This is a genomic window from Pseudoalteromonas sp. P1-7a, assembly GCF_001401855.1.
In the GTDB taxonomy this organism is placed as follows: domain Bacteria; phylum Pseudomonadota; class Gammaproteobacteria; order Enterobacterales; family Alteromonadaceae; genus Pseudoalteromonas.
On the sequence record NZ_LKDU01000034.1, the window covers coordinates 1 to 43149 of the forward strand.

40 protein-coding genes, 4 tRNA genes and 1 other RNA gene are annotated in these 43149 nt (G+C 41.9%); 15 read left to right on the forward strand and 30 right to left on the reverse strand.

The window, feature by feature from the left end:
- Positions 1 to 285: 285 nt before the first annotated feature.
- Both AN389_RS16770 and AN389_RS16775 read right to left on the reverse strand, forming a co-directional pair.
- Complete coding sequence (locus tag AN389_RS16770; RefSeq protein ID WP_055018751.1) at positions 286 to 909, reverse strand: TetR/AcrR family transcriptional regulator; 624 nt, start codon at positions 907 to 909, stop codon at positions 286 to 288.
- Positions 910 to 1011: 102 nt separating this feature from the next.
- On the reverse strand, positions 1012 to 2301 hold the full coding sequence (locus AN389_RS16775; RefSeq protein ID WP_055020299.1) for a M20 family metallopeptidase: 1290 nt from the start codon (positions 2299 to 2301) through the stop codon (positions 1012 to 1014).
- 258 nt (positions 2302 to 2559) lie between these two features.
- On the opposite strand from AN389_RS16775, the gene AN389_RS16780 reads away from it, so the two are divergent.
- The 7 genes from AN389_RS16780 to AN389_RS16810 all read left to right on the forward strand — a co-directional run bounded on the left by AN389_RS16780 (position 2560) and on the right by AN389_RS16810 (position 10219).
- Positions 2560 to 4629, forward strand: coding sequence for a bifunctional 2',3'-cyclic-nucleotide 2'-phosphodiesterase/3'-nucleotidase (locus AN389_RS16780; protein ID WP_082430574.1), 2070 nt, complete (start codon positions 2560 to 2562; stop codon positions 4627 to 4629).
- Positions 4630 to 4791: 162 nt separating this feature from the next.
- Positions 4792 to 5706, forward strand: coding sequence for a LysR family transcriptional regulator (locus AN389_RS16785; RefSeq protein WP_055015281.1), 915 nt, complete (start codon positions 4792 to 4794; stop codon positions 5704 to 5706).
- A gap of 117 nt (positions 5707 to 5823) precedes the next feature.
- Entirely contained in the window at positions 5824 to 7770 is a 1947-nt protein-coding gene (locus AN389_RS16790; protein WP_160318637.1) for a TonB-dependent receptor domain-containing protein, read from the forward strand.
- Positions 7771 to 7890: 120 nt separating this feature from the next.
- Positions 7891 to 8358, forward strand: coding sequence for a DUF4405 domain-containing protein (locus tag AN389_RS16795; protein WP_055015279.1), 468 nt, complete (start codon positions 7891 to 7893; stop codon positions 8356 to 8358).
- Positions 8358 to 8651, forward strand: coding sequence for a hypothetical protein (locus AN389_RS16800; RefSeq protein WP_055015278.1), 294 nt, complete (start codon positions 8358 to 8360; stop codon positions 8649 to 8651). Before AN389_RS16795 ends, AN389_RS16800 begins: the two co-directional genes overlap by 1 nt.
- Positions 8652 to 8729: 78 nt before the next feature.
- Complete coding sequence (locus AN389_RS16805) at positions 8730 to 9449, forward strand: GDSL-type esterase/lipase family protein (RefSeq protein WP_055015277.1); 720 nt, start codon at positions 8730 to 8732, stop codon at positions 9447 to 9449.
- Positions 9446 to 10219 (forward strand): polysaccharide deacetylase family protein, encoded by a 774-nt coding sequence (locus AN389_RS16810; RefSeq protein WP_055015276.1) that lies wholly within the window; start codon positions 9446 to 9448, stop codon positions 10217 to 10219. Before AN389_RS16805 ends, AN389_RS16810 begins: the two co-directional genes overlap by 4 nt.
- Positions 10220 to 10311: 92 nt before the next feature.
- On the opposite strand, the gene AN389_RS16815 is transcribed toward AN389_RS16810, so the two are convergent.
- Positions 10312 to 10396: transfer RNA gene (locus AN389_RS16815), tRNA-Leu, on the reverse strand.
- A 293-nt stretch (positions 10397 to 10689) separates the two neighbouring features.
- On the opposite strand from AN389_RS16815, the gene AN389_RS16820 reads away from it, so the two are divergent.
- Positions 10690 to 11190 (forward strand): RDD family protein, encoded by a 501-nt coding sequence (locus tag AN389_RS16820; RefSeq protein ID WP_055020301.1) that lies wholly within the window; start codon positions 10690 to 10692, stop codon positions 11188 to 11190.
- A gap of 54 nt (positions 11191 to 11244) precedes the next feature.
- Here the strand turns inward: AN389_RS16820 and lptG are convergent, their stop codons facing one another.
- Both lptG and lptF read right to left on the reverse strand, forming a co-directional pair.
- Positions 11245 to 12312 carry an LPS export ABC transporter permease LptG gene (gene lptG, locus AN389_RS16825; RefSeq protein ID WP_055015274.1) on the reverse strand — a complete coding sequence of 356 codons (1068 nt, stop codon included), beginning with the start codon at positions 12310 to 12312 and terminating at the stop codon, positions 11245 to 11247.
- A complete protein-coding gene (lptF, locus tag AN389_RS16830; protein ID WP_055020302.1) occupies positions 12309 to 13421 on the reverse strand; it encodes an LPS export ABC transporter permease LptF in 1113 nt (370 codons plus the stop codon). Before lptF ends, lptG begins: the two co-directional genes overlap by 4 nt.
- A 308-nt stretch (positions 13422 to 13729) precedes the next feature.
- Between lptF and pepA the strand changes: the two genes are divergently transcribed.
- The 3 genes from pepA to AN389_RS16845 all read left to right on the forward strand — a co-directional run bounded on the left by pepA (position 13730) and on the right by AN389_RS16845 (position 18757).
- Positions 13730 to 15241, forward strand: coding sequence for a leucyl aminopeptidase (gene pepA / locus AN389_RS16835; RefSeq protein ID WP_055020303.1), 1512 nt, complete (start codon positions 13730 to 13732; stop codon positions 15239 to 15241).
- A gap of 161 nt (positions 15242 to 15402) precedes the next feature.
- Positions 15403 to 15849 (forward strand): DNA polymerase III subunit chi, encoded by a 447-nt coding sequence (locus AN389_RS16840; RefSeq protein ID WP_055015271.1) that lies wholly within the window; start codon positions 15403 to 15405, stop codon positions 15847 to 15849.
- Between the two features lie 55 nt (positions 15850 to 15904).
- Positions 15905 to 18757 carry a valine--tRNA ligase gene (locus tag AN389_RS16845; protein WP_055020304.1) on the forward strand — a complete coding sequence of 951 codons (2853 nt, stop codon included), beginning with the start codon at positions 15905 to 15907 and terminating at the stop codon, positions 18755 to 18757.
- A gap of 112 nt (positions 18758 to 18869) precedes the next feature.
- Here the strand turns inward: AN389_RS16845 and AN389_RS16850 are convergent, their stop codons facing one another.
- Positions 18870 to 20138 (reverse strand): outer membrane protein transport protein, encoded by a 1269-nt coding sequence (locus tag AN389_RS16850; protein WP_055020305.1) that lies wholly within the window; start codon positions 20136 to 20138, stop codon positions 18870 to 18872.
- A 281-nt stretch (positions 20139 to 20419) separates the two neighbouring features.
- Here AN389_RS16850 and AN389_RS16855 point away from each other — a divergent pair, with 281 nt between their 5' ends.
- Complete coding sequence (locus AN389_RS16855) at positions 20420 to 20743, forward strand: hypothetical protein (RefSeq protein WP_055015268.1); 324 nt, start codon at positions 20420 to 20422, stop codon at positions 20741 to 20743.
- Here the strand turns inward: AN389_RS16855 and AN389_RS16860 are convergent.
- A complete protein-coding gene (locus tag AN389_RS16860; protein ID WP_055020306.1) occupies positions 20703 to 21929 on the reverse strand; it encodes an HD domain-containing phosphohydrolase in 1227 nt (408 codons plus the stop codon). The two genes, AN389_RS16855 and AN389_RS16860, sit on opposite strands and share 41 nt — an antisense overlap.
- A 149-nt stretch (positions 21930 to 22078) precedes the next feature.
- Positions 22079 to 22153 (reverse strand) — tRNA-Arg (locus tag AN389_RS16865).
- A 233-nt stretch (positions 22154 to 22386) separates the two neighbouring features.
- On the opposite strand from AN389_RS16865, the gene AN389_RS16870 reads away from it, so the two are divergent.
- The gene (locus tag AN389_RS16870; RefSeq protein WP_055015266.1) at positions 22387 to 22569 is read left to right on the forward strand and encodes a hypothetical protein; all 183 of its coding nucleotides are present in this window, start codon (positions 22387 to 22389) and stop codon (positions 22567 to 22569) included.
- On the opposite strand, the gene AN389_RS16875 is transcribed toward AN389_RS16870, so the two are convergent.
- From AN389_RS16875 to AN389_RS16885, 3 genes are read right to left on the reverse strand one after another with little or no spacing between them, the layout of a single operon-like run.
- On the reverse strand, positions 22566 to 23372 hold the full coding sequence (locus AN389_RS16875; RefSeq protein WP_055020307.1) for a phosphotransferase: 807 nt from the start codon (positions 23370 to 23372) through the stop codon (positions 22566 to 22568). The two genes, AN389_RS16870 and AN389_RS16875, sit on opposite strands and share 4 nt — an antisense overlap.
- A 3-nt stretch (positions 23373 to 23375) precedes the next feature.
- Positions 23376 to 23993, reverse strand: coding sequence for a nicotinamide riboside transporter PnuC (gene pnuC / locus AN389_RS16880; protein ID WP_004588465.1), 618 nt, complete (start codon positions 23991 to 23993; stop codon positions 23376 to 23378).
- 41 nt (positions 23994 to 24034) lie between these two features.
- Positions 24035 to 24286 (reverse strand): hypothetical protein, encoded by a 252-nt coding sequence (locus AN389_RS16885; RefSeq protein WP_004588464.1) that lies wholly within the window; start codon positions 24284 to 24286, stop codon positions 24035 to 24037.
- A 98-nt stretch (positions 24287 to 24384) separates the two neighbouring features.
- Here AN389_RS16885 and AN389_RS16890 point away from each other — a divergent pair, with 98 nt between their 5' ends.
- Positions 24385 to 24624, forward strand: coding sequence for a DUF2960 domain-containing protein (locus AN389_RS16890; protein WP_004588463.1), 240 nt, complete (start codon positions 24385 to 24387; stop codon positions 24622 to 24624).
- Positions 24625 to 24638: 14 nt separating this feature from the next.
- On the opposite strand, the gene alr is transcribed toward AN389_RS16890, so the two are convergent.
- The 13 genes from alr to AN389_RS16960 all read right to left on the reverse strand — a co-directional run bounded on the left by alr (position 24639) and on the right by AN389_RS16960 (position 35485).
- On the reverse strand, positions 24639 to 25718 hold the full coding sequence (gene alr / locus AN389_RS16895; RefSeq protein WP_055020308.1) for an alanine racemase: 1080 nt from the start codon (positions 25716 to 25718) through the stop codon (positions 24639 to 24641).
- Complete coding sequence (gene dnaB / locus AN389_RS16900) at positions 25718 to 27097, reverse strand: replicative DNA helicase (RefSeq protein WP_055020309.1); 1380 nt, start codon at positions 27095 to 27097, stop codon at positions 25718 to 25720. The genes alr and dnaB overlap by 1 nt, the downstream gene beginning before the upstream one ends.
- Positions 27098 to 27210: 113 nt before the next feature.
- Positions 27211 to 28149 (reverse strand): DUF4097 family beta strand repeat-containing protein, encoded by a 939-nt coding sequence (locus tag AN389_RS16905; RefSeq protein WP_055018741.1) that lies wholly within the window; start codon positions 28147 to 28149, stop codon positions 27211 to 27213.
- Between the two features lie 9 nt (positions 28150 to 28158).
- On the reverse strand, positions 28159 to 28635 hold the full coding sequence (locus AN389_RS16910; RefSeq protein WP_055018740.1) for a hypothetical protein: 477 nt from the start codon (positions 28633 to 28635) through the stop codon (positions 28159 to 28161).
- On the reverse strand, positions 28628 to 29176 hold the full coding sequence (locus AN389_RS16915; protein ID WP_055020310.1) for an RNA polymerase sigma factor: 549 nt from the start codon (positions 29174 to 29176) through the stop codon (positions 28628 to 28630). Before AN389_RS16915 ends, AN389_RS16910 begins: the two co-directional genes overlap by 8 nt.
- 210 nt (positions 29177 to 29386) lie before the next feature.
- Positions 29387 to 29839, reverse strand: coding sequence for a 50S ribosomal protein L9 (gene rplI, locus AN389_RS16920; protein ID WP_004588457.1), 453 nt, complete (start codon positions 29837 to 29839; stop codon positions 29387 to 29389).
- 35 nt (positions 29840 to 29874) lie between these two features.
- Positions 29875 to 30102, reverse strand: coding sequence for a 30S ribosomal protein S18 (gene rpsR / locus AN389_RS16925; protein ID WP_002962753.1), 228 nt, complete (start codon positions 30100 to 30102; stop codon positions 29875 to 29877).
- A gap of 12 nt (positions 30103 to 30114) precedes the next feature.
- Complete coding sequence (gene priB, locus AN389_RS16930) at positions 30115 to 30432, reverse strand: primosomal replication protein N (protein WP_004588456.1); 318 nt, start codon at positions 30430 to 30432, stop codon at positions 30115 to 30117.
- Positions 30433 to 30475: 43 nt separating this feature from the next.
- Positions 30476 to 30817: a 30S ribosomal protein S6 gene (gene rpsF / locus AN389_RS16935; RefSeq protein ID WP_004588455.1), complete on the reverse strand. Its 342-nt coding sequence runs from the start codon at positions 30815 to 30817 to the stop codon at positions 30476 to 30478.
- Positions 30818 to 31216: 399 nt separating this feature from the next.
- On the reverse strand, positions 31217 to 32383 hold the full coding sequence (locus AN389_RS16945; RefSeq protein WP_055020312.1) for an FAD-dependent monooxygenase: 1167 nt from the start codon (positions 32381 to 32383) through the stop codon (positions 31217 to 31219).
- Entirely contained in the window at positions 32380 to 33567 is a 1188-nt protein-coding gene (gene ubiH / locus AN389_RS16950; RefSeq protein ID WP_055020316.1) for a 2-octaprenyl-6-methoxyphenyl hydroxylase, read from the reverse strand. Before ubiH ends, AN389_RS16945 begins: the two co-directional genes overlap by 4 nt.
- A 14-nt stretch (positions 33568 to 33581) precedes the next feature.
- On the reverse strand, positions 33582 to 34904 hold the full coding sequence (pepP, locus tag AN389_RS16955) for a Xaa-Pro aminopeptidase (RefSeq protein WP_055020313.1): 1323 nt from the start codon (positions 34902 to 34904) through the stop codon (positions 33582 to 33584).
- Between the two features lie 26 nt (positions 34905 to 34930).
- Positions 34931 to 35485: a UPF0149 family protein gene (locus tag AN389_RS16960; protein WP_004589599.1), complete on the reverse strand. Its 555-nt coding sequence runs from the start codon at positions 35483 to 35485 to the stop codon at positions 34931 to 34933.
- Between the two features lie 193 nt (positions 35486 to 35678).
- Here AN389_RS16960 and ssrS point away from each other — a divergent pair.
- Positions 35679 to 35862: non-coding RNA, 6S RNA (gene ssrS, locus AN389_RS20220), on the forward strand.
- 140 nt (positions 35863 to 36002) lie between these two features.
- On the opposite strand, the gene AN389_RS16965 is transcribed toward ssrS, so the two are convergent.
- From AN389_RS16965 to AN389_RS16990, 6 genes are all read right to left on the reverse strand, one after another.
- Positions 36003 to 39086, reverse strand: coding sequence for an efflux RND transporter permease subunit (locus AN389_RS16965; protein ID WP_055020314.1), 3084 nt, complete (start codon positions 39084 to 39086; stop codon positions 36003 to 36005).
- Positions 39083 to 40390 carry an efflux RND transporter periplasmic adaptor subunit gene (locus AN389_RS16970; protein ID WP_055015252.1) on the reverse strand — a complete coding sequence of 436 codons (1308 nt, stop codon included), beginning with the start codon at positions 40388 to 40390 and terminating at the stop codon, positions 39083 to 39085. Before AN389_RS16970 ends, AN389_RS16965 begins: the two co-directional genes overlap by 4 nt.
- Entirely contained in the window at positions 40380 to 41795 is a 1416-nt protein-coding gene (locus AN389_RS16975; protein ID WP_055018734.1) for a TolC family protein, read from the reverse strand. Before AN389_RS16975 ends, AN389_RS16970 begins: the two co-directional genes overlap by 11 nt.
- Positions 41796 to 42017: 222 nt before the next feature.
- The gene (locus tag AN389_RS16980; RefSeq protein WP_055018733.1) at positions 42018 to 42650 is read right to left on the reverse strand and encodes a putative quinol monooxygenase; all 633 of its coding nucleotides are present in this window, start codon (positions 42648 to 42650) and stop codon (positions 42018 to 42020) included.
- A gap of 295 nt (positions 42651 to 42945) precedes the next feature.
- Positions 42946 to 43021 (reverse strand) — tRNA-Phe (locus tag AN389_RS16985).
- A gap of 46 nt (positions 43022 to 43067) precedes the next feature.
- A tRNA-Thr gene (locus AN389_RS16990) sits at positions 43068 to 43143 on the reverse strand.
- Positions 43144 to 43149 lie beyond the last annotated feature (6 nt).

Consider the following 43149-nt stretch of genomic DNA (forward strand, 5'->3'; position numbering starts at 1 on the left):
GGCGCGAGGTTTGTAACCTAGTGGGCTCGATAACTGCTCCTGCGTTATTCTAATGACTTACATCCATGTAAGAATAAGTAAAAACCGAGCAAAGCTTCCGCGTCCTGCTCACGCCCCTTACCTACATCCATGTAGACAACAAAGAGTTTATCGCCCCTAGGCAGAACCCGCAGGGCAGCGCATGTTTGGCATTTATGTAGCGTTATCGCCTATTTATGGGGAATAACCACACTTCATAGGTTCTGCCTTGCCTAAAAACCAAACATACTGCTGTAAATTCAACCATCAAAGATCAACACGCCCTAAATAAGCTAAAATAATTTTAGGCAGCTCTTGCGCATATCGCTGCGCCGATAAATCACACGCAATCGCAGGGGTTAAATCGTGGTAAAGTACTTTATCAAGCAATGAGCTAACAATTAAAAATACTGCTGTACCTGCCGCCGTTTCGCTCACTTTGGTATCGGTTTGGCTAATTAATTGTGCTAAACGCTGATAAATAACTCGTCTGTTTATGTGTTTATCAGTGCCTAATAACTCACTGTGTAAACGCGAATTTAAATGCAGCGTTCTAAATACTCCCTGTTGTGATAATAAAAACACATACGTTTTATGGCATAAAGAGTTAACTACAGCATCTAAGTTTTCATAGTGCTGTACCTCAAGCTCGGTTACCCAATTATCTAATGCAATACCAAAGTCTTGATACAGCATAGGCAACAGCGACTCTTTGTTTTTAAAGCGACGGTAAAACGTACCAACCGACACCTCGGCGTAGTCTGCCAGCTCTTTTATACTTATGTGTTCAAAAAACTTACTTTTTAAACTGTGATGCAGCGCTTTTAATAATTTTTCTTGGGTTTGCTGGCTGCGTTGTTGCTTGGGTGCCAAAAAAGGGTGTTCAGACATACATTCAACCATGTTGGTTTAACGTGCACGTACTGTGCAGCTTATAAGTATAAATAGTAATACCCAGCCAGTAATTGCTTTACTCGCTGGGTAGTTATGTCGTTATTTTTGGCTATTTAAATAATCTACCGCTAATTGGCTAAGCGCTTTGGTCCCCACTTTAAACGACGATTCATCGGCGTAAAAATACGGTGAGTGGTTACTTGCTACCGTTTTTAGGTCTTGATTTGCTGGTGTACCACCTAAAAATACAAATACACTGGGTATTTTTAATGCATAAAACGAAAAATCTTCTGCGCCGGTTATTTTACCCATTTCTTGCACGTTTTGTTTACCGGCTGCTTTTTCAAGGCTCGGCAACATTTGCGCTGTAAGCTCAGGGTTATTAACCGTTACAGGGTAACCTTCGTGTATATGTACATCGGCCGTTGCCCCCGACGACTTGGCAATATGCGTAGCGGTTGTTTTAATATTTTCAAAGATTTGCGCGCGATTATCCATATCAAAATTACGAATAGTACCAACCATTTCAACTTCTTCAGGAATAATATTATTACGCACACCACCGGCAATTTTACCAAACGACACAATAGCCGGCTCTTTGGTTATATTTACTTGGCGGCTTACAATGTGGTTAACACCCGTTACAATTTGCGCAGCGGCAGCAATTGGATCAACGCCAGTCCAGGGTGCTGAGCCATGCGCTTGGCGACCATGTACAGTTATTTCAAAGCGGTCAGCACTGGCCATAAATGGCCCACTTCGATAACCAATTTTACCTGTATGTAGACTTGAAGTAATATGCAGGCCAAAGGCAACATCTGGCTTATATTTGGTAAAAATGCCTTCTTTAAGCATTAGCTCTGCACCGCCCTCTTCGCCTAAAGGTGCGCCCTCTTCAGCAGGCTGAAACACAAACATAATGTTGCCATGCAGCTCATCTTTCATGTTTGCCAGTACCTGTGCAGCGCCCATTAGCATAGCTACGTGCGTATCGTGACCACAGGCATGCATTATACCTACATCAACGCCTCGGTAAGTGGTGGTTTTGGTTGATTTAAATGGCACATCTGTTTTTTCTGTTACCGGTAGTGCATCCATATCAGCGCGAAGCATAACCGTAGGGCCGGGCTTTGCACCTTTTAAAATACCGACAACACCAGTGTAAGCAATATCGGTTTGTACTTGCATACCTAACGACTTTAAGTGTTTAGCCACAATGCCTGCGGTACGCGTTTCGCGGTTACCAAGCTCAGGATTTTGGTGAAAGTCGCGTCGCCATTCAATTACCTGCTGCTCTACACTTTTAACGTGCTGATCAAGGTTTGCCTGTGCGTTAAACGCACTAAGTGCAGCAAAACCTAATGCCACTGAAAGTAGTGATTTTTTCATCCTGTTTTCCTTTATTATTTTAATGAAGCCCAACAACCGATTTAGTGTTATCGAAAAGTGCTGACAAGTTATAGCCTACACCATTTTTAAATTTACTTTTTACTGCGAGCGCTAAGGCACACAAGTTTGAAAGTAATACTAAAACACTGTTTACTGTAATAGCACCACCCAAAAATGTAAATATGGATTCACATTTTAGTTCATCATACTTTAATAAACCTTTTTTACTGTACTCTTTTTAAATTACACGGAATGACCATGAAAAATCGAATCACTAAAAAGCACGTTTTAAAATCAACATTGGCACTAACTATTGCACTCGCATTGAGTGGCTGCGACATTGATGATGACGATAATAACGACCCTGTCGTTGTAGAAACACCAGAGCCTGCACCGGTTACTTTGCGTGTAATGGAAACAACCGACATACACATGTATTTATCTAACTACGATTACTTTGCACAAGCCCCATCAGAAACCTTAGGTTTTGTTAATACTGCTACCCTTATAAAAGAAGCCCGAAATGAAGTGCAAAACAGTGTACTGGTTGATAATGGTGATTTAATTCAAAACAGCCCGCTTGGCGATTACGAAGCGATTGTACGTAAAGACGATATTTTAAATGGCGCAACCCATGTTGCTTTTAAAGCGATGAACTTGCTTGATTACGATGTAGCTAACTTAGGAAACCATGAATTTAATTTTGGCTTAGAGTTTTTAGATGCCACATTAAGTGGTGCCGACTTCCCGTATATTAATGCCAATGTATACGTAGATGATGGTGATGATGACGACAGCAACGATGAAAACCGTTACACCCCGTATTACATTCAAGACAAAGCCGTACTTGATATAAACGGCAACGAACAAACAATTAAAATTGGTTACTTAGGCCTTACCCCACCGCAAATTATGCAGTGGGATAGCGCGCACTTACAAGGTAAGGTTATTGCAAAAGATATTGTTGCTACTGCTGAAAAGTTCATTCCACAAATGAAAGCACAAGGCGCCGATATTATTATTGCCATTCCGCACTCTGGGTTAACAGCCAGCGCCCAAGAAGACCTTGCTGAAAACACGGCCCTTTACCTGTCTAAAGTAGATGACGTAGACGCCATATTGTTTGGTCATAACCACCGGTTGTTTCCCGGTGATGCGTCGTACGATGACTATGAATCGGCGGGTATTGATAACGTAAACGGAAAACTTAATGGCGTACCCGCTGTTATGCCTGGATTTTTTGGCAATAACTTAGGGGTTATTGATTTAATTATTGAGCCAAACGATGAAGGCGGCTGGGAAGTGACCAGCTCAAAAGTAGAAACCCGCGCCATTAGTGGTACAGACGAAAACGGCGACTTTGTTGATTTAGCTGCTGTAGATACCGATGTAGCTGCCGCAATTGAGCTTGAGCATCAAGCAACGATTGATTGGGTGAGCGAACCATTTGCTGAAATTTCAAACCCAATTTATAGTTTTTTTGCACTAGTACAAGACGACCCATCAATTCAAATAGTATCAGATGCGCAAATAGCGTGGGGCAAAGCGTTTATTCAAGGCACTGAGCTTGATGGCTTACCGGTACTTTCGGCAGCAGCCCCATTTAGAGCTGGCCGCAATGGTATTGAAGATTATACCAATGTAAAAGCAGGCGATATTACCTTGCTTGATACTGTGAGTTTGTATGTGTTTCCAAACACTATTCGTATGGTAAAAGTAACAGGTAACGATGTTAAAGAGTGGCTTGAACGCTCTGCAGGTCAGTTTAATCAAATTGATGTAAACAGCAGTGCTGAGCAAAACCTACTCGATACCACTTTTCCTACATTTAACTTTGATATTATTGACGGTGTTACCTTTGAAATAGACGTAACGCAGCCAAAGCGATACAACAACGATGGCGTATTAATAAGTGAAAACAATTCGCGCATCACTAACTTGCAATACCAAGGTGAAGCAATAGATTTAGAGGCAGAGTTTTTAATTGTAACGAATAACTATCGTGCATCGGGCGGCGGAAACTTCCCAGCGATTGACGGCATCAGCCGTGAAACATTTGAAGGCCCAGATGAAAACCGCGGTGTGCTGCGTAGTTACATTATTAGCGAAGCCGCTAAAAGTAGCAAAGGCAGTATTGACCCGTCGGCCGATAATAACTGGCGCTTTAGCCCCGTGACCACCAGCACAGAGCTAAACGTTGTGTTTAGAACATCACCGCTTGAGGAGGTAGCGACTATTGCCCAAACACTACCAGCTGTGGCGCCTACCTCGCCACTTAAAACTGACGAAAATGGTTTTGCGCTATACACCATTGATTTAAAAAACTAATAGCACATAACCTACAAAAACCAGCTTAATTGCTGGTTTTTGTTTTTTAACAGCGGTGTATTTTGTTGTGCTGGCTTATTTTTATTAAAAACACATTTACGCCAAGCTCTTTTTAAGTGCTAGGATAAGGCCTCGAAATACTGATAACTTGCAAATCAAACTATGAATTTAAACCAGCTTGACCTAAACCTGCTTATTATTTTAAAACAGCTATTAAACGAAAAACATATTAGTAATACCGCATTAACTTTAGGTATGAGCCAACCTTCTATTAGCCGTTCTTTGAGTAAGTTACGCACCCTGTTTGACGATCAGTTATTAATAAGAATGGCAGGGGGTTACGAGTTAACACCTAAAGCGCAGTCGATTCAGCAAGACTTAAATTCTATTTTAAATATGGTAGAAACGCTGGTTAATAAGCAAACCTTTGATCCTAAAACCAGCGAAGCCACCATAAAGCTATTTGGTTTGCCGCCGCAAATGCATTTGTTTATAAAAACAATAATTAAAGAAGTACGCGAGCAAGCACCTAATATAACGCTTGAAATAGATACCCTACCTAAACCACAGTTTTCTGATTTACTAAAAGGCGAAGCCCATTTTGTAATAACAGGCCATAAACCAGCTAACTCAGAGGGTAAGCTCTATTGCCAGCCATTGTTTGAGCGAGAGTTTAAACTTGTTATGGCACGCAATCATAAACTGGCCAATCGTGAGCTAAGTGTTGAGCTATTGCGCGATTGTAACTTTGGACAAATATCTATTCAGGGAGAAAAAGATTTAACTATTGCACAAAATTTTGCCGCACTGGGTATTGATAATATTGCGACCCCTGTACGGTTAAAAAACTTTTATAGTATTGGCACCATTGCCGAAAATACTGACTTAATATTTTATGTTCCCAACCACTTTGCTGCCGATGTGTGCCAGCAGCACGACGTAATAGCCGAAACACCGCCAAAAGAGCTTGGTTTAGGTTACGCTGAGGTATCGTTATATTGGCATCAACGTCATCACAACGACCCTGTATGCCAGTGGTTTAGGGAGCTTGTAAAAAACAAAGTATTTAAAACGTAGATAATTGCTATTCATTTAGAGCATGTATTTTAAATTGCCATTCGTGCCGCCGATCTATCTAATACGAATCATTCTTAATCATATTAAAGTTAGATAATAATACTCACGATGAAAAACATGCTCCCATTTAATAAGAACTCACTTACTATTGTTGTTGGTACTTTGTGTACTAGCATGTCATTTGCAAGCTTAGCGGAACAAGCTCCCGATACATCAGAAACAATTGAAGTATGGGGCACAACTATTACTAACGACTCGCTATTACAAGACGACATAGAAAGAAAGCAAGCCAACCATTTAAGTGACTTATTACGCGACCAAGCAGGTATTGATGTAGGTGGCTCGCACTCAATTGTACAAGGCATTAATATTCGTGGTGTTGATGACTTAGATTTAAATATTACCGTTGATGGTATTAGCCAAAACAACAACATGTTTCATCACTCGGGTAACTTATTAATTAACGCTGATATTTTAAAAGCGGTAGATATTAAAGTAGGTACCAACTCAGTGCTTACCGGCGGTCTTTCAGGCGGTGTTGCTTTTGAAACCAAAGACGCAAAAGATTTACTAGAGCCAGGCCAAGACTTTGGCGCACGTTTATACACAAACTTAGGTACTAACGATTACGCTGGTGGCTCTGCAGCTGTGTATGGACAACTAACAGATAACATAGACGCCCTTGCCTATTACACCTACACCGACAGAAATAACTTTGAAAACGGTAACGGTAAAGAAGTCACCGGTAACGAAGGTCGTACGATAGATGGCATATTTAAGCTAGGTTGGGATGTAAACGAGAGTAACCGTTTCGTATTTTCATACGATAGATACAATGATGAAGGCGACTACTACGTAAAAACCAACTTTGGTGCAGGCTTTGCTGAAGACTCAGACGCGCAAACAGAAGATATTGACTACACACGTACCAGTACCTCACTTGCTTATGAACTAGATAAAGGCGATGCAATCACCCTACGTGCAAGCGTTTACCGTAACGAGCTAAGCTATATTGCACTGGGTACAGAAGGTAACTCAGAGCATACCGGCTACACAGCCCTTGCTGCATCAAAATTAGCACTGGCTGGTTTTAACCATACATTACGCTACGGCGCTGAAGGGTATGAGCAAGTATCAAAACGTATTGCAAACCACGTACAAACCAATAAAGACACTGCCGACTCTCATGCTGTATACATTGAAGATGAAGTAGCGTTAACAGATCAGCTATTTGTTACGCCAGGCGTGCGTTACAACTACTTTAAAGTTGATATGTACTCTGCCGGTACTAACGATTCGTTAGATAAATCGTGGAACGAGCTAACATTTGGCCTAGCGGCTAAATACCTAATTAACGATAACTGGAGTGTTAACGCAAGCTCTACCGAGCTATTTCAGGGCCCTGGCCTGCGTGAAAGCTACGTTGATTACAGCACTAACTTTGATAAAGACCTGAAAGCAGAAACCGGTGTAAATAACGCCATAGGTTTTGCCTTTAAAGACCAAAATATTATGGGCTTAGACTCATTTGGTTTTTCATTAAACCTATTTAAAACCCGTATTGAAGATTACATAGACAACTGGGCTATTGGTAAAGGCCGCCCTATTGGCACCTATGAAAACTCAGGCGATTACGATATTGATGGTTTTGAATCAACGCTTTCACTGCGTAAAGCGCTATTTAGTGCGCGCTTAAGTTACTCTAAATCAGACTCTGAACAGCTAGAAACAGGCGAGCAACTTCGTTATGAAGTAGGCGATAGTATTTCATTAAACTTAGGCTACGAAGTACCACAGTACGACTTAAAATTTAATTGGACCAGCCTAGTTAACAGAACTGATGACTCGGTATCAAGCGGTGCTGATATTCATAAGGTAGGTTACCAGGTTCATAACATCAGTATGCAGTGGTTACCAAGTCAGCTTGAAGCACTAAGCATGACCTTAGGTGTCGAGAATATCTTTGATAAAACATATTACTCACACGCTTCATACTCAAGCGATACAGTGCAAGATTACGAAGCGGGCCGTAATGTTAAATTAAGTGCCTCTTACGTTTTTTAATTTAATAAATTGCTCATGATTTAAGGCTCAATATTTTATTGAGCCTTTTGTTGTTTAAGGGGGGGCGTACCTTAAATAGCGGCAATCATAAATAATAAATAAACTTTTTCAGGGTTAATAATGTCTGATTGGAAACAAAACTTACAAAAGTTCCGTTATGTAATGGACACCTTACTGCTTATTAGCTTTATGCTAGTAAGTGCACCACAGGCCACGGGCGTGCCTTTGCACGAATGGTTTAGCTTATTTTTTATTATTCCTTTTGTTATTCACTTACTACTGCACTGGGATTGGGTAAAACGCAGCTTTAGTCGTTTATTTGCAAACATAACAGCACGTGAGCGCTTTAATATAGTTTGGGATTACCTACTTTATATAATGATGTTATTAGTATTTGTGAGCGGCTTTTTAGTGTCGGTTGCTTTACTACCGGCACTTAATATTAGTTTAAACATTCAAGATTTTTGGTCGAAAATACATCACGATTCAGCCACCTTTATTATGCCTATGCTAGGTGTGCATTTAGCGCTTAACTTTTCTTGGATAGTAAAACTTACTAAACGTATGTTTGCCAAGGAGGCTAAATAATGAAGCACCTAAAACAACAGTGGCAAAGCCGCACCAGCATAGTGTTAATTATATCTGTTTTAGTGAGCTTGTTACTGGTTAGTTTAGAGCTCACCGACTGGGCCGCACAAATAAATCAGCAAGGCTACACCCATGGTGCCGCCGATGGTGAAAAACCAAATATAGCCCCCGTGCTAATGTACATTTTACCCTTTGTAAAAGAGCTTATTTTAATAGGCGTACCTATGTTACTTACTTTAGGGATAGCCAAATTAATAGGCTTAATAAAAGGAATGTTTAAAAACAAAGCCTGAATACGAATGCAACACGTATCAAAATCTGGCGTTTATAGATACATTGTTAAGTTAGTATGTCTATAAGCGCAGCTTTTTATGAGTTATAAATCAAGTAGTACCACATACCAATACAGCATTTTTATATTAAGCACATTCATTATATGGGCTACTTTAATAAGCTTTAAAGCTAATGCCGAAAAGGTGATTCCTTTTCAATCGCAATGGCTAAAAAACCACTATGCTGAGCGTATAGCCCATTTTAAGCTGCAACCTTTGCGCAAAGGCGATATTGTTTTTATTGGTGATAGCATTACTGAGCAGGGATTAAATTGGGCCATTAGGTTTAACGACCTGCGCGTGAGAAACCGCGGTATTAGTGGCGATATGACCTACGGTGTGTTAGCGCGTTTAAACGAATTAAAAGCAGCCCCTCCTAAAGCTATATTTTTAAAAATTGGCGTTAACGATATTTTTAATTTTCATTATATTAAGCAAGTTAAAAACCTATCGTCGGTAAGTGAAAATATAGAAAAAATAGTGACTCAGCTCAACGAATCACTCCCAAATACACAAATTTATGTACAAAGTATTTTGCCCGAACATCGCGATTTTATAACGCAAATGGCGAAAACCGTTAACCAGCAAATTAAAGCAATTAAGCACGCAAAATTTACCTATATAGACTTACACCCCGTATTTTTAGGCCCTCAAGGCACGCTTAATGAAACGCTCACGACCGATGGCACCCATTTAAACAAGGCAGGCTATGACCTTTGGGCTAAGCAACTTGCACCAATAATGAAAACCTTAAAGTGAAGAGTTTATTAATTACTATATTAATGGCGGCAAGCTTTACGTGTGCCGCCAGTAAAGCGCCTGTAAAAAGCTACCCTAACGGCGCAACTAAAGCCGTTATTTTTAGTTACGACGATGGCGTTACACAAGACAGAAAACTCGTGGAACTATTTAATAAGTACCAGGTTGTTGGCACATTTAATTTAAACTCAGGATTATTTGCTAAAAAGCTACCGTGGATGAAAGCCTTTACCGGTAAAGAAGGCGAATATATTAAACAAAGTGAAGTAAAAGCACTTTATAAAGGCCATGAAATAGCAAGCCATAGTTACTCACACCCAGGCTTTGCGGGCTTAGATACAGCAGAGCTAAAATTACAACTAGCCCGTGATAAGCAAATTCTATCGCCTATTAAAGGCAGCCCTCTAAACTCATTTGCATACCCTTTAGGCTCATACGATAAAGCTGCGATGACACTAGTAAAGCAAGCTGGTTTTACTAACGCCCGAACAGTAAACGACACTCTAAATTTTAAACTCCCTACCAACTACATGGCGTGGAATCCAACCGTTCACCACTCAAACGCAATGCCATTAATAGAGCAATACTTAGCGCTAAACAGTAATGAACTCAGCGTAATGATGATTTGGGGCCATTCGTGGGAGTTTGATAAAAACGTAGAGAATAACAACTGGGATTACGCCGAAAAGCTCATTCAAACACTCTCAAATAAAGATGATATTTGGTATGTATCGGCTGGAGAGTTCATCGCGTTTTTAGAGGGTAAATAAGCCTGAAAAGCGCTAAGTAGGCGCTCGTGTAAACATACTCAAATTTCAGGCATAAAAAAGCCTCTGCTAAAACTAGCAGAGGCTATAAAAAGTGGTACCAGCGGGCGGACTCGAACCGCCACGCATTGCTGCAGGGGATTTTGAATCCCCCATGTCTACCAATTTCATCACGCTGGCATCATTTTTCTTTAACCTTCTAAACACGAGAAGATAAAGAAAAACCACTTTAGAGCTAAGGATTATTTATGTGCCTTCGTCTCTATGCCAAGCATTATACAAACAATAGGGGTGGCAGCAAGCGTTTTATGACATTAGCCTGATCAATCGCTTAACATTTAGACAGCCCACAATAAATAAGGTTAGCTCCATACCCCCCTAAATACATAAAACAGTTAGGCTAAACTATAGCGCTTAGTATTTAGATGCTTTTTTGCTAAACTAGCGCGCATATTAATAGTGAGAGTATATTTATGACGGGTGAGTTTCCACGTGCTGGGTTTTGGCGTCGCTTTGCGTCCTTAGTTTACGATACGTTAGCCATTATTGCATTTGCTATGTTAACGGTTGTGCTCTATTTATTTGCCGTACAAGGGCTTATTACACTTGATGTGATTAGCTTAAATGGAGCTGAGGATGTATCGGCACTTATTCAAGAATCGTTATTGCTCTCAAGCGTTCGCAGCGCCCTACTTGTTACAGTTGCCTTGGTATTTTTTGGCTACTTTTGGACTAAAAGCGGGCAAACTATTGGCATGCGCGCATGGCGTTTAAAAGTACAAACTAACGAAGGATGTTTAATTAGTTGGCCGCAGTCTATTGTTCGCAGCCTAAGTGCCCTGCTTGGATTAGGTAATCTGGTGGTATTAATTGATTTTAAAAACAAAAAAGCGCTACAAGACTATATTTCAAAAACAGAGGTCGTTACCCTTACAAAAGAAGAAAACAAGCGTATTTACCGCGAGCTAGATTAGTAAAAGCAAAAAGGGTGACCCTTGGTCACCCTTTTTAATGCAATGTATAAACGGCTATACCCGTTTATTCATTAAATATGTAGCAAAGCCTATAAACAGTACACTTGGCAATACCGCGCCTATAATTGCGGGTATTTGATAAACCATTACGACTGGACCAAATATCTCATTTGTTAAGTGAAATACAATCCCTGTTACTACACCCATAATGATGCGCGCGCCCATAGTTACGGTACGTAAAGGGCCAAATATAAACGACAGTGCAACTAGTAGCATAACGGCAACAGAGACTGGCTGCATTAGCTTACGCCACAAAGCCAGCTCATAGGTGCTGGTATCTTGCTCATTTTGCTGTAAGTACCCTAAGTATGACCAAAGCCCTGTAAACGAAAGCGACTCAGGTTTCACCGATACCACCCCAAGCTTTTCGCCCGTTAATTGCGATGGGTAAAACTCTTCATCTATGTGCTCACTGCTTATTTGCTCATCACTAATATGAACCTTATTTACATCGCGTAATAGCCAACCTTCGTCACGGCCAATAGCAACTTTAGCTTTAGTGATTTGAGTTAAATCGAGTGACTTGTCAAAGTGATACATATGTACACCGTTTAAGCGGCCACTTTGATCTACATCTTCAATATTAATAAAGTTATTGCCATCTTTAGCCCATACGCCTTTTTGTGCATTAAACACGTCGCCACCATGTATTGCCTGATTACGCATTTCTTTGGCGTGTTGTTGCGCCTCGGGTGCGCCCCATTCACCAAGGGCCATCATGCACACAGCCATAAACACGGCGGTTTTCATTACCGAGCCTATAATTTGTAAGCGCGACATACCCGCAGCTTGCATAACCACTAACTCACTATTTGAAGCCAGTGCACCAAGCCCAGTTAAGCCACCAATAAGCGCAGCCATCGGGAAAAATATAACTAAGTCGCCTGGCATACTGTAAAAAGTATATAAAGTAGCGGTCATTAAATCGTAACTGCCACGACCTACCGACTTTAGCTGATCAATAAATTTAATTAATGTACTAATCCCTACTAGCACCAACAAAGCAAATCCAGTGGTTTGTAAAATGCTGCGGCCTAAGTACCAATCGAGTGTTTTCATCATGCGCTTAACTCCCGTTTTGTTACAACGGCTTTAAGCCAGGCCCCTAGTGGGCGACCTTTTATAATTAATAAACTGCCTATAAACAAAGCACTTAAGTGAATCCACCATAAGCCGATTGAAGGCGGTATTTTGCCATCTTCTACAGCAAATTTTGCGGCATTGAGTAAGATAAAATAACCCAAGTACAAGCTAATGGCTGGCACTAATTTAGCAAACTTACCTTGGCGCGGATTAACCACACTTAGCGGTACTGCTATTAAGGTGAGTAACGGAATAGAAAGCGGTATGGCAATGCGCCACTGCCACTGAGCAATTGACTCAGAGGTGTTAAGTGGTAATAACTGATTAGTAGGTATCGCTTCTAATTTACGGCGCTGATGCTCTATTTCTTGCTCGCGTATTTGTACGCTGTAGCCATCAAACTGCGTTAAATTAAGGGCCGGTGTTTGGCCATCGGTTTCGTAGCGTTTGCCATCAGTTAGCACTAATTGCTGCTCACCGTTTACAGCCTCTACCACCACACCTTGCTCGGCATATACTAAACGTGCAAGGTCATCTTTTTCAGTATCGGGAAGCTGCGCTACAAATACTTTATTAAGTTCTTTACCGCCGTTTTCAATGTTATGAATAAACACCACGGCTTTTTCGTTACCGGTTTGTTGAAACCGCCCCGCTCTTAAGGCTGATAAACCCGCATCGGCCTTAGCTTGTTCTTTTAATTGGTACTCTTGCTCGCTGGCCCATGGCGCAAGGTACATGGTCAGTGAGGCTGCTAATATAGCCAAACCCACGCTCGAAATTAAAGTGACGCGTACCACGTACCATTCGCTCACCCCACACGCTTTGAGCACAGTCATTTCGCTGTCGGCGTAAATGCGGCTGTAGGCTAAAATTATGCCCAAAAATATACTTAATGGCAGGATCAGCGAGGCTAGTTGCGGCAATTTAAGCGCAATCATCGATAATACTAATTTGGCAGGAATGCTCCCTTCTGAGGCATCACCTAAAATAACCACAAACTTTTGTGACACAAAAATGGTCATTAAAGTTAAAAATACGGCGATCTGCGATTTTAAAACCTCAGCGGTCAAATAACGAAAAATAAGCAATGCTCGCCCCTGTTAAACATAGAATTTCACTACAATAGTGATAATTTGATAATAAAGTAGCTATTTTACCCAGTTTTATCTGGTAAATAAGTCGTTATTATAAGCTAACAAAATTAATTATCCTACCTAAGTGCACGATATATTGTTGCATTAGTAGCCCTTAAACATATAAAGTTCAATTACACAGTAAGAGTCAGAAAAAATCAGCTAAAATTAAGATTATCCCTACATAAGTTACGTAGCTAAGACTAGATTTTATTTTTTTAGCCCCTATTAATAACGTATATGACTCACAACCAGGAGTAACAATGGAATTTAACGTAAAAAGTGGTAGCCCAGAAAAACAGCGCAGCGCGTGTATTGTCGTTGGTGTTTACGAACCACGTAGGTTATCCCCCATTGGTGAACAACTCGATAAAATCAGCGATGGTTATATCTCAAATTTACTACGCCGTGGCGATTTAGAAGGTAAGCCGGGGCAAGTTTTATTATTGCATCATGTACCTAACGTTTTAAGCGAGCGCGTATTGCTTGTTGGCTGTGGTAAAGAGCGCGAGCTTGATGATAAGCAATATAAGCAAATAATTTCTAAAACAATTAATACCTTAAACGAAACCGGCTCTATGGAAGCGGTATGCTTTTTAACAGAGCAACACGTTAAAGGCCGTGATACCTACTGGAAGGTTCGCCAAGCGGTAGAAACAACACAAGATTGTTTATACACATTTAACCAGCTAAAAAGCAAAAAAGTAGACCCGCGTCGTCCACTTCGTAAAATTGTGTTTAACGTACCCACGCGTCGCGAGCTGACCATTGGTGAAAGCGCTATTGAGCATGGTTTAGCCATTGCCGCAGGTAGTAAGCTATGTAAAGACGTAGCCAACATGCCACCCAATATTTGTAATCCCGCTTACTTAGGCGAACAAGCACAAGAGCTGGCTAACAATTTTGACAACATCACCGTTGATATCATTGGCGAAGAAAAAATGGCAGAGCTTGGTATGAACTCGTACTTAGCTGTAGGCCGTGGTAGTGATAACGAGTCGGTAATGTCGGTTATTAACTACAAAGGTGCAGCTGATGACCAAGCGCCGATTGTACTTGTTGGTAAAGGTTTAACGTTTGATTCAGGCGGTATTTCAATTAAGCCAGGCGAAGCCATGGATGAAATGAAATACGACATGGGCGGTGCAGCCGGTGTAATTGGCGCTATGCGCGCACTGGCACAAATGCAGCTACCTATTAACGTAATTGGCGTGTTAGCTGGCTGTGAAAACATGCCAAGCTCTAATGCGTATCGCCCTGGTGATATTTTAACAACCATGTCGGGACAAACAGTTGAAGTGCTTAATACTGATGCTGAAGGCCGATTAGTATTATGTGATGCACTCACGTACGTTGAGCGTTTTGACCCAGATACAGTCATTGACGTAGCAACACTCACTGGTGCGTGTATTGTTGCCCTTGGCGCACACGCTACGGGTTTACTGTCAAATCACAACCCACTGGCGCATGATTTATTAAAAGCGTCTGAGCAAAGTGGCGACCGCGCATGGCAGTTACCACTGTGGGATGACTATCAAGATCAACTCGATAGCCCATTTGCCGATTTTACAAACTTAGGCGGGCGCTCTGCAGGTACTATTACCGCAGCGTGTTTCTTATCTAAGTTTACTAAAAAATATAACTGGGCACATTTAGATGTCGCCGGTACAGCGTGGCGCAGTGGTGCTAAAAAAGGCGCAACTGGGCGTCCTGTTCCTATGCTTACTCAGTATTTATTAAACCGAGCTGGAGTAAGCGAAGCTGCACACGATTAATAATCTGCTTAGCTTGTTTTAAGGCGCCATTTGGCGCCTTTTTTATTGCCTTAATTATCTGTGTATTAATTGAAGCAAACCCCGTTATATGGCAAAATCTGCCTCTTAATTTATGTGTATCAACTATGTGCACATTCAATGTCATGGGAAACCCCGATACAATGAACATGAATGCCCAATTTTTCGTTCTAAAGCAAGAGGATGAATCAAAAGCTAAGCCTGATGATCATTTTGCTTTAGCAGCTCAAATTGCCGCAGAGCAGTATCGTTTAGGGAACCGTGTGTTTATTTTTGTTGATAACGAACACACCGCCTATGCCATTGACGAAACCATTTGGGCATTTGATCCCGACAGTTTTGTGCCGCATAACCTGCAAGGCGAAGGCCCAAAAGCCGGCGCGCCTGTAGAAATAGGCACCACGCCTCCTGTTGGCAAACGTAACGTTTTAATTAACTTAGCTAATAACCTGCCCGATTTTATTAGGCGCTTTAGCCAAGTTTTTGATTTTGTACCAGTAGAGTCTGTAGCTAAACAAGCCGCTCGTGAGCGCTTTAAAAAGCTGCGCCAACTTGGTGCCAATATCAGCACGCAAGAGATTAATAGCTAGCCGTTTAGGATAAAGCTAACCAACTAATTTAAGTACTTATTTAAGGTTCTGTGTAATGGATAAAACCTACAATCCGCAAGATATTGAACAGTCACTATACCAAGACTGGGAACAAAAAGGCTACTTTAAGCCATCTGGCCAAGGCGTACCGTATTCAATTATGATCCCGCCGCCAAATGTCACCGGTAGCTTGCACATGGGCCACGCCTTCCAAGATACAATAATGGATACCCTTACGCGTTTTAAGCGTATGCAAGGTAACAACACATTATGGCAAGTAGGTACTGACCACGCGGGTATTGCAACGCAAATGTTGGTTGAGCGTAAACTACACGCTGAAGAAGGTAAAACACGTCACGATTTAGGCCGCGAAGATTTTATTAATAAAATTTGGGAATGGAAAAACGAATCTGGCGGTACTATCACTAAACAGCTTCGTCGCCTTGGTGCATCGGTTGATTGGGACCGTGAACGCTTTACGATGGACGATGGCTTATCTGAAGCGGTTAAAGAAGTATTTGTTCGTCTGCACAAAGAAAACCTAATTTACCGTGGTAAGCGCCTAGTAAACTGGGATCCAAAACTACACACGGCTATCTCAGACCTTGAAGTTGAAAACAAAGAAAAACAAGGCCACATGTGGAACCTACGTTACCCACTAGCTGATGGCGTTAAAACACAAGACGGCAAAGACTACATTGTTGTAGCAACAACTCGTCCAGAAACCATGCTAGGTGATTCAGGTGTTGCAGTAAACCCAGACGACGAGCGCTACCAGGACCTAATCGGTAAAGAGATTTTACTGCCTATTGTAAATCGTCGTATCACTATTGTTGCAGATGAGCACGCTGATAAAGACAAAGGCACAGGTTGTGTAAAAATCACCCCTGCACACGACTTTAACGATAACGAAGTTGGCAAGCGTCACAAAATGCCAATGATCAATATTTTCGATAAAAACGCTGCCATTCTTACCCAAGGTGAAACATACACCTTTGACGGTAAAGAGCTTGAATTTGATGCACCAATTCCTGAGCGCTTACACGGTCTAGACCGTTTTGCTGCGCGTAAAGCGATTATCGCAGAATTTGAAGAACTTGGTTTACTTGAAAAAATCGAAGACCATGCGTTAACTGTACCTTACGGCGACCGCTCTGGTGTGGTTATTGAGCCACTACTTACTGACCAATGGTATGTACGTGTTGCGCCACTTGCAGAACCTGCTAAAGATGCAGTTAAAAACGGCGACATTCAGTTTGTGCCTAAACAGTACGAGAACATGTACTTCTCGTGGATGAACGACGTACAAGATTGGTGTATTTCACGTCAGCTTTGGTGGGGTCACCGTATCCCGGCTTGGTACGACAGCGAAGGCAACGTTTACGTTGGCCGCGATGAAGCAGAAGTTCGCCGTGAAAACAACATTGCCGATGATGTTGCGCTAAGCCAAGACGAAGATGTACTTGATACTTGGTTCTCATCTGCGCTGTGGACGTTCTCAACCCAAGGTTGGCCGGAGAACACAGATGATTTAAAAACCTTCCACCCGTCTGACGTGTTAGTAACGGGCTTTGATATTATTTTCTTCTGGGTTGCGCGTATGATCATGATGACGCTACACTTCATAAAAGACGAAAATGGGAAGCCGCAAGTACCGTTTAAAACAGTGTATGTAACGGGCCTTATACGTGACGACAACGGCGATAAAATGTCTAAGTCAAAAGGTAACGTACTTGACCCACTGGACATGATTGACGGCATTGAGCTTGAAGATTTAGTACAAAAACGTACTGGCAACATGATGCAGCCTAAACTTGCCGCTAAAATTGAAAAAGACACGCGCAAAGTATTTGCAAATGGTATTGAAGCACACGGTACCGATGCGCTTCGCTTTACCCTTGCGGCAATGGCATCAACCGGTCGTGATATTAACTGGGATATGAACCGTCTAGAAGGTTACCGTAACTTCTGTAATAAACTATGGAACGCAAGCCGTTACGTATTAATGAACACAGAAGAGCAAGATTGTGGCTTCAACGATGCTGAAAAAGAGTTTTCGTTAGCCGATCGTTGGATCTTAGGCCAATTTGAATCAACGGTTAAAACCTACACTGAGCACCTTGATAACTACCGCTTTGATTTAGCCGCTAACACGCTTTACGAATTCACTTGGAATCAGTTCTGTGATTGGTATTTAGAGCTCACTAAGCCGGTATTATTTAAAGGCAATGAAGCACAGCAACGCGGTACTCGTAACACGCTAATAACCGTGCTTGAAAGCTTACTGCGCTTAATGCACCCAATGATGCCATACATTACCGAAACTATTTGGCAGCGCGTTGCACCACTTGCAGGGCTTGAAACAGCAGGCACCAGCATCATGGTACAAGGCTTCCCTGTTTATAATGAGGCAAACGTTGATGCCCAAGCTATGGACGACTTAGAGTGGGTTAAACAGTTTATTTTAGCAATTCGTGTTATTCGTGGTGAGATGGACATTAGCCCAAGTAAGCCACTTAACGTGTTACTGGCTAACGCATCAAGCGATGATGTGCGCCGTATTAACGAGAACGAGTCATTTATTGCCTCGCTTGCTAAACTTGAATCGTTCACCCTGCTTGAAAACAAAGACGATGCACCCGCGTGTGCAACATCATATGTTGGCAACCTTGAAATTATGATCCCTATGGCGGGCTTAATTGACGTTGAAGCCGAGCTTGCTCGTATTAACAAGCAACTCGAAAAAGCAGAAAAAGGCCTAGCCCAAGTGCAAAACAAGCTGGCTAACGAAAAGTTTGTTAACAACGCACCTGAAGCCGTACTAGCAAAAGAAAATGCTAAATTAGCTGAGTTCACTGATGCTAAAACCAAGCTTCTTGAGCAAAAAACTAAAATAGAGAGCTTATAAACTTTCATAAAAATGCCTATTAACATCATTTAATAGGCATTAAAAAAGCCGCTCACTGTTAAAGTGAGCGGCTTTTTTTGTGCCCTGCGATTAACTACAAGGCATTTCTACATTAAAACTTGTAGTTGTACTGAGCGCCAATAACAACGGCATGGCCTTTTGACTCAAAGCCCCACTGGCTGCCTGAGTCATCAGTTTCAGTAAAGTTTTGTGTTTTACCGCGAACAACACTTACACCTAAATCGACATTTGATTGCTTATCGATTGCGTAGTTACCACCTACCGAGAACCAAAAACGGTCAGTATCTGGAATAGAGATAGAAAGGTGAGTTTGTGATACTGGCGACTCATCAAACGCTACACCTGCACGAAGAAGTAAGTCTTCGTTGTATTGGTAATCAGCACCGATAGAGTAACGGAATGCATCATCAAACTGCTCTTGCTTTTCAAATGCAACAAACTTGTCGCCAGTAGGCGCTGTTACTTGCGCTTCTAACGATTCAAAACTGCTCCAGCCTGTCCATAATACACTGTAGTGTAATCCAAGTTTTTCATCTAGCTGATGTGAACCAGAAAATTCAGCAATTGCTGGAAGTGTTAAATCTACCGAGCCAGGTAATTGTGCACCACCTGTGCCGCCTACTTGTACTGGTAGCTCATTTGAGAAATCACCTTCGAAGGTAATATCTGTTTCGCTACGATAGTTAAAACCAAAGCGGCTGTTTTCGTCTAATTGGTACATTAAGCCCACATTTAAGCCTAGGCCGGTGTCATCACCTTGAAGGTTTACTGCATCAGCACCAAAATCAATACCACTTGCATTAGCGCCTACTTTACGAATTACTGTTGCATCAGCATAAATGTAGTTTAAGCCAACACCAAAGCTAAATTGCTCTGTTACTTTGTATGCAACGCTTGCATTAAAGTTAACGGTCAAAATTTCTGTTTCACCAGCAATTTGGCCCGCTACGTAGTCATCGTTAAACTCTGTAGATAAACCAAAGTTAGAAAACGCACCAAAACCTACTGATACTTTATCGTTGTAAGGCATAGTAAAGTAAGCGGCTGGTACCACTGCGCTTGGCGCAATGCTGTCGTCATCTAACGCACTTGGGTCTATACCATTGTTAGTAGACTCACCTTCAATGCTTACATCTGGCACTACAGCAATAGCTGCAACACTCAATTGCTTATCTTTAAATAAAGTCATTAATGCGGGGTTACGAGCAACAACAGAGGCGTCGTCAGCGATAGATGCTTCACCGGCGTATGCACGGCCAAGGCCTGATGCGTTTTGCTCAGCTAACTGAAACGCAGCAGCAAATGTATCTGCAGATACTAACGCAAGCGAAGCTGCGATTAGAGTTTTAGAAAATTTCATTGTTGTGTCCTTAACCAAACAGGCGTTTGGGTATCTATGTGTTGTTATTAGGATTTTAAACTTGGCTACACTACCTTAATTTTTTATAAAAAACTGTAATAAAGCGACAAAAAACACCAAAAAACACGTTTTTTAACTACATTTTAACAACTATTTAAAACTCATCGGAGCAGAAATGTGTTATTAGAGCTTATACTCTAATTGTAATTAATTATCATTTAGATTGACTTGTAATTCCGTGCATTTTAAACTCGTTACAAAATCACAAAGGAAGCAAATAGGTGATCATATTACTTATTATTGCGGGGCTCATTTTTTGTGGCGCCAGTGTGTATTGTTTTTATAAAGCAAACTATTGTGCTTGCACACAGGCCGGCCAATGCGATAACCCCGTAAACCATTACTGGTTGGGGGCCATGCTAAATGCATTAGTGTCGTTAGCTTTTTGCTGTATTGCACTGCATGTAGAGCAAGGAACATTACTATGGCTTACGTTAATGGCGAGCTGTTTTTTAGGCGCTTACATTTCTGCCAAGCGCGAAAAACTTAAACGCTGTAAAAAAGCTAATTCAACAAATGCTCTTTTAACAAACGAGCCAAATTAATTTGATAATCATGGGGCTTAATGCTCGATACAATTTTTATACTTTGATCTGGCTCGCTTAAATCGAGATCTTTAGGGGTGACGTGATGGCCATGCTTTGCATTATAAAATAGTTTAACCTTTGGCTTTATTGGGTTTAGCTTATTACCTTCAAGTACCAAGGCTAAACGCTCATTGGTTAATTTGACTATAGTACCTACCGGATGTACACCTAAGCATTTTATAAAATGTTGAACAAGCTCTGCATCAAATAGCTCTTTATGCGCTAACAAATAACGTAATGCATTAATGGGTTCATCTCCCTCCTGATGAGGTCTGTCGGCTGTTAGCGCATCGTACACATCAACAATTGCCATAATGCGCGCTGGGCGACTAAGCTTTTCAGCTGTAATACCACGTGGATAGCCTGAGCCATCTAATCGTTCATGGTGGTTAACTATCATGTCGAGCATTAGAGGGGTAATGCCCTTTTCACCTTTGACCAGGCCTAAACCTTGGGCGACATGACGTTTAATAATATCCATTTCACTGCTAGTGAGCTTACTTGGTCTAGAAATAATCCCCTGCGGGAGTTTAGCCTGCCCTAAATCGTGAAGTAGCGCGCCCATAGCAAGCTGCTGTACGGCTTCTTCTTTGTACCCTAAATATTTAGCGAACACAGCGGTGAAAATAGCGCAGTTAACCATGTGGCGCCAATTGTAACTATGTTTGTCTTTTATGCGGGTTAAAATGGTCATTGCGCTAGTATTTCTAAATACCGAGCTGACTATATCGTTAGCCATTTCGTCAATTACCGTTAAATTAACCGTTAACCCTGTGGTTACATCACCATACAAAGCTTGCAGCTTGCGATTATGCTGCTCAAAGTTAATGCTGGCTTTAGCAAATTCTTGCTCAAGGTTAATTGCAGGTTTTACCGCTGGCGGCTTAGCTTTGCTGCTGGATGTAACAGGCTCTTTTACTACAGCAGCCTTGGGTCTGTACTTATCAGGTACGGCTGCATCGCCTTTAGTAAAGTCGATAAGCAGCTCTAAAACGCCTTCTGTTACTAAGCGCTTTATAATTGCTTGGTTTCGCACTAAACCACTGGTTTTTATTTTTATACTATTGAGCCCTTCCTGCTGTTTGGTAACACTGTCAACAAACATACCTGGGGTAAGCTCTGAAATGGGTAACGCGATGAGCATGGTAAAAGCGTTTTTTACAATTAAATATGCCTACTAAATAGCACTATTTAAGCATAAAAGTCTACTTTTTGAGTTGAGGATAATACTATATAACTATAAAGGACTACTAAATTTGATTAGGCGTAAACAGGAAAATGATAAAAAGCAAATGGCGCTCTTGCTAGGGATCGAACCTAGAACTTAGCCTCCGGAGGGCCACGTGATATCCATTTCACCACAAGAGCACATTTGTTGCTAAAACACTAACTCGCGATATCAATGCTTTAGCACTGGCAATAATAAAGAGATCTTTAAATAAATACCAGCATCATTAAGTTATATGCCTATAAATCAAACTGTTTTTGATAAAACACTTCACAACTTGCAAAAAACAAGCTATTTATTGGTATTCAATAAAAAATAGTAACCGTTTAGCAACATATTATGGATGCTTACGGATTATATAGAGGATGTAATTATGAGTTTAATGTCGACTGAGCAAGTGGCTGAGTTTTTAGGTGTAAAAACCGAGCGTGTAAAACGTCTTGCTCGAGAGAGCTTACTTATTGCCAAGTCTGAAGATGAAAACGGTGAGCCCCAATTTGATGCTGACGAAGTAGCGAAGTACAAAGAGCTTGCCGCGCGTTTTGGCGGGCTTTAATCTTTTATCTCGTTTAATAACTTATTTAGCTGCGCGCGTAATGTGCTTGCCTTATTATTTATGTCGCGCTGCTCATACCACCCTATACATAACACCAAAAACACCACTTTAAAGTAACGTAGCTTGTCATAAGCGCAATAAAACTCACTGGGTATTGCTTGCTGGGCGCTATATTGCTCAAGCAAAGTGTGCTCTGCGTGCGCATTTAGCTCTAAGCTAACCGCAAGTGCCGCTAAATCAAAATACACGTCGTTTGTTTGCGCATATTCAAAGTCAATCAAATACATGCCACTTGAATTTACTATTAGGTTATCTTTAACTAAATCGTTATGACAAAAGCCACTGTTGTAGGGCATGTCACTAATGGCGCTTAGCGTATCTTCAATTAAGCGGCTGTGCTGTTGATATATGTTGCTATTAGCGTAATACACAAGCTCTTTTGCAATATCCATTGGCTGTGTAGCTAGAGGGTAACTATGAACGCGTGCCAATTTTTCAACTAAGTCGATGCTGTAGCTATTAGTGGCAATATCGCCACAAATATAGCGAAATGCAGCTCGCCTGTTAGCCTTATCAAGCCAAATGGGTTTAGGGCAAACGTTATGCTGGCTAAGTGCAGTTTGGGCTTGTAGCCCTATTTTAGGCCAATGCGATTTGTAGCATTTTAATAAGTAGTTTTGCTGTGCGGTTTTTATTAGGTAATTGTCGTTACTTAAACCATTCACTAATTTAGTGGTTTGTAGCACGTGCTCAGGTGCCATAAACTCACTACATAACGCGGCAATATTTGGATTACGGTGCATGCGTTATAATTGCGCTAATGGCTTAGCTTGGCTTTGCTCGTACTCTTCGTACCAGGTTTTAAATCCCCACGCGGCCATAATAGTGTAAAAAATAAATAGCGCGAGCGTTGGGTAATAGCCTTTTTCGTAATACAAATACATAGAGGCCGCATCAATAACAATCCAATACAGCCAGTTTTCGAGTACTTTTTTAGCAACCAAATACGTGGTTACCACCGCAAAACAGGTTGTAAAGCTATCTAGGTAGGCAAAATCGGCGTGGGTGTAGTTTTGCATTACATAGCCAATAATAATGGCCGCTAAGCTCGTAGCGCCTATAAGAATGGCGTGGCGTTGTGTAGACCATGAGGTAATACTAATATTATCTGCTTTGCCTTTGCGCCATACCATCCAGCCAAATACAGCCATGTACATGTAATAAAAATTGAGTAGCGACTCCATAAGCAGCGCGCCATTCCAGTACATTATGGTGTAAATAAGCGTGCTAAAAAAAGCGGCTGGCCAGCACCATAGGCTCTCTTTTATTGCCAGTAATAAATAAGCAATAGACAACCCTACCGCAATATATTCCCAATGCGACATTGCTGTAAAACCACTTAAGGTTTGTGTTAAAAAATCCATGTGTGCGGTTACCGTTTTTAATACACGTTAAATAAAGGCGATTACTCTGGAGATAAATCGCCAGATAAAAACTTACAAACAAAAATAGCCTTACCAAACTCTTCGTACGAGCGTTTAATTTCGGTGTTTAGCACTTGCATTACTAAATCGTAATCGCCAAAAATTTGCGTAGAAAGCGTATTGGTGATCACTTTTAAGTTGTCGTATTCGTTTAAGCGGTCAATAAAACCTTTAATAAACGGGATGTAATCTTGATGAAGTGGGTATTTACTGATCTCTACTGATAATTTCATTTTAAACTCTACTTTCAATTATTTGATTTCAACAAATCGTTCAATGCCAGTTCAATACAGTGTAAAATTACACTCACACTCAATTAGCTGAGCTTATTATGGCACGCAGAATAACCTATACATTTAAAAACCAACCGCGCGAAATTAACTTCGCAAAAGACAAATACCACGACATGTATCAAGCTATTGCCGCTGCCGAAGGTATTGATTTAACTAACTACTTAAACATGGTACGCCAAATAGAAATGACCTCAAAAGGCTCTTCGGCTGTACGTAACTTTCGTGACCAAGAATTTGCCCGCATGGGCTTTAGTGATATTTACTTTATTAAAGAATAAATATCACTTGTTAACTATCGCTGATACTCATAACTTACGCGCGGTGTAATATTACACAGTAATTCGTAAGGGATAGTATCGGCGCAGTGGGCGATTTCTTCAACCGGAAGCTCCGGCCCCCACATTGTAACGCTGTCGCCTACTTTAACATTGTGCTCGTTTTCGCCTATATCAATGCTTATCATATCCATAGACACACTGCCTACAATACCGTAACGCTGTCCTGCAATCATAACCGGTGTGCCTTCTTTGGCATGACGAGGATAGCCATCGCCATAACCCATAGCCACAACGGCTAATTGGGTTGGTTTGTCACTTTGCCAACGGCCTCCGTACCCTACTCGCTCATGTGCAGCAACATCACGCACTGCAATCACCTTTGTAGTTAAACGCATAACCGGCTTTAAATTGTGCTGCTGCCCTATGCAGTCTGCCATTGGCGACACCCCATAAAGCATAAGTCCTGGGCGTATCCAATCACCGTGCCCTGCTGGCCAAGCTATAATACCGGCCGAGTTTGATAAACAATGCGCTTGCTCTATCCCCTTTACAAGCGAATCAAATAAGCTAATTTGCTGCGCCGTTTTCGTATTATCCGTATCATCGGCACACGAAAAATGGGTCATCAAATTAATGGTGCTTTTAGCATTGGGTGTGCGCTGCAAGCGACTATAAAATTCTTCAAACTGCTCAGGTGCTATACCTAAACGGTGCATACCAGTATTTACTTTTAGCCAGCATGTTATTGGCGCATCAAGCTTGGCGTTTTCAAGTGCTGCTAATTGGTTTTCATCATGAATAATGGTTTGAAAATTATTCGCGAGTAAAATAGGCAAGTCGGCTTTATTAAAAAAACCCTCAAGCAGTACTATTGGCTTTGTTAAACCACCGGCGCGCAGTGCAAGGGCTTCATCAATTCGAGCAACAGCAAAAGCATCAGCACTATTTAAGTGCTGAGCAATTTTTACTAAGCCATGCCCATACGCATTGGCTTTTAATACCGCCATTATTTTGCTATTTGGCGCAAAATGTTTTACCTGCGATAAGTTATGCGCAAGGGCGGTTAAGTTAATTTCGGCTGTGGCTAGGCGCATTAGTATTCATCATCAACTGCTGGCCCCGCGTAATTATCAAAGCGAGAAAATTGACCCTGGAAGGTTAAACGCACTTTACCAATGGGGCCATTACGCTGTTTACCTATGATAATTTCGGCGATGCCTTTTTCTGTACTGTCTTCGTTGTATACCTCATCACGGTATATAAACATGATTAAATCGGCATCTTGCTCTATCGACCCCGACTCACGTAAATCTGAGTTGATTGGGCGCTTATCGGCACGTTGCTCTAGGGTACGGTTTAGCTGCGAAAGCGCTATAACCGGGCACTGTAATTCTTTTGCGAGCGCTTTTAATGAACGCGATATTTCGGCAATCTCTAAAGTACGGTTATCTGATAGGCTAGGTACGCGCATTAACTGTAGGTAATCGACCATGATCATACTAATACCACCGTGGTCGCGCGCTATACGTCTTGCACGTGAACGCACATCGGTAGGTGTTAATCCTGATGCATCATCAACATACATTTTGCCTTTTTCCATCAACAACCCCATGGTTGATGAAAGGCGCGCCCAGTCGTCATCATCTAACTGGCCGGTACGTACCTTGGTTTGGTTAATACGACCAAGCGATGCAAGCATCCTCATCATAATTTGTTCTGAGGGCATCTCTAGTGAGTAAATAAGCACAGGCTTGTCTTGCGTCATTGCGGCGTGCTCTGCAAGGTTCATTGCAAAGGTGGTTTTACCCATTGAAGGACGTGCTGCAACAATAATTAAGTCAGAAGGTTGCATACCTGCTGTCATTTTATCTAAATCAGCATACCCGGTGCTTACACCGGTTACACCGTCTTGCGGCGACTGGTATAGCTCTTCGATTTTATCGACGGTTTTTTCAAGAATATTATGAATGCTTTGCGGGCCTTCTGTACTTTTTGTACGTTGCTCAGCAATTTTAAATACTTTACTCTCGGCAAAGTCTAATAAGTCGTGGCTGGTGCGCCCTTCTGGGCTAAAACCGGCTTCGGCTATTTCGTTCGCTACACCAATCATTTCGCGCACTACCGCGCGCTCACGCACAATATTAGCGTACGCATCAATATTGGCAGCACTTGGGGTGTTTTTAGCTATTTCTGCCAAATACGCAAAACCACCAATACCTGCCAGTTGGTTATTTTCTTCAAGGCTTTCTGAAATTGTGATTAAATCTATCGGATCGCCCACTTCAGCAAGTGCGGTCATGGCTTCAAAAATAAGCTTATGGGTGCGGGTATAAAAGTCCTGCGCAACAACCAGCTCTGCTACGCGGTCAAACGCTTGGTTATCAAGCATTAAGCCACCTAAAACAGATTGTTCAGCTTCTATTGAATGGGGAGGAACTTTAAGGGTATCGACTTGCTTATCTGGTTTGGCCATAACTTCACAGTACTAAAATTGAATGGCTCTATTCTATCGACTTGGCGGGGCTGTGCAAATAGCAAAGCAGGAAATCTTTTCCTGCTTTTTGTAATCATCAACACTAATTAGCGTTATTTAGTACGCAGCTCAATGCGCCCGCTTATGGTATCCATTTCAACACTTGCGCTGCCACCATTAGCACTAAACTCTAAATCGCTTGCAGGGCCATATTTAGCCTTAATTACTTTATCGCTGGTAATTTTATTAATAATTTTACCATTGGCGTGCGCTTTAATCTCAAACTGAGCCGACACGCTTTGCGGAAAGTAAAAATCCGCATCGCCACTTACCGACTCATAGCGTACATCAGCCCCTTTTAGCAGCTCACTGATGTGTATTTCAGCTTCGCCGTTTACAGTATTGATACGTAAGCTTTTAATGCTTGATAATGTAAAATCGATATCGCCATTTACGTTTTCTAATCGCACATTGTTTGCTGTTGTGCTTGATTTAATATCACCATTTACGGCGCTAAAGCGCAACTCTCCGCTTGATTGCTTATCGTTTATTTCACCGTTTACGGTTTCAAATTGAATATTACCGCTTAAGTTTTGTGCGTTTACATCGCCATTTACGGTGCTTAATTTAACAATGCCGCTAATGTCATTTACCGTAATTTCACCGTTAACAACATCAACCTCAGCGCCTTTTTCAAGGGTTTGTGCAGTCACCGACACATTTACGCCAGCAAACTCTAAATGACTGTTTTTTGGCATAAATACCGTTAGGTTAGAGCCATCGCCATTATTACCCCACCCCAAATTACGTGGCATTTTTACTATAAATTCGGTTTTATCGCCTGTCGTTTTAAGCTCAAACCCTTCGGCCTTGTCATCAAGCTCGCCGGAGACTTTAAACTCGTTTTTATCCCAGCCAGTTATGTTTACATCGCCGCGTTGGTTTTCAATAAAAATAGTGCCGCCATTTGGCACCTCTATTTGCTTATCTATTTTTTCGCCCGCTAAAACGCTCAGTGGTAATAGACTTAGCCCAAGTAAAATTGCTTTCATGTTATTCCCCTATATTTGCTGCCAACGCGGTGCATGCACCTTGTTAATTAAGTCGAGTTGTTGCTGGTAAACTTGCGCCAACATGGTCAGTAACGCCTGATTTTGTGGCTCGTTTTCAAGTGCTTGTTTAATTGCTTGCTCTGCTTCTTCAAGCTCTTGTAACTGTGCTTGCCAGTTATTGGTAAGCGCATCCTGGTTTTTGTACTGTACTAATAAACTTTGCTTTTGTGCTTTAAAGTAATCACTCATAGCAACCACTTGGCTTGGCTCGTTGTTGCTCATAAATATATTGATTGCTAATAACGCCGCGGCGCTGCACGCAGCAATAGCGCTTAATTTAGGCCACAATGGCGCTTTAGCAGCACGTGGCTTAGCTGTAACGAGGGCATGCTCAATGCCCTGCCAAAGTGCTTTATTGGGCGCTATGTCTTTATTTAAGTTATTTAAAGACTCGTTTAAGTAGTCATCAAAATTTTGTTTACTCATGTTCGTACCACTCTTGTAATAACTGCCTTGCGCGATGATATTGTGACTTGCTCGACCCTACAGCCATACCCAGTTGCTTGGCTATTTCTTCGTGACGGTAACCTTCAATGGCATATAAAACAAACACCATGCGGGCACGCTCAGGTAAACGAACTATTAATTTATCGAGTCCGTTTAACCCTTTACAGCTTTGGGCGCTTTGCTCATCCATACCGCTTTGCTCTATGCTCACTACTTTGTTTAACCAGCTTTTGTGCTTACGCACATAACTAATGGCAATGTTGCTCGCTACGCTATATAACCAAGTAGAAAATTGTGAGCGTCCATCAAACTGCGCTATTTTATGCCACACCTGCACAAATACTTCTTGAGCGGCATCTTCAGCGTGCGCTTCATCAGCTAATAAGCGCAAACATAAACCGTAAACACGCTTTATATGCAGCTCATACAATGCTTTATAAGCATTTTGATCCCCCGCTTTAACACGCTCAATGAGTGCAAGGTTGCATAGGGGCGTGTGCTCGGGTTTTGTGTGTAACATCCGTGATGTCGCCTTTTAATTATTTTTATTTAAAAACGTGTATTAATGAGTGTATTGATTACTAAGACGCAAAGACAGACAAGAAAGGTTTAAACTAATAATAAAAATAGTTTAATAATTTTATAAAGAGGGATTAGATGGGTATTAAAGAGGAATGTTAGATACAAAAAAGCCGCGCTAAAAGCACGGCTTTTTGGGCTTAATTAAAAATTAAGCTTCAGCAATAACGATTACTTTAATAGTAGCTGTTACGTCTGAGTGTACTGCGATTGCAACGTCGAATTCGCCAGTTTCACGGATAGTACCGTGAGGTAAACGAACTTCTGATTTAGCAACTTCAACACCAACAGCTGAGATAGCGTCAGCGATGTCACGAGTACCGATTGAACCGAATAGCTTACCTTCGTCACCAGCTTTAGATACTAAAGTAACTTCTGCTAATGCTTCTAGTTTGTCAGCGCGTGCTTGTGCTGCAGTTAACTGTTCAGCGATTTTCGCTTCTAAGTCTGCGCGACGAGCATCAAACGTTTCAATGTTTGCTTTAGTTGCAGGAACTGCCTTACCTTGCGGGAAAAGGAAGTTACGTGCGAAGCCAGATTTAACAACAACCTGGTCACCTAGGCCACCTAGGTTAGCGATCTTATCTAGTAGAATAACTTGCATGTTTCTACACCTTTTAAAAACTGTTAATCCGCTGCTTACTTATGTAAGTCAGTGTATGGAAGAAGGGCTAAGTAGCGAGCACGCTTAATAGCAGTTGCTAGCTGGCGCTGGTATTTAGCGCTAGTACCTGTAATACGGCTAGGTACGATTTTGCCACTTTCTGTAACATAGTTTCTAAGAGTAGCTAGATCTTTGTAATCGATTTGTTGTACGCCTTCCGCTTTAAAGCGGCAGAACTTACGACGTCTGAAATAACGTGCCATGAGATTAATTCCTCAAATAATTCTTTCTATATGCTGAGCATGCAAAACCAATTGGCTAAGGCCGTTACGACCTTCGTGGCGATTTAAAAAACCACTCACTTGCAATGCCTGCCCAACGTGCAAATGTTGAGTCTGTTGTTGCATTTGCTTACCACTGGCAACAACCTGAAGCCTAACGTAACTATTACGGTTAAGATCTGCCTCGGTTTGCATCGATTTATGTTCTACAACAAAAATACAATGCGGTATGCCTGCAGGGCTTTGGCTAAACTTGGGTGTTTTACAAACAACCCCCGATATAACCAGCTGATTCATATATGGGCTAACCATTACACTAACTGCTGACTACGTGCCATGCTAGGACTCAAAACAATTAAGCAGCTGGTGCTTCTTTCTTCTCTTCTCTTGCAAGAGGAGACGCTTCAGTTACTGCATTTTTAGTACGCATAACTAAGTTACGAAGCACTGCATCGTTGTAGCGGAAAGTAGTTTCTAGCTCGCTGATTACTTCAGTAGGTGCTTCAACGTTCATAAGAACATAATGAGCTTTGTGAAGCTTGTTGATTGGGTAAGCCAGTTGACGACGGCCCCAGTCTTCAAGACGGTGGATAGTACCACCCGCTTCAGTGATAGAACCAGTATAACGTTCGATCATACCAGATACTTGCTCACTCTGATCAGGGTGAACCATGAATACGATTTCGTAATGACGCATGGATATTCCTTACGGTTAATAGAGCCTTCTACCGTTTCGGCCGGTCGGTTTAAGGCAAGGAATTAATAGTGTAAAAGCCGAAATGAGCGCGCATTTTACGCTTAGATGGATAATTAAGCAAGCAGGTTTTTTAGGCTTTTATAAGAGCAGCTATCAGGATGATATTAATATGTATCCGCTTTATATCAACAAGCAGAATTACGATAAGTGCATTGGGTTTGTATGTAGATGCAAAGCTTGCTCGCGTGAAAAGCGCAGCTTTTAATCTATTTAAAGCCGCTTAAAAACAAAAAACCGATGTTTAAACTAAACATCGGTTTTTCTCTGACTGAAAGCTGACAGCTAAAAACTGACTACTTTACTTTCTCGTTGGGTTTCGCTTCGCTCTTGCCAACCTACTTATTTACCAATCGCTTCTTTGGCGAACAGGTGTTTTATTGGCCCCAGATTATCAACGAGTGACAGCCCTACTCCGCGAATCAGTTTTTTAACCGGGTTTGCACCTTCAAATAACTCTTTGAGCCCTTGCATCATGGCTATGTGCTTTTGCGCGTCGAGCTTGCGGGTACGCTCGTAATCGCGAAGTGTACGGGTACTCGCAAACTCTTTACTATCACTTGTCAGTAGCTCAATTAAATACGCGGCGTCTTTTAGGCCTAGGTTCATACCCAGTCCTGCCAAAGGGTGAATGGTGTGTGCTGCATCGCCTATTAGCACCACTTTGCCGTTAACCCATTGCTGGGCGTAGCGCATTTTAAGTGGAAATGCTGCGCGTTTACTTTGCACTTCGCACAGTCCGCATTGGCCATCGATGGCTGCCATTACGGCTTTATTAAAAGTAGTATCGTCCATTGCGAGCAATTCATCGCAGTGATTAGGGCTGGTAGACCACACTATAGAATGGGTGTTGGCATCGCTTAGTGGTAAAAATGCCAGAGGCCCTGTTGGTAAAAACACTTGGCGAGCGGTGTTTGCATGTGGCTCTTTGGTTTTAACCGTAGCAACGAGTGCATGGTGGTCGTAATCTTTAAAGCTTAGCGCCATATTAAATTGCTTACGAATAGCCGAATTTGCGCCATCGGCTGCCACCAGCAGTTTAGCAATAATAGGCTCACCACTTTTAAGGGTTATAAATACGTCGGACTCACTTTGGTGTATTTGTTGATACTGCGTATCAAACATGAGTGTGGCACTTGCTTGTTGCGCGAGCTCTTTTATAAGTGCAAAACGAATAATATCGTTTTCTACTATGTGACCTAAGTGATCAATCTCAAGTTGCTCATTATTAAAGGTTATTTTACCAAAACTGTCGGCGTCGCGTACGTCCATATGCGTATATGCACACGCTCGCTCTGCCATTATGTGTGGCCACACGTTTAATTGCTCAAACAAAGTTTGGCTTGCTATGCTCAACGCACTTACGCGTAATCCGTACTCATCACTTGGCGGTAATTGCTCTGGCGCGGCATCTAACACCACAACACTTACATTGGCTTTAGCGAGTCCTAACGCGAGGGTTAACCCTACGCAGCCGCCACCCACTATACAAACCTGTGCTTGCTTCATAAACGTGTACCTTGTTTAACTTGCCCCATTAGCTGCTTTGCCAACGGTGCTTTTAATGCAGGAAATAAATCCATTGAGAAAAGCCCAATGCTGCGCCCAAATGCTAAAACCCGTGACGAGTTTGAAAAAAGCCTTACCAGTGCATCGGTTAATGTCATTACCGTTTTTATATCGCTACTACGCTTTAGTGAATACTCACGTGTAAACGCATAACCGCCTAACTCGTTTTTACTTGTTGCGATTAAATGACTAAGTACCTGCACATCACGCAGGCCTAAATTAAAGCCCTGCCCTGCAATGGGGTGAATAGCATGCGCAGCGTTACCAATAACTACCGTGCGATGCGCCGTTAATGATTCTGCTTGGCCATAAACAAGCGGGTAGCTTGTACGTGTGCCCACTTTTGTAAATTGCCCTGCTCGGTAACCAAATGCACGTTGTAACGTATTTAAAAAATCGCTTTCGTTTAAGGCTGTATGCAGCTCAACTTGCGGCTTTGCCATGCACCATACTAATGAATAACGGTTATTGCTCATCGGTAAAAGTGCCATAGGGCCGTGCTCGGTAAAGCGCTCATAGGCATGGTTGTTATGCCCACCTGCAACTTCAACATTGGCAATAATAGCGTCTTGCTCATAAGGCTGAGTATTAAAACGTAAACCAAGTAATTTTCGGGTTGGTGATTGCGCGCCGTCGGCAATAACAAGTAGCTTAGCGTTTAATTTTTCACCGCTTTGCAAGCTTAATTCATTATTGTTTAAGCCTTGCTTAATACTGTTTACGCTATCGGGGCAATAAAGTGTAATACTCGCTTGTGTTAAACGCTGATACAGTGCACGGCCAAACGGGTTTACTTCAACTACATAACCTAATGAAGGTTTAGCAAATTCGTCGCAATGTATATGTGCTTTACCAAAGTGACCACGATCCGACACGCTTACTTTTTTTATTGCTGCTGTGTATGGCGCACTTGGCTCAAATAAATTTAACTGCTGTAAATATTCAACCGATTGCTGTGCAAGAGCAATACTTCTGTCATCAAAACTTGGGTGGTAATCGCCCGATACTTGGTTTGCCTCTACCACCGCAATAGTCAGTGAAGGATTTGTTTTAGCAATGCTTAGCGCACAACTTGCCCCTGCAAGCCCGCCCCCAATAACAACGACATCAAACTGCTTAGCCACTTTACTCTCCAAGCTTATGCGCTTTTAGCGCTTTGCATTAGCGCTTCTATATCGTTTATGGTTTTAGGCACGCTTTGTGTGAGGTTTTCGTGCCCTGATTCGGTGATCAAAAGGTTATCTTCAATACGAATACCAATGCCTTTATATTGCTGCGGTGCGTTTGAATCTTCACTTATATAAAGCCCAGGCTCTATGGTTAAAACCATGCCTGGCTCAAATGCGCGCTCAACGTTATTTTGTTTGTAATCGCCCACATCGTGAACATCAAGGCCTAACCAGTGCCCAAGCCCGTGCATGTAATATTCTTTGCAAGCACCTTTTGCCATTAGCTCATCAAAGTTGCCAGTTAAAATACCTAAATCGAGTAACCCTTGGGTCATTACTTCCATGGCTCGTTTATTGGCGTGCGACATAAAACCACCGGGTTTAACTTCTTCAAAAGCCACTTCTTGCGCTTTAAGTACAATGTTATAAAGTGCGGCTTGCGCCTCGCTAAATTTGCCATTAACCGGAAAAGTACGTGTAATATCGGCGGCGTAGCCTTGTAGCTCACAACCAGAGTCAATCAATACTAAATCGCCCGCTTTTAACACATCACTATTTTGCGTGTAATGCAAAATATTAGCGTTATCGCCACTACCCACAATGGTGCCGTACGCTGGGTGTCGGGCACCGTGCATTGCATAATGATGATGCAGCTCAGCCTCTAACTGAAATTCAGTAGCGCCGGGGTGTGAATAGCGCATTGCGCGCATATGTCCGCGGGCACTTAGCTCGCAGCCTTCGCGCATAATGTTTACCTCGCTGGGCGATTTAAACAAACGCATTTCATGAATTAGGCCGCGTATTTCTTTAATGGTACTTGGTGCTTTGAGGCCTTTTCGCGCACCACTTCTAAGCGTGCTTAACAAGGTAAATACTTTGGTATCAAAGCGTGGGTAAGCGCCTTGTGCATAAAATAAAATCTGCTGACCGTTAACCAAATCTAATAATTGTTCAGTTAGCTCACTTAATGCGTAAGTTTCGTCGAATAAGTACTCAGTTTTAGCTTTTTCGAAGCCAATTCTGCGGCCATGCCAAATTTCGGCTTGTTTGTCTTTATCAAGGCAAAATAGCGTACTAGGTGTGTCGCTGTTATTACACAGCACTAAAACAGCATCGGGTTCGTTAAAACCGGTTAAGTAAAAAAAGTCACTGTCTTGCCTAAAGGCATATTCAGTATCGCGACTACGCGTTACTTCACTGGCCGCAGGTATAATAGCCACACTGTTTGCGTCCATTTGTGAAAGTAAGCGCTCACGGCGTGCTTTAAATTCTGACTTTTGTATTTCAACCATGCTTTAACAACCCGTTATACTTTAAATTAATGTAGTGTTTTTTTAGGTGCTTTTTCTTTACCTAGCTCGGCAAAACAAAGCAATGCCGATACACGCACATATTCAATCACTTCATGAAGGGCTTGGCTGTCTTCTTCGGTTTCGTCAAACATGGTATCTAGACGTGTAATTTCGCTAAAATCGCTAATCACTTCTTTTACATCCGCCGATAACTTACCGTAATCTTTTTGTTTTAAACCAAATCCAAGCATAAACCCTGCAACCCATGATACGAGGCCATTGGCTTGATCGATGAGAGTTTCATCATCACTTGGTAAAAATAAATCAAACGCAAAAGCTTCATCGTTAAAGCTAGCAACGACTTGCTTATAAATGGTGCCAAAAAATTGTTTTAAGTCGTTGCTAAACGCTTGGCCATCATTAAATACATCACTTAATAGACCTAAGTATTCTTTATCATCAATACTTAAACCACAGGCCAGTAGTCCGCTAATTACACCATGCGCTTCTGCCGGTGAGACAAAAATTTCGTTTTTTTCCAAAAGCAGCTGGGCTTTTTGGTAATCTGGTAAGTCGCTCATGTTTATATCTTCGCTTTGCAAGTTATGGCAATGCTACCACTCGATAAAAAGCAACTCCAATTAATTGTATGATCCCGCTCAAAAAGTAGTACGATAAGTAAATAGCGCGTTACCAGCGGGCAAAAACTGCTCGAACGATTGAATTTTTTTCGTTTGGGGTTTAAGGAATGGATTATGTCTTATATACTGAACTTGTTCCCTGGGGTGTCGGAGTTTGGTTAAGTCCCTGAGCCGATAAATTTTATACCAGGATTTCTGTTCGTCTACTATTGTGCAAGCTCGGCATGTACCGAGAAGCCTACGGTAGACCGCAGCTTTCCGCCCTGAAACCTTCTGGTTTCAGGACTGACGCCGGACACCACACGCTTGGGGAACATCTTCTTATTTTTATACTCCCTCTTATTACCTAATCATTTTTTACTATACCTTCGTACATTATTTTTATAATTTTTTGGCAAAAAAAAGCTGCACTTGACATTAATCAACCACAGCTTAGCCCTAGAACACATTTCGGTATTTATCTAAACCAACTTTGAAAGCGCTCCATCAGCATATAGTTTACTGGCACTAATATAAGTGTAATAAACGTAGCAAACACAATACCAAAGCCAAGGCTTACTGCCATTGGAATTAAAAACTGTGCTTGTGTCGCCTTTTCAAATAGTAGCGGCATTAAACCAATAAAGGTGGTTAAACTGGTTAGCATTACTGGGCGAAAACGTGCAGCCCCTGCAAGTTTAACCGCATCAATAATTTTGCCGCCTTCACTGCATTTTTTATTAATAAAATCAACTAAAACCAGCGAGTCATTTACCACAACACCAATGAGTGCAAGCATACCTAACAAACTCATAATGGTTAAATCCATGCCCATGACCCAATGCCCAACCACGGCACCAATCATGCCAAACGGTATTACGCTCATTACAATAATTGGCTGCATGTACGATTTAAGCGGTATCGCTAATAGAGAATAAATAATAAAAAATACAAATAACAATGCCCAAGCAAGCGAGCCAAACGACTCTCTTTGCTCTTTAGCTTCACCTTCTAGCTTGTAATCAACACCTGGATATTGCTGCATTAGCTCATCTAAATACTCAGTTAGGTCGGCTTGCAGCGCGGTCATGTTGGTATTACTTTTTTCTATGTCGGCGGTCACGTTAAGTGTGCGGTAGCGGTCTATTCGGTTAATAGTAGATGGGCTTTGCCCTGCAATTAATGTGGCTACATGCGAAAGTGGCACCGAGCCGCCCGTAGGCGTAGTAATAAGTATATTTTGTAAGTCGGCTACAGAGCGGCGCTCTTCAATAGGTAGGCGTACCATAACACGTACATCGTCACGTCCGCGTTGAATACGCTGAACTTGCGAGCCAAAAAATGAGTTACGTACTTGGTTAGCTACATCAACACGGTTTAAGCCTAAAGCAAAGCCTTGTTCGGTAAGCTCTATTTGCAACTCTTCTTTACCATCCGACATGCTATCGGCAATATCAAATACAGTTGGGTACGTACTTAAACGTGTTTTAACGCTCTGCGCTACTTTTTGTAAGGTACTTAATGAAGTACCACTTAATTGCACATCTATAGGATCTGAACTGCGTCCAATTTCAGCTCTAAAAGTTAAGCTTTCGGCCCCTGGAATAATACCGATTAAATCACGCCACTCACTCACCAACTCGCGCGAACCAATGTCTGAATCGCGGCTCTCTGCAGGGGTAATCTCAAAGCGAACGCTGCCAGAATTAGACACGCCGCCGCGCCCACCTGTGGAGGCGAGTATATTTAATATTACGCTTTCACCGGTGTCTTCATCGCGGTATTTGTCTTGCAATAGCTGCGCTTTTTGCGACATGTCCATGACATACTTATTAGTCACTTCAAATGGTGTACCTGTTGGCAAGGTTAAAGTAACCCGTACAGTTTCGCTTGGAATACGCGGAAAAAACACAAACTTAGTCCAACCACTAGTGATTAAAGTTAAAATTATAAAAAATACACCTACAAACAAACTTACGGTGGCTAATTTATAACGTAAACCAATTGATAAAATAGGTTGGTAGTACTTTAAAATAGCGTTTTCAAATCCGTCTGCAAAACGCTGTTGGAGCACTTCAAGCTTTGATGATTTTGTTTTTTGGTTTCGTAACTTTATATATTTTAAATGAGCTGGTAGTACAAACTTAGACTCAATTAACGAGAACAGTAATACCGGAATAACCACCACCGGAATTTGTGCAAACAAGGCACCCCGTGCGCCTTCAATAAACGCTAAAGGTAAAAAGGCGGCTACGGTTGTTAGTACGCCAAAGGTAACCGGCGTTGCTACTTCTTGCGTGCCTAAAATGGCAGCTTGTTCGCCCGATTCAGCAGTTTTTAAATGAGTATAAACGTTTTCCCCCGTTACTATGGCGTCGTCCACTACAATACCTAACACTAAAATAAAGCCAAATAAGCTCATTATATTTAGAGTTACACCAAAAATAGGCATCGCAATAAATGCGCCCATAAACGAAACCGGAATACCAATAAACACCCAAAATGCGATGGCTGGGCGTAAAAATAAAGTAAGTAGTGCTAACACTAAAATGCCCCCTTGTAACGCACTACTGGTTAAGGTGGCTATACGGCTTTTTACTACTTGTGAGTCGTCATCCCAGTAACTTAGTGCAAAACCTTGCGGGAGCGAGCTTTGGTGCTCCTCTATGTAATTTTTAACATCGTCTGCTACGTCAATCGCGCTTTGTGGGCCTATGCGGTATACATCAATAAAGGCGGCTTGTTTACCGTTAAAACGTGTGCGAACAGGGGTTTCTTCAAAGTCATCATTAATGCTTGCTATATCACCTAAGCGTATTACTGTACCGTCGCTTTGGTTTTTAACCACAATATTGGCAAATTCATCTTTGCGGTAAGCTTGGCCTTTTGAGCTGATAAGAACATCGCCACCTTCGGTTTTTAAATTACCGGCCGATATATCAGAGCTCGACTTAGCAACAGCAGTGGATATTTGCGCTAGGGTTAAATTATATTGGCGTAAGGTGTCTTGGCTTACTTCTATGGCGAGCTCGTAATCTCTTACACCACTTAGCTCAACCTGCGTTACATTAGGAAGGCGTAAAATATCGTCGCGTACTTGCTCGGCGTATTCTAAGGTTTCTTTTTCACCGTAATCGCTCGCTACGGTAACAGCTATTACTTCACGTTTTCGCTCGGCAAGCGCCACAATGGGCTTTTCAGCATCCGCCGGAAAGGTATTTATAGCATCTACACGGCTTTTTATATCGGCTAATAATTCGCGTGGGTCGTAGCCACTTTCAACTTCTATGGTTACTGACGCAGAGCCCTCAGATGAGCGGCTAGAAATTTGCTCTATACCTTCTAAATCTTGAACAGCTTCTTCTATTCGAATAGTTACCCCTTGCTCTACATCTTCTGGGGTTGAGCCTCGCAAAGTAACGCTTACACTTATGCGATCTGTTTCAAACGATGGAAACACCTCAAGCGGTATTTGAGTCGATAAACTAAATAAACCCGATAACAGTAAAGTGACGAGTAACAAGTTTGCCGCTACGTGGTTTTTTGTAAACCAAGCGATCATGGCTTATCTCCTTGTGCAGCGCGGCGTTTTTGTATTAGCTCTTGAACACTAATCCCCAGCTCTTGCGCTTTTTTTTCTAGCTGCTCACGCGATGGACGCTTACCTTTTCCTGGGCCTTTTGCTCGCATATTTTGCTTATCAGTTTCGCCTAAAATGCTTACTGCTGTGCCAGAGCTCACTTGCCCAAGCGGTGTAATTACTAACTTATCGCCTGCATTAAGACCTGTTTTTATCATAGCTTGTGTAGCATTTTGCCATGCAAGCGTAATGTTTTTACGCTTTAACAGCCCCCCTTCAACCACATACACGTAGCTGCCTTGGTAAATAGTACTATTAGGGATTATTAACGCATCAGGCACTGTTTTACCGCTAATTTGCGCAGTGATGTATTGGCCAATTTTAATAGGGTATTGGTTATTTGCTGTGGCTTTGTAAGGGTCATTTATCTGCGCAACAATATACAATTGCTGTGCATCTTCATCGATAGCGCCTTCAGTGCGTATTATTTGTCCTTGCCATGTTTGCTCGCCCACTAAGTCAGATTTAAACTTAACGAGTGAGCCTGCTTGGTTTTTACTGCCATCTCTGTATTGCTCTGGCAAACTAATATACGAAAGGTCTTTATTTTTAATTGGTAAGCGCACTTCAACGCTGTCTATGGCATAAATAGTTGCAAGCTCCGTGTTTTCACTTACCACTTGGCCAAGGTCTACATTACGACTAAGCACACGCCCAGCGTAAGGCGCAGTAATTTTGGTGCGCTCTAAATCAAGCTGTGCTTTTTCAAGTGCGGCTTGTGCTGAAAGTACTTGTGCTTGTGCAGCCGCTAGTTGGGGCTCGCGAAGCACTAAGCTGCTCGCTTGGGATGAGCCACCTAAGCGCTTCCAATCTGTAATAGCTTGTTGGCCGCGGGCTTTTTCTTCTAATAAGCTTTGCTCTGCAGTCAGTAATGCTGCCTGCGCCGATTTGACCTCAGCCTGATGATCTCTATCGTCGAGCTGCAGCAGTACATCGCCTTTTTCAAAAAAACCGCCTTCTCTAAAATCATCACTTACTTTATTAATTTGCCCAGATGCTTGAGCCACTAACAAACTTTGAGTACGTGGCTTTACCGTGCCATAGCTATCAATAAAAATTAAGTAATCTTGTGGCTCAATCTTTTTTACCGATACGCTCACGGTGGCTTTAGGGGGTGAGCCAAAACGTTTTGCTTCAGGCGGGTTACCCTTAATAAACATAACAATTAAAATGGTGGCCACCACCACTACGGCTGGAATTAAAAGTTTTGCTGATTTAGTTTTCATCGTTATTGCTCTTAGGTTCACTTGTTGGGGCGTTAAAATCGCCGCCAAGGGCAACGTATAGGTTTATTCGGTTAGCAATTAGCTGGTTTTTTGTTTCTATGAGTGAGCTTTGCGCATCAAAAGAGCGCGACTGTGCATCCAGCACTGTAGTGTAAGTTACTAAGCCACTTTGGTATTGCTCAAACGACAGTTGCTCCGCTGCAAGGGCGTTTTCTTGTGCTTCTAGGGTGCTTTTATAACTGGCTTGCAGCGACTGCTGCTGAGTAATTGCATTTTCAACATCACTGAATGCATCGTACAAGGTGTCTAAATATGCTTGCTCTTGTTTTTGTGCATTTAAGCGCGCTATTTCTTCATTTGCTTTTAGCTGGCCACCATTAAATATTGGCGCAGAGATACTGCCTAATAAGGACCACGCTAAGCTTGATGGCGAGAATAAATCGCCCACTCTATCGGTGCTATCACTCACGCTTGCTGATAAGTTTAAACTAGGGAAGCGCTGCTTATGTGCAAAGGCTAGGCCCGCATCGCTCGCTAATAACTGGTACCAGCTTGCGCGCAGTTGGGGCTTGCGGGTTATAAGCTCAGAGGGAATACCGATATTAATTGGCGCAAGAAAAACAGGCAGTTCAACCTCTGCTGATATATCACCTTTGGGGTAACCGCCTAATAAGCGCTCTAAAGAACGCGACGCGCTTACAAGCGTGGCTTGCTGATTGGCAATACGCGTACGCTCGTTATTAAGCTCATTACGGGCTAAATATACATCGAGTGCTTCATTAATACCTTGGCGGTAGCCCGATTCAATAATATCTAAGTTTTGCTGAGCGTTTTCTTCTCGGCGTTTATATAAATCGAGCAACTGCTGGGCGGTGACTAAATCAAACCAGCCAGTGACCACATCGGCCACCAATTGCTGCTTGGCTTGCTCAAAACTAGCTTGTTGCGCCAAGTAGTTTAGGTTGGCTTGGCGTTTAGCATCAGATAACTTGCCCCACACATCGACTTCATAGCTTAGCTCTAGAGTGACAGAGCTAGCATTATCATAACTTACAGGTCGATTGTTTTTACTACGCCTAGTTTGCCCAGATATATCAAGATCGGGCCAAAGCGCAGAGCCTGAAATTATTAATTGTTGCTTTTGTATTTGTACATCGTAGGCACTTTGTAACAAAGCTTGGTTATTATTCAGCGCCTTATTAACAAGCTTTTCAATGTAGGGGTTTTCTAATGTTTGTAGCCATTGCTGCTCTACTGCAAGTGTATTTTGTGCTGCGCCGTGTTGCCATGCGGTTGCTATATCGCTTGGTGTTTGTTGGCGCTGCTGCGGGTTTAAGTTGCCCGCACAACCACCAAGCAACACTAAGCTGAGTGCCAATAAAGTTGGCTTATGTTGCCAAATCATAGTTAACCTAAATTACTGCCATTTATGAATGTAATTCAAGCACTTTGGCAAATTTTGCTCAACTTACTTTACATAACATTACATACGTTGCGATGAATTAACATAATAGTCAGTTATTATAAAAACCGGCAGGAAATTTGGAGGGTATTTATACAAAAAAGCAAATAGCGTGTAATACACTATTTGCTAAACGAGATAAGCTATATTGTTAAACACAAACCTTTAAATTTCTTTAACGAAGCTCATGTATTGCTGCATATCGCCAACAACTGCTTGTGCTAGTAATTCGCTTGTTTCGGCTGCGTACGGCTGCTTAAAGTGAATGTCCCACAGCGCAGATTCATTGCGCCAATGTTCATAAACAACTAATGTATCGTCGTTATTTTCAATACTATATAAATCAAACACTAAGTTACCCGGCTCTTGGCTGCGCGTTTGCTCTACATGCGTTGCAAAACGTTCTATTACTTTATTTTTAAAGCTTGGCTTAATCTTAAAAATAAAAAACACAATACATATATCGTCTTCAGGGTTAATAACTTTTGTATTACGCTCATGCAGCGGAGCTGGCACTGTATTTTCAAGCAGCATGACCTCTGGCGCCGATTGACTAATTTCAGGCAGCGCATTTAATAACGTTTGTGTGTAATCCTGTGCGCCATGGTAATCAACTGCATTTTGATCTTCAAAACGCTCATAAGCAAAAAAGACGCCTGGCTCGTTTTTATCTTGATATAAACGCATCTCTAAAAGACCTGTTTCGGCCTTAGCGCCTTGCTTGTCTTCTTCTAGTAGCACTTTAAATTGTGCGATGTGCTCGTCTTTAATATCAAACTTAACAATTTGCGTGATCATAATTAGCTCCAGCTTTAAATTACTTATACCAATACGCTTAATTAAGTGATCTTTTTTGCGGATTAGTATTATTTAGGCTAAAAGTGCCCTGCATTTTATTACTAAAATCAATCATATTGATGAGTAAATAAATGGAGTGAGTAATAACAGCACCCAACCTTTTGATGAGGTCATTATGCGCATGCAAACAAGGGAGAAAAAGAGAGGATATACCCAATTAATATGGACTTTTTTGTCCATAATAAATTTTAAGCAAAAAAAAGCCCTGCATGTGTATGCAGGGCTTTAATATAAATGGTGCCTCGACCCGGAATCGAACCAGGGACACGAGGATTTTCAATCCTCTGCTCTACCAACTGAGCTATCGAGGCACTTAAACAGTGCAATTAAACATTTAAAACATTTAATTTAAATAAATGGTGCCGACTAACCGAGTCGAACGGTTGACCTACTGATTACAAGTCAGTTGCTCTACCAGCTGAGCTAAGTCGGCACACTA

Bases quoted from the DNA above. Each gene is read 5' to 3' on its own strand.
- AN389_RS16770 (WP_055018751.1), bottom strand. From the start codon at position 909: ATGTCTGAACACCCTTTTTTGGCACCCAAGCAACAACGCAGCCAGCAA.
- AN389_RS16775 (WP_055020299.1), bottom strand. From the start codon at position 2,301: ATGAAAAAATCACTACTTTCAGTGGCATTAGGTTTTGCTGCACTTAGT.
- AN389_RS16780 (WP_082430574.1), top strand. From the start codon at position 2,560: ATGAAAAATCGAATCACTAAAAAGCACGTTTTAAAATCAACATTGGCA.
- AN389_RS16785 (WP_055015281.1), top strand. From the start codon at position 4,792: ATGAATTTAAACCAGCTTGACCTAAACCTGCTTATTATTTTAAAACAG.
- AN389_RS16790 (WP_160318637.1), top strand. From the start codon at position 5,824: ATGCTCCCATTTAATAAGAACTCACTTACTATTGTTGTTGGTACTTTG.
- AN389_RS16795 (WP_055015279.1), top strand. From the start codon at position 7,891: ATGTCTGATTGGAAACAAAACTTACAAAAGTTCCGTTATGTAATGGAC.
- AN389_RS16800 (WP_055015278.1), top strand. From the start codon at position 8,358: ATGAAGCACCTAAAACAACAGTGGCAAAGCCGCACCAGCATAGTGTTA.
- AN389_RS16805 (WP_055015277.1), top strand. From the start codon at position 8,730: ATGAGTTATAAATCAAGTAGTACCACATACCAATACAGCATTTTTATA.
- AN389_RS16820 (WP_055020301.1), top strand. From the start codon at position 10,690: ATGACGGGTGAGTTTCCACGTGCTGGGTTTTGGCGTCGCTTTGCGTCC.
- lptG (WP_055015274.1), bottom strand. From the start codon at position 12,312: ATGATGAAAACACTCGATTGGTACTTAGGCCGCAGCATTTTACAAACC.
- pepA (WP_055020303.1), top strand. From the start codon at position 13,730: ATGGAATTTAACGTAAAAAGTGGTAGCCCAGAAAAACAGCGCAGCGCG.
- AN389_RS16840 (WP_055015271.1), top strand. From the start codon at position 15,403: ATGAACATGAATGCCCAATTTTTCGTTCTAAAGCAAGAGGATGAATCA.
- AN389_RS16845 (WP_055020304.1), top strand. From the start codon at position 15,905: ATGGATAAAACCTACAATCCGCAAGATATTGAACAGTCACTATACCAA.
- AN389_RS16850 (WP_055020305.1), bottom strand. From the start codon at position 20,138: ATGAAATTTTCTAAAACTCTAATCGCAGCTTCGCTTGCGTTAGTATCT.
- AN389_RS16860 (WP_055020306.1), bottom strand. From the start codon at position 21,929: ATGCTCATCGCGTTACCCATTTCAGAGCTTACCCCAGGTATGTTTGTT.
- AN389_RS16870 (WP_055015266.1), top strand. From the start codon at position 22,387: ATGAGTTTAATGTCGACTGAGCAAGTGGCTGAGTTTTTAGGTGTAAAA.
- AN389_RS16875 (WP_055020307.1), bottom strand. From the start codon at position 23,372: ATGCACCGTAATCCAAATATTGCCGCGTTATGTAGTGAGTTTATGGCA.
- pnuC (WP_004588465.1), bottom strand. From the start codon at position 23,993: ATGGATTTTTTAACACAAACCTTAAGTGGTTTTACAGCAATGTCGCAT.
- AN389_RS16885 (WP_004588464.1), bottom strand. From the start codon at position 24,286: ATGAAATTATCAGTAGAGATCAGTAAATACCCACTTCATCAAGATTAC.
- AN389_RS16890 (WP_004588463.1), top strand. From the start codon at position 24,385: ATGGCACGCAGAATAACCTATACATTTAAAAACCAACCGCGCGAAATT.
- alr (WP_055020308.1), bottom strand. From the start codon at position 25,718: ATGCGCCTAGCCACAGCCGAAATTAACTTAACCGCCCTTGCGCATAAC.
- dnaB (WP_055020309.1), bottom strand. From the start codon at position 27,097: ATGGCCAAACCAGATAAGCAAGTCGATACCCTTAAAGTTCCTCCCCAT.
- AN389_RS16905 (WP_055018741.1), bottom strand. From the start codon at position 28,149: ATGAAAGCAATTTTACTTGGGCTAAGTCTATTACCACTGAGCGTTTTA.
- AN389_RS16910 (WP_055018740.1), bottom strand. From the start codon at position 28,635: ATGAGTAAACAAAATTTTGATGACTACTTAAACGAGTCTTTAAATAAC.
- AN389_RS16915 (WP_055020310.1), bottom strand. From the start codon at position 29,176: ATGTTACACACAAAACCCGAGCACACGCCCCTATGCAACCTTGCACTC.
- rplI (WP_004588457.1), bottom strand. From the start codon at position 29,839: ATGCAAGTTATTCTACTAGATAAGATCGCTAACCTAGGTGGCCTAGGT.
- rpsR (WP_002962753.1), bottom strand. From the start codon at position 30,102: ATGGCACGTTATTTCAGACGTCGTAAGTTCTGCCGCTTTAAAGCGGAA.
- priB (WP_004588456.1), bottom strand. From the start codon at position 30,432: ATGGTTAGCCCATATATGAATCAGCTGGTTATATCGGGGGTTGTTTGT.
- rpsF (WP_004588455.1), bottom strand. From the start codon at position 30,817: ATGCGTCATTACGAAATCGTATTCATGGTTCACCCTGATCAGAGTGAG.
- AN389_RS16945 (WP_055020312.1), bottom strand. From the start codon at position 32,383: ATGAAGCAAGCACAGGTTTGTATAGTGGGTGGCGGCTGCGTAGGGTTA.
- pepP (WP_055020313.1), bottom strand. From the start codon at position 34,904: ATGGTTGAAATACAAAAGTCAGAATTTAAAGCACGCCGTGAGCGCTTA.
- AN389_RS16960 (WP_004589599.1), bottom strand. From the start codon at position 35,485: ATGAGCGACTTACCAGATTACCAAAAAGCCCAGCTGCTTTTGGAAAAA.
- AN389_RS16965 (WP_055020314.1), bottom strand. From the start codon at position 39,086: ATGATCGCTTGGTTTACAAAAAACCACGTAGCGGCAAACTTGTTACTC.
- AN389_RS16970 (WP_055015252.1), bottom strand. From the start codon at position 40,390: ATGAAAACTAAATCAGCAAAACTTTTAATTCCAGCCGTAGTGGTGGTG.
- AN389_RS16975 (WP_055018734.1), bottom strand. From the start codon at position 41,795: ATGATTTGGCAACATAAGCCAACTTTATTGGCACTCAGCTTAGTGTTG.
- AN389_RS16980 (WP_055018733.1), bottom strand. From the start codon at position 42,650: ATGATCACGCAAATTGTTAAGTTTGATATTAAAGACGAGCACATCGCA.